This window comes from Arthrobacter sp. P4_F10 (genome assembly GCF_056401435.1).
On sequence record NZ_JBFUJJ010000010.1, the window covers coordinates 1 to 56,771 of the forward strand.

General features: G+C 65.5%; 53 protein-coding genes (1 of these 53 running past the window's edge). 24 read left to right on the forward strand and 29 right to left on the reverse strand.

Going from position 1 to position 56,771, the window contains the following annotated elements:
• Positions 1–771: 771 nt before the first annotated feature.
• Complete coding sequence (locus tag AC1DR1_RS12495) at positions 772–2,283, reverse strand: GMC family oxidoreductase (protein WP_476992669.1); 1,512 nt, start codon at positions 2,281–2,283, stop codon at positions 772–774.
• A gap of 816 nt (positions 2,284–3,099) precedes the next feature.
• Between AC1DR1_RS12495 and AC1DR1_RS12500 the strand changes: the two genes are divergently transcribed.
• The gene (locus AC1DR1_RS12500; protein WP_364744871.1) at positions 3,100–3,771 is read left to right on the forward strand and encodes an endonuclease/exonuclease/phosphatase family protein; all 672 of its coding nucleotides are present in this window, start codon (positions 3,100–3,102) and stop codon (positions 3,769–3,771) included.
• Positions 3,772–4,464: 693 nt separating this feature from the next.
• Here the strand turns inward: AC1DR1_RS12500 and AC1DR1_RS12505 are convergent.
• Positions 4,465–5,967, reverse strand: coding sequence for a phospholipase D family protein (locus AC1DR1_RS12505; protein ID WP_476992670.1), 1,503 nt, complete (start codon positions 5,965–5,967; stop codon positions 4,465–4,467).
• A 622-nt stretch (positions 5,968–6,589) separates the two neighbouring features.
• Here AC1DR1_RS12505 and ggt point away from each other — a divergent pair.
• The 4 genes from ggt to AC1DR1_RS12525 all read left to right on the forward strand — a co-directional run bounded on the left by ggt (position 6,590) and on the right by AC1DR1_RS12525 (position 9,790).
• The gene (gene ggt / locus AC1DR1_RS12510) at positions 6,590–8,419 is read left to right on the forward strand and encodes a gamma-glutamyltransferase (RefSeq protein WP_229994881.1); all 1,830 of its coding nucleotides are present in this window, start codon (positions 6,590–6,592) and stop codon (positions 8,417–8,419) included.
• A 119-nt stretch (positions 8,420–8,538) separates the two neighbouring features.
• Positions 8,539–8,784: a P-loop nucleotide/nucleoside kinase family protein gene (locus tag AC1DR1_RS12515; protein ID WP_356815788.1), complete on the forward strand. Its 246-nt coding sequence runs from the start codon at positions 8,539–8,541 to the stop codon at positions 8,782–8,784.
• Positions 8,785–8,830: 46 nt separating this feature from the next.
• Positions 8,831–9,184 (forward strand): DUF6616 family protein, encoded by a 354-nt coding sequence (locus AC1DR1_RS12520; protein ID WP_229994880.1) that lies wholly within the window; start codon positions 8,831–8,833, stop codon positions 9,182–9,184.
• A gap of 213 nt (positions 9,185–9,397) precedes the next feature.
• Entirely contained in the window at positions 9,398–9,790 is a 393-nt protein-coding gene (locus tag AC1DR1_RS12525; protein ID WP_229994879.1) for a VOC family protein, read from the forward strand.
• 81 nt (positions 9,791–9,871) lie between these two features.
• On the opposite strand, the gene AC1DR1_RS12530 is transcribed toward AC1DR1_RS12525, so the two are convergent.
• From AC1DR1_RS12530 to AC1DR1_RS12540, 3 genes are all read right to left on the reverse strand, one after another.
• Positions 9,872–10,396 carry a DUF2087 domain-containing protein gene (locus AC1DR1_RS12530; RefSeq protein WP_229994878.1) on the reverse strand — a complete coding sequence of 175 codons (525 nt, stop codon included), beginning with the start codon at positions 10,394–10,396 and terminating at the stop codon, positions 9,872–9,874.
• 221 nt (positions 10,397–10,617) lie between these two features.
• The gene (locus AC1DR1_RS12535) at positions 10,618–11,112 is read right to left on the reverse strand and encodes a hypothetical protein (RefSeq protein ID WP_229994877.1); all 495 of its coding nucleotides are present in this window, start codon (positions 11,110–11,112) and stop codon (positions 10,618–10,620) included.
• Between the two features lie 210 nt (positions 11,113–11,322).
• Positions 11,323–11,769, reverse strand: a complete 447-nt coding sequence (locus AC1DR1_RS12540) for a hypothetical protein (protein WP_229994876.1) — start codon at positions 11,767–11,769, stop codon at positions 11,323–11,325.
• Positions 11,770–12,192: 423 nt separating this feature from the next.
• On the opposite strand from AC1DR1_RS12540, the gene AC1DR1_RS12545 reads away from it, so the two are divergent.
• Positions 12,193–12,801: a hypothetical protein gene (locus tag AC1DR1_RS12545; RefSeq protein ID WP_229994875.1), complete on the forward strand. Its 609-nt coding sequence runs from the start codon at positions 12,193–12,195 to the stop codon at positions 12,799–12,801.
• A gap of 344 nt (positions 12,802–13,145) precedes the next feature.
• Positions 13,146–13,436, forward strand: a complete 291-nt coding sequence (locus tag AC1DR1_RS12550) for a hypothetical protein (protein WP_229994874.1) — start codon at positions 13,146–13,148, stop codon at positions 13,434–13,436.
• A gap of 172 nt (positions 13,437–13,608) precedes the next feature.
• Here the strand turns inward: AC1DR1_RS12550 and AC1DR1_RS12555 are convergent, their stop codons facing one another.
• On the reverse strand, positions 13,609–14,616 hold the full coding sequence (locus AC1DR1_RS12555; RefSeq protein ID WP_229994873.1) for a DUF6454 family protein: 1,008 nt from the start codon (positions 14,614–14,616) through the stop codon (positions 13,609–13,611).
• 174 nt (positions 14,617–14,790) lie between these two features.
• A complete protein-coding gene (locus tag AC1DR1_RS12560; protein ID WP_229994872.1) occupies positions 14,791–15,093 on the reverse strand; it encodes a DUF4193 domain-containing protein in 303 nt (100 codons plus the stop codon).
• A gap of 122 nt (positions 15,094–15,215) precedes the next feature.
• Here AC1DR1_RS12560 and AC1DR1_RS12565 point away from each other — a divergent pair, with 122 nt between their 5' ends.
• Together AC1DR1_RS12565 and AC1DR1_RS12570 are read left to right on the forward strand one after the other, a co-directional pair.
• A complete protein-coding gene (locus tag AC1DR1_RS12565) occupies positions 15,216–15,440 on the forward strand; it encodes a hypothetical protein (protein WP_229994871.1) in 225 nt (74 codons plus the stop codon).
• A 759-nt stretch (positions 15,441–16,199) separates the two neighbouring features.
• Complete coding sequence (locus tag AC1DR1_RS12570; RefSeq protein ID WP_229994870.1) at positions 16,200–16,967, forward strand: SDR family NAD(P)-dependent oxidoreductase; 768 nt, start codon at positions 16,200–16,202, stop codon at positions 16,965–16,967.
• A gap of 62 nt (positions 16,968–17,029) precedes the next feature.
• Here AC1DR1_RS12570 and AC1DR1_RS12575 read toward each other — a convergent pair whose 3' ends face one another.
• Entirely contained in the window at positions 17,030–17,740 is a 711-nt protein-coding gene (locus AC1DR1_RS12575; protein ID WP_229994869.1) for a hypothetical protein, read from the reverse strand.
• Positions 17,741–17,821: 81 nt separating this feature from the next.
• On the opposite strand from AC1DR1_RS12575, the gene AC1DR1_RS12580 reads away from it, so the two are divergent.
• Together AC1DR1_RS12580 and AC1DR1_RS12585 are read left to right on the forward strand one after the other, a co-directional pair.
• Positions 17,822–18,292, forward strand: a complete 471-nt coding sequence (locus AC1DR1_RS12580; protein ID WP_229994868.1) for a MarR family winged helix-turn-helix transcriptional regulator — start codon at positions 17,822–17,824, stop codon at positions 18,290–18,292.
• A 121-nt stretch (positions 18,293–18,413) separates the two neighbouring features.
• Positions 18,414–18,602, forward strand: a complete 189-nt coding sequence (locus tag AC1DR1_RS12585; protein ID WP_476992671.1) for a hypothetical protein — start codon at positions 18,414–18,416, stop codon at positions 18,600–18,602.
• 68 nt (positions 18,603–18,670) lie between these two features.
• On the opposite strand, the gene AC1DR1_RS12590 is transcribed toward AC1DR1_RS12585, so the two are convergent.
• From AC1DR1_RS12590 to AC1DR1_RS12625, 8 genes are all read right to left on the reverse strand, one after another.
• Positions 18,671–20,023: an MFS transporter gene (locus tag AC1DR1_RS12590; RefSeq protein WP_229994866.1), complete on the reverse strand. Its 1,353-nt coding sequence runs from the start codon at positions 20,021–20,023 to the stop codon at positions 18,671–18,673.
• 173 nt (positions 20,024–20,196) lie between these two features.
• Complete coding sequence (locus AC1DR1_RS12595) at positions 20,197–20,901, reverse strand: FadR/GntR family transcriptional regulator (RefSeq protein ID WP_229994865.1); 705 nt, start codon at positions 20,899–20,901, stop codon at positions 20,197–20,199.
• Between the two features lie 10 nt (positions 20,902–20,911).
• The gene (locus AC1DR1_RS12600; protein ID WP_229994864.1) at positions 20,912–22,039 is read right to left on the reverse strand and encodes an L-talarate/galactarate dehydratase; all 1,128 of its coding nucleotides are present in this window, start codon (positions 22,037–22,039) and stop codon (positions 20,912–20,914) included.
• Positions 22,040–22,137: 98 nt separating this feature from the next.
• Complete coding sequence (locus AC1DR1_RS12605) at positions 22,138–23,058, reverse strand: AEC family transporter (RefSeq protein WP_229994863.1); 921 nt, start codon at positions 23,056–23,058, stop codon at positions 22,138–22,140.
• Between the two features lie 57 nt (positions 23,059–23,115).
• Complete coding sequence (locus tag AC1DR1_RS12610) at positions 23,116–24,444, reverse strand: enolase C-terminal domain-like protein (protein WP_476992672.1); 1,329 nt, start codon at positions 24,442–24,444, stop codon at positions 23,116–23,118.
• Positions 24,441–26,060 carry an aldehyde dehydrogenase (NADP(+)) gene (locus tag AC1DR1_RS12615; RefSeq protein WP_476992673.1) on the reverse strand — a complete coding sequence of 540 codons (1,620 nt, stop codon included), beginning with the start codon at positions 26,058–26,060 and terminating at the stop codon, positions 24,441–24,443. The genes AC1DR1_RS12610 and AC1DR1_RS12615 overlap by 4 nt, the downstream gene beginning before the upstream one ends.
• A gap of 11 nt (positions 26,061–26,071) precedes the next feature.
• Positions 26,072–26,986 (reverse strand): 5-dehydro-4-deoxyglucarate dehydratase, encoded by a 915-nt coding sequence (gene kdgD / locus AC1DR1_RS12620; protein WP_476992674.1) that lies wholly within the window; start codon positions 26,984–26,986, stop codon positions 26,072–26,074.
• 130 nt (positions 26,987–27,116) lie between these two features.
• Positions 27,117–28,001: a LysR family transcriptional regulator gene (locus AC1DR1_RS12625; RefSeq protein WP_476967706.1), complete on the reverse strand. Its 885-nt coding sequence runs from the start codon at positions 27,999–28,001 to the stop codon at positions 27,117–27,119.
• Between the two features lie 142 nt (positions 28,002–28,143).
• On the opposite strand from AC1DR1_RS12625, the gene AC1DR1_RS12630 reads away from it, so the two are divergent.
• The 5 genes from AC1DR1_RS12630 (at position 28,144) to AC1DR1_RS12650 (ending at position 32,804) form a co-directional block, all read left to right on the forward strand.
• Positions 28,144–29,145: a Bug family tripartite tricarboxylate transporter substrate binding protein gene (locus tag AC1DR1_RS12630; protein WP_229994858.1), complete on the forward strand. Its 1,002-nt coding sequence runs from the start codon at positions 28,144–28,146 to the stop codon at positions 29,143–29,145.
• Between the two features lie 5 nt (positions 29,146–29,150).
• Positions 29,151–29,738 (forward strand): tripartite tricarboxylate transporter TctB family protein, encoded by a 588-nt coding sequence (locus tag AC1DR1_RS12635; protein ID WP_476992675.1) that lies wholly within the window; start codon positions 29,151–29,153, stop codon positions 29,736–29,738.
• 9 nt (positions 29,739–29,747) lie between these two features.
• On the forward strand, positions 29,748–31,280 hold the full coding sequence (locus AC1DR1_RS12640; RefSeq protein WP_229994856.1) for a tripartite tricarboxylate transporter permease: 1,533 nt from the start codon (positions 29,748–29,750) through the stop codon (positions 31,278–31,280).
• On the forward strand, positions 31,277–31,681 hold the full coding sequence (locus AC1DR1_RS12645; protein ID WP_229994855.1) for a universal stress protein: 405 nt from the start codon (positions 31,277–31,279) through the stop codon (positions 31,679–31,681). The genes AC1DR1_RS12640 and AC1DR1_RS12645 overlap by 4 nt, the downstream gene beginning before the upstream one ends.
• Before the next feature lie 103 nt (positions 31,682–31,784).
• Positions 31,785–32,804, forward strand: coding sequence for an LLM class flavin-dependent oxidoreductase (locus AC1DR1_RS12650; protein WP_229994854.1), 1,020 nt, complete (start codon positions 31,785–31,787; stop codon positions 32,802–32,804).
• Between the two features lie 29 nt (positions 32,805–32,833).
• On the opposite strand, the gene AC1DR1_RS12655 is transcribed toward AC1DR1_RS12650, so the two are convergent.
• The 7 genes from AC1DR1_RS12655 to AC1DR1_RS12685 form a co-directional block, all read right to left on the reverse strand.
• A complete protein-coding gene (locus AC1DR1_RS12655) occupies positions 32,834–33,382 on the reverse strand; it encodes a hypothetical protein (protein WP_229994853.1) in 549 nt (182 codons plus the stop codon).
• Between the two features lie 2 nt (positions 33,383–33,384).
• A complete protein-coding gene (locus AC1DR1_RS12660; protein ID WP_229994852.1) occupies positions 33,385–33,942 on the reverse strand; it encodes a hypothetical protein in 558 nt (185 codons plus the stop codon).
• Between the two features lie 130 nt (positions 33,943–34,072).
• Complete coding sequence (locus AC1DR1_RS12665; protein ID WP_476992676.1) at positions 34,073–36,292, reverse strand: transglycosylase domain-containing protein; 2,220 nt, start codon at positions 36,290–36,292, stop codon at positions 34,073–34,075.
• A 14-nt stretch (positions 36,293–36,306) separates the two neighbouring features.
• A complete protein-coding gene (locus AC1DR1_RS12670; RefSeq protein WP_229994850.1) occupies positions 36,307–36,813 on the reverse strand; it encodes an LURP-one-related/scramblase family protein in 507 nt (168 codons plus the stop codon).
• Between the two features lie 89 nt (positions 36,814–36,902).
• Positions 36,903–37,712 carry a MetQ/NlpA family ABC transporter substrate-binding protein gene (locus AC1DR1_RS12675; protein ID WP_229994849.1) on the reverse strand — a complete coding sequence of 270 codons (810 nt, stop codon included), beginning with the start codon at positions 37,710–37,712 and terminating at the stop codon, positions 36,903–36,905.
• Between the two features lie 66 nt (positions 37,713–37,778).
• Complete coding sequence (locus AC1DR1_RS12680; RefSeq protein ID WP_229995899.1) at positions 37,779–38,480, reverse strand: methionine ABC transporter permease; 702 nt, start codon at positions 38,478–38,480, stop codon at positions 37,779–37,781.
• The gene (locus AC1DR1_RS12685) at positions 38,477–39,457 is read right to left on the reverse strand and encodes a methionine ABC transporter ATP-binding protein (protein ID WP_229995900.1); all 981 of its coding nucleotides are present in this window, start codon (positions 39,455–39,457) and stop codon (positions 38,477–38,479) included. The genes AC1DR1_RS12680 and AC1DR1_RS12685 overlap by 4 nt, the downstream gene beginning before the upstream one ends.
• A 471-nt stretch (positions 39,458–39,928) precedes the next feature.
• Between AC1DR1_RS12685 and AC1DR1_RS12690 the strand changes: the two genes are divergently transcribed.
• Positions 39,929–41,251 (forward strand): right-handed parallel beta-helix repeat-containing protein, encoded by a 1,323-nt coding sequence (locus AC1DR1_RS12690; protein WP_364744898.1) that lies wholly within the window; start codon positions 39,929–39,931, stop codon positions 41,249–41,251.
• Positions 41,252–41,268: 17 nt separating this feature from the next.
• On the opposite strand, the gene nicT is transcribed toward AC1DR1_RS12690, so the two are convergent.
• Entirely contained in the window at positions 41,269–42,366 is a 1,098-nt protein-coding gene (nicT, locus tag AC1DR1_RS12695; protein ID WP_476992677.1) for a Nickel transporter NicT, read from the reverse strand.
• Between the two features lie 209 nt (positions 42,367–42,575).
• Between nicT and AC1DR1_RS12700 the strand changes: the two genes are divergently transcribed.
• Positions 42,576–43,091 carry a mycothiol transferase gene (locus tag AC1DR1_RS12700; protein WP_229995903.1) on the forward strand — a complete coding sequence of 172 codons (516 nt, stop codon included), beginning with the start codon at positions 42,576–42,578 and terminating at the stop codon, positions 43,089–43,091.
• Between the two features lie 13 nt (positions 43,092–43,104).
• Positions 43,105–44,223, forward strand: a complete 1,119-nt coding sequence (locus tag AC1DR1_RS12705) for an aminotransferase class V-fold PLP-dependent enzyme (protein ID WP_229995904.1) — start codon at positions 43,105–43,107, stop codon at positions 44,221–44,223.
• A gap of 36 nt (positions 44,224–44,259) precedes the next feature.
• On the opposite strand, the gene AC1DR1_RS12710 is transcribed toward AC1DR1_RS12705, so the two are convergent.
• Together AC1DR1_RS12710 and AC1DR1_RS12715 are read right to left on the reverse strand one after the other, a co-directional pair.
• Positions 44,260–45,300, reverse strand: a complete 1,041-nt coding sequence (locus tag AC1DR1_RS12710) for a Gfo/Idh/MocA family protein (RefSeq protein WP_229995905.1) — start codon at positions 45,298–45,300, stop codon at positions 44,260–44,262.
• Between the two features lie 106 nt (positions 45,301–45,406).
• The gene (locus AC1DR1_RS12715; RefSeq protein ID WP_229995906.1) at positions 45,407–46,102 is read right to left on the reverse strand and encodes a maleylpyruvate isomerase family mycothiol-dependent enzyme; all 696 of its coding nucleotides are present in this window, start codon (positions 46,100–46,102) and stop codon (positions 45,407–45,409) included.
• A 581-nt stretch (positions 46,103–46,683) separates the two neighbouring features.
• Between AC1DR1_RS12715 and AC1DR1_RS12720 the strand changes: the two genes are divergently transcribed.
• Together AC1DR1_RS12720 and AC1DR1_RS12725 are read left to right on the forward strand one after the other, a co-directional pair.
• Complete coding sequence (locus tag AC1DR1_RS12720) at positions 46,684–50,097, forward strand: choice-of-anchor D domain-containing protein (protein WP_476992678.1); 3,414 nt, start codon at positions 46,684–46,686, stop codon at positions 50,095–50,097.
• 205 nt (positions 50,098–50,302) lie between these two features.
• Positions 50,303–50,731, forward strand: a complete 429-nt coding sequence (locus tag AC1DR1_RS12725) for a nuclear transport factor 2 family protein (protein WP_229996172.1) — start codon at positions 50,303–50,305, stop codon at positions 50,729–50,731.
• An 11-nt stretch (positions 50,732–50,742) separates the two neighbouring features.
• On the opposite strand, the gene AC1DR1_RS12730 is transcribed toward AC1DR1_RS12725, so the two are convergent.
• Positions 50,743–52,413, reverse strand: coding sequence for an HNH endonuclease (locus AC1DR1_RS12730; protein WP_476992679.1), 1,671 nt, complete (start codon positions 52,411–52,413; stop codon positions 50,743–50,745).
• Between the two features lie 272 nt (positions 52,414–52,685).
• Between AC1DR1_RS12730 and AC1DR1_RS12735 the strand changes: the two genes are divergently transcribed.
• Both AC1DR1_RS12735 and AC1DR1_RS12740 read left to right on the forward strand, forming a co-directional pair.
• A complete protein-coding gene (locus tag AC1DR1_RS12735) occupies positions 52,686–53,657 on the forward strand; it encodes a dienelactone hydrolase family protein (RefSeq protein WP_476992680.1) in 972 nt (323 codons plus the stop codon).
• A 135-nt stretch (positions 53,658–53,792) separates the two neighbouring features.
• On the forward strand, positions 53,793–54,491 hold the full coding sequence (locus tag AC1DR1_RS12740) for a glycoside hydrolase family 16 protein (protein WP_229994942.1): 699 nt from the start codon (positions 53,793–53,795) through the stop codon (positions 54,489–54,491).
• Positions 54,492–54,500: 9 nt separating this feature from the next.
• On the opposite strand, the gene AC1DR1_RS12745 is transcribed toward AC1DR1_RS12740, so the two are convergent.
• A complete protein-coding gene (locus tag AC1DR1_RS12745) occupies positions 54,501–54,821 on the reverse strand; it encodes a hypothetical protein (RefSeq protein ID WP_229994943.1) in 321 nt (106 codons plus the stop codon).
• 320 nt (positions 54,822–55,141) lie between these two features.
• Here AC1DR1_RS12745 and AC1DR1_RS12750 point away from each other — a divergent pair, with 320 nt between their 5' ends.
• The gene (locus AC1DR1_RS12750) at positions 55,142–55,795 is read left to right on the forward strand and encodes an aspartate/glutamate racemase family protein (protein ID WP_229994944.1); all 654 of its coding nucleotides are present in this window, start codon (positions 55,142–55,144) and stop codon (positions 55,793–55,795) included.
• 91 nt (positions 55,796–55,886) lie between these two features.
• On the opposite strand, the gene AC1DR1_RS12755 is transcribed toward AC1DR1_RS12750, so the two are convergent.
• A protein-coding gene (locus tag AC1DR1_RS12755) for a glycoside hydrolase family 16 protein (protein WP_229994945.1) crosses the window boundary here: on the reverse strand, positions 55,887–56,771 show its 3' portion. Its footprint extends 165 nt past the window's final position; 885 of the gene's 1,050 nt are visible here — the last part of the coding sequence; its start codon lies off the right edge, out of view; the stop codon is at positions 55,887–55,889.

The following is a 56,771-nucleotide window of genomic DNA, read 5'->3' on the forward strand; positions in this document are numbered from 1 at the left end:
GCTATGCCTCCCGCCCCCGATTTCCCCCTCTTGTGCCCGGTGTGCCGGGACGCTCTCCGCTTCGGTGGCGGCGGTGCCCGCACCCTGGTGTGCGGCGCCGGCCACAGCTTTGATGCCCGGTGATACTTACATTGCCTAAGCCGGGGCCGGCGATGTCCACCGCGGACAATTTCGCCAACTAGGTCAGTCAGCCGACATTGGCAGTAGTCCACCAAAACCGCGGAATCACGGTGGTCCGCATCTGGCGCTTTTCGCCAAGTGCCCTTGGGTCTCACAGTCGGGACGAGTCCTTCGGCTGTCAGTTTGGGGCCCTGCACGTCGAAGCTAACGTGCAGGGCTCCTCTGATGTCGGGCGGCCACGGGGAGATGCCGCCTAACTTCGTGGCAGGGCTCAACATCATCCCACTGCACAGGGTCTGGCGACCGGATACGCGTCAAGTCTGTGGCAGGGAGGGATAAGAGCCCCGCCACACCGGACTCGAAATAGCCGAAAACAGGCGTGCCAAATAGCAGCTTGGGATGGCGACCGCGGTCGGGCGCCACCCGATCGCAACATAGGAAGAGGCCGCAGGACACACCAAAGAATCCGGCGATCCCATCAATTCCCCGTTGGGGAACGCCAATTTCGAGACGCGACGCGGATCAATCCCGGCATTGAGTATCCGTCCTCCGTCCAACAGAAATGGTCGAAGCCGTGGCGGCCTGCTTTCGGTCGCTTTCCCGACGGCGGGCCGAGACCATGCCGACCAACGTGGCACACCTCGTACCGCCTCAGAGTCCCGCCCCGACCCCGCGACGCCGGGTCGWGATGTGCTCGGCGACCATGATCGTGGGGATGTTGGTGTTAGCCGACGGCGGTTCAGGGAGGATCGAGGCGTCGACTACCGAGAGGCCCGGCACTCCGTACACCCGTCCCGAGGTGTCGACCACGGCGCCGGCCCGAGGGTCCGTTCCCATCGCACAGGTGCCCACGGGGTGGTGGTAAGTCGTGGCCGTGGCCTTGATCCAGGCGCGTACGGCGACGGCGTCTGCGACCAGTTCCGGCTGGGGCGCGAGCCGGGAACCGCGAGTGATCCGGGTCAGGTGAGGGTGGGCCACGGCAGCGTCCGCGAGCTGCAGGCCCTCCATCAATCGGTCGATGTCCACCGGATTGCGGAAGTACCCGAGGTCGATGGCCGGTGCGGTGTTCGGGTCGAGTGTGAGCAGCCGCACCTCACCGCGCGACGCCGGCTTCAGCAACGCTGCGGCGAGCAAGCAGCGGTACCCGTCCCCGAGCCGGTACGGTCCGCACACCATGAGCTGGAGATCCGGGGGATCCGCCGCGGATCTCCGGCTGCTCCGGGCTGTCGCCATCACCTGGAAGAGCGGAGGGTCTCCCAGCGGTTGGAGACACGGCAGGTCGATTGCCACCCAGGGGTGGTCGGCGAGATTCGTCCCCACACCGGGCAGGTCCATCGTGACGGGACTGCCCAATGCGGCTACGTCCGCGGCGGGGCCGATGCCAGACCGGATGAGCAGCGCGGGCGAGTGGTAGGCGCCAGCGCAGACAATCACCTCATCGGCCGCGACGATCTCGCCGTCGGAGGACCGGACACCTATTGCACGCCCGCGGCGTAACACGACCTCGGCGATCGGACAGGTCGCGCGGATCGTCAGGTTGGGCCGGGAGCGGATGGGATCCAGATAGGCCCGAGCGGTGCTGACCCGAAGGCCCCGCACACAGTTGACTGGTATCGCTGACAGGCCGACGGCCCCCGGGGCGTTGTGGTCTGGAATTCGCGGGATCCCCACGTCCGCGATGGCGTCCTCCATGGCGAGCGTGAGCTCGGACCGTTCGTCCCCCCGATAGCGGCGGATCGGTACCGGCCCGTCCGTCCCGTGATAGGGCGACGAACCGAAGTCCAGGTCATGCTCAAGGCGTAGGAAAGACGGCAGCACGTCGGCGAACGTCCATCCCGGCAATGCCCAGCCGTCGTAATCGGCCGGATGCCCGCGCAGGGCGAAGGTGGCGTTGACGGCCGACGAGCCCCCGGTCACCCGCCCTTGTGGAAGGTCCAACGGAGGTCCGTCGGCGACACCCGTCCCATGAAGCCCCCAGTCGTGCGAAGCCGTGCTGGTGCCATGGATGCCGTCCGCGAGGTCAGCCGGAAGCCTCGCCGACGGGTAGTCCGGCCCCGCTTCGAACAGCACCACCTCGCAGTCGGCGTCCTCGCTGAGCCGCGAAGCCAACACGCAGCCTGCACTGCCCGCACCCACCACGGCCACGTCATACCGGCTCGTCATTTCTTGCCCTCGCTTCCGACTCCAGTCTCGGACGGCGGTCGGGATATTACTAGTTCGAATTCGAACCGGCCCAGAGAGGTCTCCGGGCCGCGATCAACGCCGACGGCGCGGATGCCACCCGGATCCAGCCCCAATCCCGTAAGGAAGTCAGGTACTGATCAACAGACTTTCTGAAGTGGTTACGAAGATCTGTACACCATAGGCAGCGTGTCGCTAGCGTCGGAACTGCACCTGACCGATCCGGCAAAACTTAGGGAACCGGCGCCACAAACTTCCAATTAGACTGGCCGCGATGACCCGGTTCGCAGGCACGTGCGTCCGCGGGAGCCCGGCGATTCCTTGTGGGAAGTTCTTTCCAAATTGAACTACATCTCACAGCCCACGCTGACATTTCCACTACGATTCGAGATTCGTGTTCAGGTTGGACGAGCCGGTACTTTGCTTTGCTAGCTGCCTTTTGAATATGCTCAAATGAACCGTGGCCTACTCGCCCATAGGTGAACACTATGTGGGAGTTTAGGTCGGAAATTCATGGAGCTTCCTGGCAGATCTCGCGGAGACTTAACGTGGCCGAACGTAGCTTTATCGAGCAGGCAAAACGGATCGAGGCTGACCGGGCGGCCAGGGAAAAGCCCGAAGACCCGGGGCGCGATTTGGAACTCTCAAGCCCCGACCGTCATTAGGTGGATAGTGGATGGGCTCGCTGACTGAGTCCCGTCAGAGTGTGTGTGCTTAGCCGCAATTGTCCAAGCTGCCTTCAAATAAGTGGCGTCGATAAGATGCCATCAGCACTTTCGCCGAACACAAAGGAGCCCAGTGCGAATCGTCTCGTGGAACTGTTCTATGGCGTACTACAAGAAGCGCCACCTGATCGAGGCGCTGCAGCCCGACGTCGTCATTCTCCAAGAGGTCGCCAAGAAAGACATTTCCGCGGCTGAGCATCCCTTCGCGGCATGGACGGGCAGCAATCTGAACAAAGGTCTCGGAGTTATTGGATTCGCCAACGCTCGCTACAAAATTTCAGAACACGCGGATCCCAATTTGCCCTGGCATCTTCCCTTTTCGATCGACGGACTCAACGTCATTGCCCTTTGGGCGCATCAGTTGAATCGCGAGCTAAGGTATGTTCGCGTGACCCATGAGATAGTCGACCGCCACGCTGGATTCCTCGCTGGCGGCCGGGCGTTGCTTATGGGGGACTTCAACAGCAACACGGTCTGGGAGAGGGCGCATCCCAAGAGGAACCACAGCATGCTGGTCGAAAAGCTTGCTGGGCTTGGACTCAGCAGCGTGTACCACCGCGACGCGGTGAACGACCAAGGGGCGGAGCCGACGAAAACGTACTTTCACACCCGGAACCTCCGATTCGGGCATCACATTGACTTCGCATTCCTGAGCGACGGCATCCCGGCCGATCTCCGAGTAGGGTGTTCAGAAGACTGGTTGGCGCATAGCGACCACATGCCGCTGATCTTGGACATCGCCTAGTAACACGCGGTTTTATGGCGCCGAAGCCGGCTCAGCAACCTTCGTTCGCGTGGCACCGAATAGCCGGCGGCAAGTGGAGACTGTCCGCGAGCCCCGCTTGGACTGACCTTCCGGTCTTTCCTTCGGGTGTAGAAAAGGACCATCTTGCCTGTCCGTGGGGAGGCGGAACCAAGCCAATGCCACCGGGATAATAGTGTGCAGGGGAACGGTTCTCAGGACCAAGTAGCTTGTCTATTTACACCGTCTCTTCTGTGAGATGAAGTTCTAATTGGAAGAAACGGCACGGGTAGTTGGTGGTCTAGTCCCTTTGGATCTCAACAAAGCGGTCCTTGCACGGAACGTCGTGCAGGGACCGCTTTGTGAGCTTCCAGCCACTTGGCTGTCTTGAGCCTTGTCTCGCCGGACCGAATCGGCGTCCGCACCGAACTCCCTCTGCTCATGGTCCGGCAATAGAGACCGGAGCCGCCGCGTCGTTCATAGTGACGGGCCTTGCCACAGACATTGACTAACCGGTTTGTTGCCACGTTTCAGGTTGCACTGCTAGTCCTGTCATTCGCTGCTGCGATCTGGATAATGCTTAGGGTAAGGAGCAGGCACCTGCGGGTCAGACGGTGGGCTAATCACGAGTCGGGAAGCGCTGTGCCGTGTTTGGCAGTCGGAGGTCCGCGCAGCCCTTGCACCAGACTTGCTTGCCTAGAACCGGGTAGTGCCGCGCAGCCGGTGGGGGCGACCGTCCGGGTCCATGACAAGGCGGCTCAACGGATCTGCCCAGAGACGTTGGCGGGGTGACACTGGCTGGGGAGTGTGGCGGCGCACGTGTCCGGCGGGTCGGGGGGAGCGGCGGCCAGTTTCATGCCAGCGGTCGAGAGCATCTGCGGTGGAGTTCCAAAGCTCGAGCCCGGCCGCCGGGTCGTGGAGCTGGGGATTGTTCTGGTCTAGGCCCAGGTGTTCGGCCCAGAGTTGGAGCCGGAGCACGTGGGCCAACGGCCGGGAAGTGTCGTGGCTATTGTCCGTGGCGGGCGCGTCCCGGTTGTYGGCAGTCGTGTCGAATACGGCGCAGGTGAGCTCGCTGTCGGTAGTCCAGGATCGGCGGTTGAAGTTGTCTGAGCCGCAGGTAAACCAGGTGTCGTCGATGATGCAGATCTTGGCGTGGACGTAGATCGGAGTTCCAGAGCGGTTCTCCAGGTCAAACACGCCGACCCTGTCGGGCGCGACGCGGTGCAGCATTCTGAGGGCACGCAGTTGCCCGATCCGGCTCGTCGGTCCTGCGAGAGGCCCATCAGAGTCGGGGTAACGGGGCACAACGGCAATCACCCTCAAGTTGGGATTCCGTTCGAGGGCGTCAGCGATTCCGCCCGCGACCTCTGTTGACCACAGGTACTGGTCCTCGATGTAGATCAGCGACCGGGCGCGGGCGAAGGCCTTCGCATAGGCGCGGGCAATACTGCGTTCCCCAGTTGGAGCGAACGGGAACGGGGGACGTTTCACCCCGTAGGTGCGCAGCAGCTGCACGGCATGAGGGCCCGCCGGTGGCGGCGGCGGTGCAGTGGGCGGGAGCGGTTCGGGGTGCCGGGGCATACGGGCCAGACGTTGCAGCAGCATCCGATAGGGGGTGCGCCGGTCCAGGGGATGGGGGTCGTTCCACCGTTCAGCAAACACCGCCAGGACATCTGCCACCACGGGGCCACGCAGTTCGAGGGCGGCATCGTGYCAGGGGGGTCGTTTCCCGTACCGGGAATCCATGTCCACCGCTTGCGGATCTCCCGCGTGGTCGGCATCGTCTCGACGGGTGTGGGAAAGGTCGATCCCGCCAACGAACGCGACGTCCCGCGACGGGTCGTCGCGATGGCGGATGACGAAGATCTTTTGGTGGTGGGAGCCGAACAGGCGTACACGCTGATCCAGAAGCACCTCGCCGCCGGCGTCGTTGACCTGACGACTTAGGAGCTCATTGGATCGGCCGCTGATTGGGGCCGATACACGCTCTCCGTGGGATCTCCAGACAAGGCCCCGCACTTCCACTCCCGCGCGGGCCAACGCCGCGAGCACGTCGCCGATCGAAGGTCCGTCCGCCAGCAGCCGCTCGTCGGCGTCGCCACGCCAGTCGGTGAACCACACGCGGTCTCCCGCCTGCAGAGCCGTCAACTCCTCATGCAGTCGGGCGAAGTAGGTCGCTCCATGAATCAGGGGCCGCACTAGATTGCCCTCCGACCAGGACGGCGATCCGGCACCGCCCGCGTGGACGTCTGTGGCCAGATTCCCCCGCTCAGCGCTACTCAGAAACCACGTACCAGCATCACTGTCCACTCAGTCCTTCCTTCGGGGCCCGAGGCCAGGCTACTAGTGTCCGGTCTCCAAAGTAGCCTACGACTGTGCTGACTAGAATGTCAGCGGCCGGGTCGTTAGCGCCAGGTATTAGCGGATTAGCGGATCAATGCAGCGCGACGCCGGCACTGGCTGACGCCCGGAGATGTCTGTTACGGCCTGCCATCAACGGCCAACGACCAAGGCTGGCCGCGGCGCCGCGGCCGGCAGAGGACAGCGGCGGCACGTGGGGCCGGGCGAACAATGTCCAGGCCGTCAACGACCCCAGCCACGAGGAGCACAAGGCCTACCGGGAGTAGCTGGGAATGATCCCACACGACACGCTGGACCCGAAGGCTTCGACAATGACGAGGTCAACGAGGACCCGACCGACCTCTCCTGAGGGCTACCCAGATGGCATCCAGTGCCGTTGACGCAGGTGTTGAGTGTCACAGGCCGCCGTAGTACCGTGACAACCACTGTCAACACGCATCACACGGACTCGGGAGCGATCATGGCATATATGACACGTGGGCTGGTGGCCGTCACGGCGGCCCTGGCATTGAGCGTGACCGGCGGCGTCGTCGCCGGCCCAGCGTTCGCCGATCCGCGGGAGACGGGAAAGACCGCGACCGCTACCGGGTACGGTGGCGCGGTGAGCACCGTTGATCCCGAAGCGTCGGCTGCAGCGATCGAGGTACTCCGCAGGGGCGGCAACGCGGCGGATGCAGCCGTCGCCGCAGCCGCAACCCTCGGTGTGACCGAGCCGTACAGCGCCGGGATTGGCGGTGGGGGCTACTTCGTGTTCTACGACGCGAAGACCGGCGACGTGGGCACGATCGACGGCCGCGAGACTGCACCGTCAGCGATGCCCCACGACGCGTTCATCGACCCGGCGACCGGGCAGCCCTACCGCTTCACGCCCGAACTCGTCACGAGCGGCGTCTCCGTTGGCGTCCCCGGCACGCCGGCCACCTGGGAGCGTGCCCTCGACAGGTGGGGCACGTTGAGCCTTGGCGATGCCCTCAAGCCTGCCATCAACGTGGCGACCCGTGGGTTCGTGGTCGACAAGACGTTCCGCCAGCAGACCCTCGACAACAAGCCCCGGTTCGAGGCGTTCACCTCGACCAGCAACCTCTTCCTCCCGGGTGGCGACGCCCCCGCCGTCGGCAGTGTCTTCCAGAACCACGACCTCGCCGAGACCTACCGGCTCCTCGCCAAGAAGGGCACGGACGGCTTCTACGGCGGCCCGCTCGCGGCCGAGATGGCGGCCACGGTGCAGTCTCCGCCCAAGACTTCCAAGACACAGCTGCCGGTCCCGGCAGGCCAACTGACGACGGCGGATCTCGCCGCATACCGCGCCCTGGATCAGGCGCCCACGCACGTGGACTACCGCGACCTGGACGTCTACGGCATGGCGCCGTCCAGCAGTGGCGGCACCACGGTCGGCGAGGCGCTGAACATCCTGGAGCCGTCCAACCTGTCCGGGATGTCCACGCCCGGCGCCCTTCATCACTACCTCGAAGCCACCGCACTTTCCTTCGCGGACCGTGGCAAGTACGTGGGTGACCCCGCGTTTGTCGGTGTCCCCACCGCTGCGCTCACTGACCCGTTGTTCGGCAAGGAGCGCGCCTGCCAGATCGACCCGCTGCACGCGGCGGCCAAGCCGGTTGCGCCGGGGGACGTGTCCTCGTACGACGGCGCGTGCCCGGCTGCCGCTGTGGCGCCCGCTGACGAGAAGGACACCGAGAACATCTCGACGACCAATCTGACGGTCGCGGACAAGTGGGGCAACGTGGTGGAGTACACGCTCACGATCGAGCAGACCGGCGGGTCCGGCATGGTGGTGCCCGGCCGCGGCTTCCTGCTCAACAACGAACTGACCGACTTCTCGACCGTATACAACCAGACCGACCCGAACCGGATCGAGCCGGGGAAGCGTCCGCGCTCGTCCATGTCGCCGACCATCATCCTCAAGGAGGGCAAGCCGTTCCTCGCTCTCGGCTCGCCCGGCGGTTCTACCATCATCACAACCGTCCTGCAGACGATCCTGAACCGGGTTGACCTGGGCATGACCATCTCCGAGGCGATCGCTGCACCTCGTGCCTCGCAGCGCAACACGGCCAAGGTCACGGCCGAGCCCGAGTTCATCGCCGCGCACGGCAGCCAGCTGGCACCCTTTGGCCATCAGTTCACGCCGTCGGGGGATGCATTCACCTCGGCAGCGGAGATCGGCGCCGCGACCGCCATCGAATTCCTGCCGGACGGCGGCATGGTCGCAGCCGCCGAGCCCGTGAGGCGCGGGGGCGGATCCGCTATGGCACTCAAGCTGCCGCCGCGGTAGGGCCGCACAGTCCAGGACGGGCTGCTCGTTTTCGATCTGCAACCACCACCGGCTCCGGCGCTACGACCGGCGACTCCTGCCCGCGGCACGGACTTCGGACCCTGAACCGACAACGGACTATGGCTAAATCCCTGATATTGATAAATGGACTTCCTGGCTCCGGGAAGACCACGCTCTGCCGGCAACTCGGTCAGGCCTTGTCCTGGCCCGTCATCGCCAAGGACAAGCTAAAGGAAGCACTTGCAGACATCGCTTTTGGGAATGTCGGAACGGCGGGCGTGGGCAGATCGCGTCTGAAACGATGTGGCAGCTGGCGGCGTCGATCCCACCATTCGACTCTTGTAGGGCAGGGAGCGCACCCCTAGCGTGACCCTTGCACGTCAACTGCTTCACAGATTCGGAGGGGAAGCTATGTACGTCGTGGTAGAGACCTGGACAGCGAAGCCCGAGTTCCTCGCGGCGCCGCTCAAAACGAAAGAGGATCTCTTCGCCGAGATCAAAGCGGCGATGGTCGAGATGGCGCAGGTGGGAATCACCACGCTGGGCTGGGGTTCTGTCGACCGATCGGCCGGACAGAGCGCGGACTACGACTGGTTCGCGGTGTGGCAGGCCCCAAACGCGGAGCTCGCGAACGCCTTCCTGCAAGGTGTCGAGCGTTCCGGTTGGTACACCTGGTTCGAGCAGGTCAATGTGCTCGGCGAACTCCGCACCGTCGACGCCGTCGCAGCGGAGCACCTAGCCCTGAAGGGGGAGGACGTGCACTGACGACAGTCGGTGCGCCGAAATGCCATCCTGTCCTGATCCTCTGGTCGAACAACATCAACTCTCCAAACTGTGCGGTGGTTGATTACGCCGAAGAATCTTCTGGCAGGTCCGGGAAGTTCTTCCTGCTCTGCGCGTGCAGCGACTCGAACTTGAGCTGGTTGCTCGCAACGTTGAGCTGTTCCGAAGGGAAGGGCTGGGGAATACCATGCCTTTATGGACACCAGGCTGTTCGTCTACCTCAGTTACGCGGACGCGTCCGCCGCATTGGATTGGATGCAGCGGGTCGGGTTTGACGTTGTTCGCCGTCAGGACGGAGATGGCGGCCAGGTCCTCCACGCTGAGGTTCGCATGGGTGAGGCAGTGCTGATGGTGGCGAGCAACGATGCCGACTACCAGCGGCCTGCCCTGATCGGCCGATCCACGGGTCAGGGACTGTACCTTCTCGTCGAGGATGTCGACGAATTCCATCGGAAGGCACTGGCCGCCGGCGCTACGGCAGTGATTGACCCCGAGAACACCGAATGGGGCACGCGGCGGACCAGAGTTCTTGATCCCCAAGGGCAGGAATGGAGCGCGGGCACGTATGAACCTGGAGTCATGTGGTGATTGCGCAGTTTCCATGAGGCCTTTCCCGCAAAGTTGGCGCCCGAACGGGTTGCGACGCTGCAAGAACGCCCAGTTCCAAGCCTATGGTTCCTCGTGCCTCGAGTAGGAAGAGCCGGAGGGGGTCCGTTCCAACAGTCCGAAGTCGATCATGTAGCGGCGCAGCATAACGACATCATCGCTGTAACTGAGGAGCCGTTCATTGACCTGCTTTTCAGTTAGCTTTTCGCCCGGCCCGATGGCTTCGCTGACAATCCATGCCAGGAGCTCCCGCCGCTCCGCCATGTTGGCTGGATACCTCTCGATCCTGCCCAGCCGCATGAAGCGAGCCAATCCGGTCTGCGCCTGCCGCCGGGGTTGCTGCGTGAGCAGTTCACGGAAGATCGACTCAGACGCCTCCAATTCGTTGGCAGCATTCCGTTCGACGAGCCCACACTCAAGCAGGGCGGCGATGGCCCGGTTCCGCCGTCGGTCATTCAGATCACCAGCCACGTCGGGAACCGGGGCGCCAAGCACGATTTGCGCGTAGGCGGTCCGCGCGTCGTTATTGGCGAGGGCTGCCAGCACCCGCCGCCAGTGCGGTCCGCTCAGCCTCGTTTCTCCGGTCACAGCGTTTTCCTCACTCTGCGTCTGCCCCCGCCTGTGCTGGTCACGGTGTGCTTGGTCAACAGGCAAGATCGTAGTCCTGCACGAGCGTGACGGACAGGGTCTGCGGGCGGCAGGCTGTGCGGCGATGCGGCGAAAGGGCGGGACGCGGCAACACCCCCTTCCCGAAGGCCACCTGATGGCGGCCGGTGCATCCGAAGGGGGCGTTGCCAGTGGTGTTCGGATCAGGAGTCGGCGGACTCCTCCGCCGGCTCCACAGAGGTTTCTGCGGTGGCTTCTGCGGCCTTTTCGGCAGCTTCCGCGGCGGCCTCGGCGGCGGCCTCCGCAGCTTCGGCGGCGGCTTCCTCTGCAGCCTTCGCCTGAGCGGCTGCCTTTGCGGCGGCCGCTTTCGCTGCCGCGGCTTCGCGCTTCTGGGCCTGGGTGGTCTTCTTGGTGATCTTCTTGGCTTCCTGGGCGGCGCGCTTCTGCGCGGTATCCGCGACGGCGGCAGCGTTCTTCGCGACGGCGGCAGCCTTCAGGGCGGTGACCTTGGCCTTCACTGCCGCAAGCTTCGCGGCGGCCGCCTGCTTCTTCAACTCCGCCTTGGCCTTCGCCTCGGTGGCCTTCGCGGACACCGAGTGGGCGGCCGTGGTCGGGGCCGCGGTGGCGACACCGGCACCAGCTCCAGTGAGAACGGCTGCGGTCAGGACGACAGCGCCCAGCTTCTTCGCAATCGACATGCGTAGTGCTCCAATGATGTGTGGCCCGGCAGTGCGGGCGGGGATCCGGCTCGCCGGTTGCCGTCAGCCTAGAGTGGAAGCAGAGCGCTGTTCAATCAGATGCACCGATGCTTGGCAGAACCTTGGCGAACGTTGAGGCTCCAGCCATCCGGGACCCATTTTGTGCCGGACGTTATTGGGACGGTCACGCGCCTGTTTGTTGCGAGCGGATCATGCGGCCACCCGCTGTTCTGCCGGGGCCGGGAAGCGGACATCCGGGGTGGTGTGCTCGGCGTAGACGCCGGCGCCCAGGGCCGGGCCCGCGTAGGCGTTGACTAGCTCGGGGGCGCCAGTAACGTCCACGAACAGATCACGGACCCAGGCGGGTGCGGCCAGGATGCTGAAGTTCGGGTTGGCCACATCGTTGCGGTAATGGCGGGACAGGCGTTTCTTCTTGCCGTTACCGAGCAGGTCCACGCGCAGGACAGTGAAGGGGGCGTCTTCGGTGGTGGCGCTGATTCTGATGATCGCCAGGTCGGCGGTGAACGGGCGGTCCTTGGCCGTGTCGCGTACCTTGTGGGTCGGCGCCAGGTTGACGGTCCATTCACGGAACCGGCCGGTGGTGGCTGTCGTGGTCAGGGTGGCGGGGTTAGATGGCGTCGTCAGCAGGGTGGTCATCGAACTCGTCCTCCTCATCGTCATCGGGCAGGGTGGTGCCGGCGGTCAGCTACAAGAATGCCTTGGCCGGGGGATCGCAAAGGTCGGAGGCGTGCACCTGGACATCGGGTCAAGGGCACATATAGGAGGCTGCTGAAGGATGAGGCCATGCTCTCTAAGATAGTCAGCACCCCTTCGGCGGTGATGACGGGGGCATTGCTCATGGGTTAATTCTTTCAGTTCGTCGGTTATGCCATGCGGCCCACGTGCACGGCGGGCGCGTCGTACTCACCGGGCAGACCATGGCCGGCGCTTCTGGAAGGCGACGGCGGGGTAGCCGGACCCTCCTGCATTGCCGTCGCGTCGGCCCCGGTGCGTCAACTGTTCTGGGAGTGCAGTAGCTGTAATCTGGCTTCGAACCGCTCACAACTTCATGGGGGAACATTGACTGAGAACATCCCGGCCGTCCCGCCGGTGCCGCCGTATCCCCAGACACCGCCCTACCCGCCGCAGGGGCAACATGCCCCCTTCGCGGGCAACGCGCCGTCCTACGGTGCCCCCCAGGCCTACGCTCCGCCGTACGGCCAGCAACCTTACCTACAACCATCCCAGCAGCCGTATCCGGCCTACCAGCAGGCGCCGCAGCCGCGGTATTCACCGGACGGCCAGTGGACCTACGCGGGGGCTTCGAATGCTCCGAAGTCCTCCTGGTACCGGGTTGGGGCTGGCATCACGTCGATCGTGCTGGGGTCCTGGCTGTTTCTCCAATTCCTTGTCGGGGCCTCCCTGGGACTCGGCATCCTAGCCTTCCTGTCGCTTGTCGCCGCCGGCGGGACAGTCGTGTCGGGCATTGTCCTGCTGGCCAAGCAGCGGAGCCGGGGGAGAGGGGTGGCCGTCACGGTGCTGAGTTTCGCTGGGCTTGCACTCTTCGTGGGCTTCTTGCACCTTGCGGGCCGAGCCGGCCCCGGCATGTTCTTCTTCAATTTCCTGCTGTCAGTCCCGGTACTGGTCGTCATGGGCATCGGGTTGTCCCGGGAAACGCGCAGCGCCTGACCGTTCGCACAGAATGGCCCCGTACCGGTGATCGGCACGGGGCCATCTGTGTCGGCACCAGCGTCCCACAGCTCCTGTTGGAGACATTCTGCCCGGGCAAACAACCTGCAGCCAGGGGCATCCGATCGGCTAAAGACCGGCTTCTTCAGAGCAATGCCGGTTCTGGGAATCGTCAGCGGTATTCCACCCGGTGCGTCAGGCTGCTGACGCTGGCGGGAGGGATTCGCGAGGCCAGACGGCGCGATCCGCACACACCTGCCTTCCCGGCGGCTTCCCGAAGACGATGTATGGCAGACTTTCCCCGACCACCCACCGGAGATTCCATCCACGACCGCGGAGAACCCATGCTGGATTTGATCCTTGACATCCTCAGCGCAGCTCTGGAGGCGGTCTGGGCCAACTGGGGGCTCACGGCCAAACAACGCGTCAAGCGTGGGCTCAGACTCTCGCGCCGCCGGAATCTGTCCGCCAAGAGCAGGCAGTTCGCTCAGACATGGCTGGATCATGGGCTGCAGAATCTTGCCGACCTTGGGCTGCAGGCGCGGGAGCCGGAGCTCAGAACGGCGCTGTCCAGGGTGAAGGAACCCGCCCCGTCGGACCCTGCTCCAGAGCTGAACGACGCCGGCCGTCCCTAGTCAGCCGGATCATCCTGCTCGTGTTCACGCTGCTGGAATCCAGGCCCGAAGGGCAGCGGTTCGACTAGCCGCCCTGGTCATGGCGCGGAACGGGAAGGCCACCGGGTCATAGCCGCCGGTGGCCTTCCTCCGTCCGCATGACTGCGCTTCCCGGGCCCGCGCCCGGTCCGCGCTACTTCGCCAGCGTGACGGTGGCTTCGTAGGTGAGGATTTCGGTGCCGTTGCCTTCTTCGCCGTTGTCGGGGGCCACCTTCATGGTGAGGTGCCCGCCGTCGGCCGTCATTTTGAACGGGTTGCGTGTGGCCACGTGGCCTGCGGTGGACCACTGCTGGAACGGGACGTCGCGGATTACGTTGCTGGACTTGAGGTCGATCATCGCCATGCCGCCGAGTTCGTAGGTGGCACCGGTGCCGCCGGCCGCCGGGGTCTGCGGGAGGTTGGTGATTCCGGCGCAGAGCATCCTGGAGTTGGGCACGTACTGGCAGTCCTGGTAGTCGATGAAGTAGTTCGGGTTCTCCCAGGTCGAGAGCTGCTTGCCCTGCAGGTCCCATTCGGCGAAGCGGCGCGAGCCCCAGGTGTTGCCCACCAGATGGCCGGTCTGCTTGTCCATCACGATGCCGCCGAAGTGGTCCTTCACCTCGAACTGCTTGTGCACCTCGAGGGTGTTCGCGTCGACCCGGTAGATGATGGCGCTGCTGTCGGGCCGGTACTGGGCCACGGGGACCCAGACGTTGGTGCCGTCGAAGTCGATGCCCCCCGGGTGGTACATGTCGCCCTCGCCCAGGATGATGTCCTTTTGCAGGTTGCCGGCTTTGTCCATGACGAACAGGTGGCCGACGCCCTTACCGGGGGTGCGGTCGAACCCGTTCTGCGGGCTCGGGAACTTCACGGTCGGCTCGATGATCTGAACGGCCGAGAGGAAGATGTGGTCCTGGCTGTAGGCGATTCCCTCGGTGTGGTACGTAGGGAAGTTCAGCTTCAGGCTTGACGTCTGCTGCCACTTCGTGTTCCGGTCAACGCCATTGAAGGCGTCGGCCAGCGCCGTATTTTTTTCACCGTGGTTGCCGGAATCGGCGCTCTTTCCTGCGGCCTGGGCGGCCGCGGTTCCGCTGATTGCGGACGCGGCCAGGACGATTGCTGCGGCGGCCGTGAGGATGCCTCGGGTGCGAGTCGTGCTCATTGGGGAGCCTCTCAAAGGTTGGATCTCAACAAGGACTCCCGACGCTACTTCCCGGTAATGAACCCCGGGTGCGGGCCGGTGAACAGCAGGTTGCGGAGCAGTCCGAGGGCGGCGCGCAGCACCCGGCCACCCGAATCGATTGAGATCACTACGCGCTGTGGAGACCTCCCAGGTTCAGCCTTCGCAGTCGGTGCAGTAGACCTGGGCGCCCGTCTGCCGGGCGATCTGGGAGCGGTGCCGGACCAGGAAGCAGGAATAACACGTGAACTCGTCGTTGGCCTGCGGAATGACCTGAACAATCAGCTCTTCGGCGATGAACTCGCCGCCCGGGACTCCGGCCCCGTCCAGCCCGTCGGCCTCGTCGAGCTCCTGGACGACGCTGCGGGCGTCCGGGGCGTTAGCGGACTGCAGCGCCTCCAGGGAGTTTTCCTGGGTTTCCTTGACGTCCGAGCGGACTTCGTCGTAGTCGGTTGCCACGTGGCTGTTCTCATTTCTCGAGTGTTGACTAACCTCAGTGCAACGTACAGCACGCCGCGGTTGTTCCGCTGCCGCGGGCAGAATCGACGCCCTGCGGCGTTAGCGGGCAGGGCGGGACGCCAATGCCGATGCTCTCCGAGATGACCGACGTCGAGTTCAGCGCGGCGGCCCGATACCAGTTCGCACAAAGTACCGGCGTGGTGGCCATCGCGGTCCCCGGATCCAGCGCAGTTGACAGGGTCATCGCTTCCGCCACGAGCCGGGAGACCAAATACCCGCACGAGTTTTTTACCTCCAGGACCGCCGCAGTCACATGGCTGCAGGAAATTATCGGGAGCCGCGATTAGGATGCGGCCATGTGGGCAATGTTCGTGCAGGATTCGCGCATCATCCAAGACAGACCGGTCTTTCCCGTTGTAATGTGGCTTCACGGTCTTCCAACCCGTTTGCTCCAGGGTTGTATCAAGGGCTCTAGGGATCGTGGCCGGTTCCGGGCTCTGCCGGAACGGGAACAAAGGATTAGCCAATGTCCATTAAGTTGTCGTCCCGTCCGGAACCCTCCCACGGGTACCCGCCCGCGGACCCGTGGGAACGCGAACCGGAGGACAGCAGGGTACGGGAGATACGCCTGCAGGCCGCCGAGATCATCGCCGCGGTGCTGTCCGATTCCTTGCCGGGACAGGCCCGTGCCCGGGATCAGCTGTGTCGTTTGCTGCGGGCCAACCCGGGCCGACCGGAAGTGGCGCTGGCGGCGCACCTGATCGCTCTGCGGGAGGAGCCTGCCGGGGGCCGCCGACCCGATCTGACACTCGTCCAGGGGGAAGCGTCGGAAGTCGAAACGCCCGCGCAGCCCTCACGGCCAGGCGCTGGGCGGGCGCCCGGGTCCCGTCCAGGCGCCCGCCAACCCCTCCTGCATCATCGTCCCGCTGGGCGAGTGCACTATGGTCGCGCGGATCTGGCCGGGCTCGGCGGCTTGTCAGGGGACGGAACCTAAACGCAACGATTCAGAAGTCCGCGTGCCCGCGTGGCCACGCGGTGATCCGTTTCTGGAGTCAAGGGCTTAAGGTGGTCGGGACGTACCCGGAACCACGAAGGGGACCATCCCCATGGCTCGCATTTTCATCACCGGATCGACCGACGGACTCGGACTCGCCACCGCCCGGACGCTGTTGAATCAAGGCCACGAGGTCCTGCTGCACGCCCGTACCAGGGCACGTGCCGCCGCCCTCGATGACCTCGCCCCGCAAGCGGCCGGCGTCGTCGTTGGTGACCTCAGCAGCGCCGTCGAAACGCGGGACCTCGCCGAACAGGTCAACGCCCTGGGACGAATGGACGCCGTGGTCCATAACGCCGGTGTCTACCTCGCGCCGGGGCGCGTCGCGACGCCGGAGGGACACTCCCGCACTCTGGCGGTTAATGTTCTCGCCCCCTACCTGCTCACGGCACTGATCCAACGGCCCGGCCGCCTGGTCTACATCAGCAGCGGCATGCACCATGGGGCCAGCGGCAATCTCCATGACATCGATTGGACCGAGCGGCGCTGGAATGCCAGCGCGGCCTACTCCGAGAGCAAACTCCATGTTTCTGCGCTCGCCGCCTCGGTCGCCCGGCACTGGCCCGATGTGTTCAGCAACTCCGTTGACCCCGGCTGGGTAGCCACCAAGATGGGCGGAGCCGGCGCCCCTGACGACCTGGCCATGGGTCACGACACCCAGAGTTGGCTCGCCGTCAGCAATGACCCCGCAGCCCTGGTCTCCGGCAGCTACTGGCACCACCGCCGGCCGCGTAAACCGGCCCCGGAGGTCAACGACACGGCCTTTCAGGACAGGCTCACCAACAAACTCGCCGAACTTACGGGCGTAACGCTCTTTTGAAATACAGAAGGAACAAGCCGGGCTGTCTTGCGGTTACTGCCGGCCGCACTTCAGGCGGATGCTCAGGTTTCCTGTCGGTTCGCTGCTGCCCGGCTCCGTGGCAACAGGAATCCGACCGCGACAAGCCAGAGGAGTCCGCCGAACCGCCCGATGGGCAACAGGAACTGGAGCGGCTCGATCACCATGGACAGGAAGCTCAGCTCGGCCAAGGCGGCGATGACGAGGCCGGCCCAGGCCAGCCAGCGCGGCACGAAGCGCAGGATGAGCGCCGGGACGGCGATTCCGGCCACGAGGAGCCCCAGGCCAACGACGAAGGCGACGCCGCCGGTGATGAACGCGAGAAACGACAGCGCATGGGTCAGCGGCACATCGGTGGTGATTTCCGGGCGGCTCAGGACCCACCCCACGGCGGCCGAGAGCATGAGGAACACCGAGGCGGTGATGCCGCCGAAGAAACCGATCGCGGGCCCGGGGACGCGCACGCCAAGCCGGAGCTGCCGGGCGTAAACGGTGGCCGCGAAGATGCCCAGCGGTACTGCTGAACCGAACTGGAAAAAGCTGGCGAGCCGCACCGCATCGGGGTTTCCGTGAAAGAAGGCCGCGACCTGGCTGGCAGGAGAGAACGGCGAGACGAAGGTCTGGCCGCCCGTGAGGATCGCGCTGCTGAGCAGGCCGCCGACCGTGAGTCCCAGGCTCACGGCCGCCAGGATGCCCGGGTTGGGGCCGCCGGATCGTGTCGTTGGAGAGGTGGGGTGGGGGGATAGGTCAGTCATGATCGCTTCTTTCACGTAGTTACGTCACAACTAAAATGATTCATCCGTTGAATGATTCTGTCAATAGCGTAATATTGGGGCATGGACTCACCGGATCCGTCGCGGTCGAAGCGAACCGCTTTTCTGCTGTCCCAGCTCGGGGCGCTGGCTTCGGCACGCTTCGCCGAGCGTACACGCGAGCTCGGGCTGACTCCGAGCGACGCGGGCGTCCTCCGCCTGCTGGGCCGCACCCCCGGGCTTAGCCAGCGGTCCCTCGCCGACCGCTTGGGCGCGGTGCCGAGCCGCGTTGTTCCACTTATCGACTCGCTGGAAACGCGAGGCCTGGTCGCGCGGGTGCGCAGCCGCACCGACCGGCGGAACTACGAGCTTCGGCTGACGGCCGAGGGCGTGAAGATCCTGGGAAATCTGCGCGGGATCGCCGAACGCCATGAAGCCGAACTCCTGGCCCCGCTCACCAGCGAACAGTCTGCGCAGCTGGGGAGCCTGCTGGCCACGTTGGCCAGCGCCCACGCCCTCGACTCGGACCTTCATCGGGACACGACCCCGGAGTGAAGCCACCCGCAGACACGGGAACATGCCCGTCTGTGCCAGTTCCCGACGTCGTCCGCACGGATCATTTTTCGCGGCAATCACAGTCCTTTTCAGCCGGCGGGCACTGTGGGATCATCCCGATATGGGCGAAAATACTGAACCGCGGGCGACCTTGCCCTCTGGCCCCGAGCGTATGAAGGGCACGCATCACCGCGACGTTGATGGCTACGGAAATCCGATCACTCAGCAGCTTCGCATTGTCGGTCAACGCCGCCGCGAAGCGGAAGAAAAGCTCGACCGGCACTTGCAGGAAGCACGCAAGAGAGACTGAGGGCGGCATGGGGCGACGGAAAGGCAGGCGCCCCTTAGGGTGCCTGCCTTCCTTTTTAGCGTCCGGAACTATTTGGCGGCTACGGCGTACGGCGATGCCTCCGCGGGCGTAGCCACGGGCTCCGCCGCGGTTTCGGTCTTGCGCTCCTTGAGGAAGTAGACCAGCGCGGCGGCGATTGTTGATGCCGCGGCGAGGGCGAAGAGCCCCGGTATGACGCTGCCGGTCTGTTCCTTGATGATGCCGAATCCGAACGGGGCCACGAAGCCGCCGAGGTTGCCCAGGGAGTTGATGATGGCGATGGCCGGCGCCAGGATGACGGGGTGCAGGCCGGACTGAGGGATGGTCCAGAACAGCGGTGACGCGCTCTTGAATCCCATGGCGGCGATGGCCAGGAACACCAGGGCCAGTACGGGGGTGGCGACGGCGGCCGCGAGGGTGCCGACGGCGGCGACCAGGAGCGCAGCCACGAGAAGGGGCCGCTTGGATTTGGCTTTGTCCTGCCACTTGGCCGCGAAGTACATGGCGATCACGGCGCAGACCCAGGGGATGGCGGAGAGGAATCCGACGCTCAGGTCCGTGGTTCCTGGGATCTGCTTGACGATGCTGGGCAGCCAGAAGGTGTTGGCGTAGATGGAGAGCTGCACGGCGAAGTAGATGCCGCAGAGAAGGAGAATCTGCGGGTTCAGGAGCATCTTCCAGCGGTTGATTTTCCCGCTCGTGGCGGTGGCGTGCTGGGCGTCCTCCTCAGCAATCGCCGCCGTGAGAGCAAACTTTTCGCCCGCCGTCAGCCATTTGGCGTCCTCGATCTTGGCGTCAAGGACGAAGAACACGGCGATGCCGACCACCACGGACAGCAACCCTTCGAAGCCGAAGAGCCATTGCCAGCCGCGGAACCCCAGGACGTCGTGGAGGCTGAGCAGCATTCCGGCGATCGGACCGGAGAGCGCGGCGGCAACCGAGGAGCCGGCGATGAAGATCGCCGTCGCCTTGCCCCGCTGCCCGGCGGGTACCCAGCGGGCGAAGTAGAAGATGACAGCGGGGAAGAACCCGGCTTCCGCGGCGCCCAGCAGGAACCGCAAGGCGTAGAACATGGTCTCGTTCTGCACGAACACCATCAGGAAGGAGACGATGCCCCAGCTGACCATGATCCGGGCCAGCCAGACCTTGGCACCGTACTTCTCCATCATCACGTTGCTGGGCAGTTCGAAGATGGCGTACGCGATGAAGAACAGCCCGGCCCCGAATCCGTAGGCGGCAGCGCCGATGCCGACGTCGGCCTGCAGGTGCTCCTGCGCGTAGCCGATGTTGGACCGGTTGAGCTGGTTGCAGACCAGCATGACGAGCATGATGGGCAGTACCCGCTTGAAGAACTTTTTCGTGGCAAAGACCACGTCCGTGACAGCGTTGTCGACAGACTGCATGGAGATTTCCTTTGAATTGGCGAAGCTGGTCGGCCGCGGCGGGCAGTTGATGTGGCCCTCACCACAGCGATTCTTCACTTTATTCTGCGGCGGTAATGCCCGTCCAACACATAATTTGCATCGCTGGATACCTTGAGGGACTGGATGGCCCCGTTGTAGGCCAGAGGCCAGGGTCAGCCGTTGCCGGAAGCTGTGGCGCGCAGCCGGCGTCGGGAGTTTGCCAAATGGCTGCGCATTGCCGCCGCCGACGACGGTCCGTCGCATTCCGCGATGGCGGCGACGATTGATTGGTGCTCCTGTACCACCTGATCGAAATGCCCGCGCGCATCGTGCTCGCCCCCGCCCACGAGCCGGGCGCGGGGCATCGCGATCATGGTCTGCCCCAGGGATTCGAGGCAGTCGGAGTAGAAGGGGTTTCCGGAGGCTGCGGCAATGGCCCGGTGGAACTCGTAGTCAGCCTTCATGGCGTGTGCCGGGTGCGCTGCGCTGTCCATGAAGTCTTCAAAAGCCTTCTGGACAGCCTTCAGCTGCCGGTCTGTATGGTTTCGGGCGGCGAGGGCGGCGGCCTCGGACTCCACCGCGATGCGGAACTCCAGCTGCCACAGGCGGTCCTCCAGGCTGGCCACGGGGCGGCTCCCGGAGGACTGCTGCGGTCCGTCCGGTGGCGGGGTCAGCGCAAAGCTGCCCCGCCCACGTTCGGTTTCCACCAGTCCCTCCGCCTGCAGCCTGGTCAGGGCCGAGCGGACCACGGTGCGGCTGACGCCGAATTCGCTGATCAGGGTGTTTTCGCTGGGCAGCTTCGCGCCCGGCTGGATAACGCCGTCGACGATGCGGCGGCGAAGATCGCTGGCGAGGTCCGCGGTCAGGTTCCGGCTCATGGCTTCAAGGTTACTTGCCGAATTCCACTGACTCTGTGGTCCAGGCGCGTGCCTGCTCGCTGAGGGAGATGCCGAGCCCGGGACGGTCCGGGACCAGCATGCGGCCGTTCTTGGTTTCGAGGCGCTCGTTGAACAGCGGATCGAGCCAATCGAAGTGCTCAACCCACGGTTCGCGCGGGTAGGCGGCGGCGAGGTGGAGGTGGATTTCCATGGCGAAGTGCGGGGCGAGGCCCAGTCCGCGCTCGTCGGCCAGGGCGGCGAGGCGCAGGAACTGGGTGATGCCGCCGACGCGCGGCGCATCGGGCTGGATGATGTCGCAGCCGTTGGCGTTGATCAGTCCCTTGTGCTCCGCGACCGAGGCCAGCATTTCGCCCGTGGCGATGGGCGTGTCCAGGGCGCGGGCGAGGTCTGCGTGGCCTTCGAAGTCGTAGGCATCGAGCGGTTCCTCGATCCAGACGAGGTTGAATTCCTCCAGCCGGCGGCCCATCCGCAGGGCGGTGGCGCGGTCCCATTGCTGGTTGGCGTCGACCATGAGGGGCACGTCCCAGCCGATGTGCTCGCGGATGCCGGCAACGCGGCGCAGGTCCTCGGCGGTGTCCGGCAGGCCGACTTTGATCTTGATGCCGCCGATGCCTTCGTCCAGGAGGGCGGTAGCGCGGGCCTTGACCTCGTCCAGGGAGGCGTTCAGGAAGCCGCCCGAGGTGTTGTAGGTCTGGACGGAGTCCCGGTAGGAGCCCAGGAACTTGGCCAGCGGCAGGCCGGCGCGTTTGGCCTTGAGGTCGTAGAGGGCGACGTCGATTGCGGCCAGCGCCTGGGTGGCCACGCCGGAGCGGCCGACGGAGGCCCCGGCCCACAGCAGCTTGGTGTAGAGCTTGCCGATGTCGTTGGGGTCTTCGCCGATGATGCCCTCGGCCACTTCCTTGGCGTGCGCGTACTGGGCCGGGCCGCCGGCTCGCTTGGAGTAGCTGAAGCCGATTCCGCTGTGTCCCTGCTCGGTGGTGATTTCGGCGAAAAGGAACACGACCTCGGTCATGGGCTTCTGGCGCCCGGTGAAAACTTTCGCGTCGCTGATCGGGACGGCGAGTGGAAGCCTGGCCGTGGACAGCTTTACGTGGCGGATGAGATCAACGCTGGTCATGGTTCTCCCTGAAGTTCCGGCGAGGCAACTCCGCCCCGCTCAACTTAGGTTACAAGTTATCTACTTGTATAACAAGTGTGGTTCGTGGTTCGCCACAGTCAGCCCAGCAGCCAGGCGATGACCAGCAGGGAACCGGAGCAGAGCAGGGTGGTGCACAGGATGACGTCCCGGGCCACGATCACGCCGCGGTGGTACGGGGACGCGAAGAGAAAGACATTCTGGGCTGTGGGCAGCGCCCCCATGATCACGAGGGCCAGCAGATGCTGCCCCTCGAGGCCGAAAGCGAAGCGGCCCAGGGCCCAGACGATCACGGGCATGCCGGCGATCTTCAGGAAGGTGGCGACGAGCGATTCCGTGCGCCCGTCGCCCTTTTGAAGCGGGGCTTTGCCGGCCAGGGACAGTCCAAAAGCCAGCAGGACCATGGGGACGGCGCCGCCGGCGAGCATGTCGATCGGTTTCCGCAGCAGTTCCGGAACTGTCCAGCCAGTCAGTGCGACGGCCGCGCCGAGGCCGGAGGCGATGATCATGGGGTTGGCGAACGGCTGGAGCAGCAGTTTCTGCCAGGAGATCCTGGATCCCGAGGCGAGGCCCAGCACGGTCAAATAGACCGGTGCCAGGACGAGGATCTGCACCAACAGCACGGGAGCCACGTGCTGGGCCGTTCCCACGGCGTAGAGGGAGACGGGGATCCCGATGTTGTTGGCGTTCGCGTAGCTGCTGGCCATCGCCCCGACGGCTGTCTCCGCCACCGGCCGGCGGAAGAACAGGAAACTCAGCAGGGAATAGAGCAGCCCCACTGCCGCCGCGGAGAGCAGCGCCAGCGGGGCATCCGTTCCGAGCGCGGCCCGGATGTCGCTGCCGGCCACCACCGTGAACAGCAGCGCCGGGTTGGTGACGTAATAGGCGGTGCGGGTCAGGGCGCCCTGGACTTCCGGTCCGAGGATCCGGAGCCGGGCCGTGAGATATCCGACGGCGATCACGGCGGACACTATTAGGATCCCGGAGACCACGCCGACCAAAATTCGCCCTTACCCTAGCTCTTCACATTGACGTGCCTGTCCCGGCCCGGGATTGCTTCAGCGAACGAGGCAGGGCCGCTTGGGGTCAAAGGACCAGCCGTCAATGTAGTACTGCATGCCGATGCTGTCGTCGCGGGCGTCGAGGCCGTGTTCCAGGTACAGCTGGTGTGCCTTGTCCAGGGCGTCGCGGTCCAGCTCGATGCTGAGGCCGGGAGTGTCCGGAACTTGGATCGCACCGTCCTTGATCTGCAGCGGGTCCTTGGTGAGCCCCTGGCCGTCCTGCCAGATCCAGTGCGTGTCCAGCGCCGTGATCTCGCCTGGGGCGGCTGCCCCGGTGTGGGTGAACATGGCGAGCGAGATGTCGAAGTGGTTGTTCGAGTGCGATCCCCAGGTCAGACCGAATTCGGCGCACATCTGCGCTACCCGGACGGAACCGTGCATGGTCCAGAAATGCGGGTCCGCCAAAGGAATATCGACGGCGTTGCTGCGGATGGCGTGGGACATCTCGCGCCAGTCCGTGGCGATCATGTTCGTGGCGGTTTTCAGCCCGGTGGCACGGCGGAATTCGGCCATGACCTCGCGTCCGGAGAAACGGCCTTCCGCGCCGCAGGGATCTTCGGCGTAGGCCACAACGCCCTGCATGCGTTTGCCCAGGCGGATGGCCTCGTCCAGGAGCCAGGCGCCGTTGGGATCGAGGGTGATCCGCGCCTCCGGGAAGCGCTTGGCCAGGGCGGTCACCACATCCACCTCGGCGTCACCGGAGAGGACCCCGCCCTTGAGCTTGAAGTCGCTGAAGCCGTACCGTTCCTGGGCTGCCTCAGCCAGGGCCACCACGGCTTCGGGCGTCATGGCTTCCTGCCGGCGGAGCTTTTCCCACCGGTCCGCCGGCGCATCCTCCACCAGGTACGGCAAATCCGTCCGGCCGGGGTCACCGATGAAGAACAGATAGCCGAGCATGGGCACGGAGCTGCGCTGCTGGCCGTCGCCGAGCAATTCCGCGACCGGAATTCCGAGGAACTGCCCGTGCAGGTCAAGGAGGGCGGATTCGACCGCGGTGACGGCATGGACGGTGGTGCGCAGGTCGAAGGTCTGCAGTCCTCGGCCACCGGCGTCGCGGTCGGCGAACTCCGCCGCGACGTCCCGCAGCAGGGATCGGTAGCGGGCCACCGGCTGGCCGGCCAGGAACGCGCCGGCCTCCTCGATGGTGGTCCGGATCTTCTCCCCGCCCGGCACTTCGCCGAGGCCGGTGCGGCCGTCCGAATCGGTGATGATCACGATGTTGCGGGTGAAGAACGGGCCGTGCGCGCCGCTGAGGTTCATCAGCATGCTGTCGTGCCCGGCGACCGGAACCACTTCAACGTGGGCAATGGTGGGCTGAGTGCTCACGCGTTGACCTCTGCTTTCTGTGTTGCTGCGGCATCTTCGACGACGCCGTCGATCCGGCGGTTCAGCCGCCAGGGGTTGGGATCCTGCAACGGCACCGGAAGCAGTTCCTGCGGCAGGTTCTGGTAGGCGACGGGCCGCAGGAACCGGTTGATCGCCAAGGTACCCACGGATGTGGTCCGGGTGTCCGAAGTGGCGGGGAAGGGTCCGCCGTGCACCATGGCGTGGCCTACTTCGACGCCGGTGGGCCAGCCGTTGACAATAATCCGGCCGACCTTCTGCTCCAGTACCGGAATGAGCGGTGCCGCCGCGCGGTAGTCCGCCTCGGTCAGCTGCAGGGAGGCCGTGAGCTGGCCTTCGAGCCGGTTGGCGGCGCCAATGAGTTCCTCGGTGCTTGAATAGCGGATCACCAGGCTGGCGGCGCCGAAGATTTCCTGGTGCAGCACGGGGTTGGACACGAACTCGGCAACGCTGGTGCCGAAGATGGCGGGAGCGGGGGCGTTCTGCGTTGCCCCTTCGGTGCCCTCCCCGACGACGCTGACGTTCCCGGCGGAGCCCAGGGCTTCGGCGCCGGCGTTCCAGGACCCGGCGATGCCTGCGGTCAGCATGGTCTGCCCGGCGCAGGAGGACACGGCCCGGCCGACGGCGGCGGCAAAGGCGTCGCCGGCCGCACCGGCAGGGGCGAACAGGAGGCCGGGGGAGGTGCACAGCTGCCCGGAGCTGCCGGTGACGGCCGCGACGTACTGCCGGGCGAGCGCGTCAATTTCTTCGGCGTTGCCGACGATGGCGCCGGGGAAGACGAACACCGGGTTGAGCGAGGACATTTCCGCATAGACCGGAATGGGTTCCGGCCGGGCGGCGGCGGTGCGCATCAGGGCGATGCCGGCGGACTGCGAGCCGGTGAAGCCGACGGCCTTGATGGCCGGATCGGCGACGAGGGCCTGGCCGATGCTGCTGCCCGGACCGTAGATCAGCGAGAACACGCCGGGGTGTAGCCCAGTGTCGCGGACGGCCTTGGCGATGGCCTGGCCGACGAGTTCGCCGGTGCCGGGGTGCGCATTGTGGGCCTTGAAGACCACGGGGCAGCCGGCGGCGAGGGCGGAGGCGGTGTCGCCGCCCGCCGTCGAGAAGGCCAGTGGGAAGTTGCTCGCACCAAAAACGGCGACGGGCCCCAGCGGGATCTGCCGCTGGCGGATGTCGGCGCGCGGCAGGGGAGCGCGGTCCGGCAACGCCGGGTCGATCCGGACGCCGCGGAAGTCGCCCTGGCGGACGACGCCGGCGAAGAGCCGGAGCTGGCCGGTGGTGCGCGCCCGTTCGCCCTGGAGCCTCGCGGCCGGCAGCCCGGTCTCGAGGCCCGCGCGGGTGACGAGCTCCTCACCGATCGCCTCGATGTTCTCGGCAATGGCCTCGAGGAACCGTGCGTGCGTTTCCGGGTCGAGGGTGCTGAAGGAGGGGTAGGCTGCGGCGGCCGCTGCGGTGGCGTCCTTCAGCTGTACCTCGGTGAGCAGCGTATAGCCGGGCTCGAGCTGGAGGTTGGTGGCGGGATTGAAGGCGTACGCCGTCTTGCCGTCCCCGGCGACGGCCTGGCCGGCAATGATCGAGCGTCCGGTGAGTGTCACGGTGCGTCCTCCTAGGAAACGGTGGCGATGAGGGACTTGAGGTCTGCGAGGTCCTGGGGTGCCAGGTTCTGCAGCGGCGGACGGACCCCGCCGGCGGAGCGGCCAATCGCGTCGAGGCCGCCCTTGACGATCGAGACGGAGTAGCCCTTCACCCGGTCGCGGATATCCAGGTAGGGGATCACGAACTCGTTCAGCTTCCGGTTCACGGCCACCCGGTCCTGGTTCCGGACGTCCTGGTAGAAGTCCAGGGCAAACTGGGGCACGAAGTTGTACATGGCGCTGGAATAGGTGCTCATGCCCAGCTGCAGCAGCGGGAGGGCGAACGTCTCCGCCGTCGGGAGGCCGCCGAGGTAGAACAGGCGGTCGCCGAGCTTGGCGTACACGCGGGCGTCGTGCTCGAGGTCGCCCACGCCGTCCTTGAAGCCGATGAGGTTCTCGTGGCGGTCCGCCAGGGTGGCGACCGTGGTGTCCTTGTAGATCGCGTTCGCACGGTTATAGATGATGACGCCGAGGGACGTGGACCGGCAGATGGCGCTGACGTGTTCGATCAGGCCGCCCTGGTCCGCCTCTGTGAGGTAGGGCGGGAGCAGCAGAATGCCCTCGGCGCCGGCCGCTTCCGCGGCGCGGGCGTTCTCGATGGCCTGGGCGGTCGATCCGCCGGCGGAGGCGAGGACCGGGACGGTGCCGCCGACTTCCTCGACGGCGGCACGGACAACGCGCTCGGACTCGGACGGGGTCAGCGAGAAGCCTTCACCGGTTCCGCCGGCCGCGAAGAGGCCGGCCACCGGGAAGCTGGCCTGCCAGGCGAGGTGCTTGCGGTAGTTCTCCTCGTCGAACTGCAGCTGTGCATCGAACGAGGTGACGGGGAAGGAGAGCAGGCCGTCCTTGAGGACGTTCGCCAGATCCTGGGGTGTGTACTTTGCCACGGTGTGGTCCTCCGGGTGAGCGCCGAGTCGGCGGGGAAGTGCGGTTCCCCTTCAGACTAGGTTTGGTGCCTCATGCCTGTCCAAGTGCATTATTGAATGCATTGATACCTTGAGTGCATTGCAGCGGCTCCTAGTCCAGTTGGAAGTCCAGGCTGCCGAGAAGCCGTGACAGGGCGGGATTGCTCACCTTCCGGCTCCAGATGGCGTGGAGCTCCACGGGTTCGCCATGGCTGCTGGCCAGCGGGAGGAACTCGACCCCCTGGATGCCCAGCACCGTGGCGGACCGGGGCACAAAGGCGACGCCACGTTTGGCCGCCACGAGCGAGACCATCGTCAGGATCTGGCTTACGGTGTGGACCACGTTGCCGTGCTGCACCGGCACCATGCGGACCACGAGGTCGTAGAAGTACCGGGCCTGCAGCGGCGAATGCATGATCAGGGCCTCGTCCTTGAGGTCCTCGTTCCTGACAATGCCGCCGCGGCGGGCCAGGGGGTGGCCGGCCGGAACGGCCACCATCATGGATTCGCGGTAGAGAAGCCGCGAGTCGAAAACCTCCTTGTCGAAGGGTGGGCGTGCCAGCCCCAGGTCCAGTTCTCCCGTTTCGAGCGCCTGGATCTGCTCGCCCGTCACCATTTCCTGCAGGTCGACGTCGACGTCGGGGAGGATCGCCGAAATCTCCTCCAGCAGCGGCCCCAGGATACTGAACCCGCTGGCGGCGGTGAAGCCGATGCGCAGAAGKCCGGAGCGGCCCGACGCGATGCGGCGGGCGGTGACAGGGGCCCGTTCCGCGAGGGCCAGCAACCGTCTGGCTTCCTCCAGAAAGGCGGTTCCGGCCGGGGTCAGTTGGACCTTCCGGTTGTCCCGTTCCAGCAGTTCGGCGCCGACGGCCTTTTCCAGTTTTTGGATCTGCCGGCTCAGTGGGGGCTGGGTCATGTTCAGCCGTTCCGCCGCGCGGCCGAAGTGAAGCTCTTCTGCCACCGCGATGAATCCTGCCAGCTGGTCAAAGGTAAACATGATGCCTTCCCGGTATCACTCGATGCATATTTGGGCTTAGACATGCATCATAGCCGCTCCCTACACTCGACACAGCGAACCGGCAGTGACGCGGTTCACATGCTTCCGGGGCGCTGGCCCTGACCATCAATGAGGAGTTTCAATGATGCACTTCCCTTCGCGCCGCACCGTACTTGGAGCGGCATCGGCCGTCACGCTCTTGGCGCTGACGGCCTGCGGCAATGTTGCCGGCGGCAGTACCGATTCTTCAAAATATCCGAACGGGCCCGTAAGCCTCACCGTGGGCCAGGCCGCCGGCGGCAGCACCGACCTGATTGCCCGCGCCATCTCCGAGGGCGCGTCCAAAACCCTCGGCGCCCCGATGCCCGTGGTGAACAAGCCGGGCGCCAACGGCGCCCTGGCCACGAAGGAAGTGGCCGGCAAGCCTGCCGACGGCCAGAACCTCCTGCTGGTCACGGCGTCCCTGGTCACGATCACCCCGTTGGCGGTCACCGCGGATGAGGCCGTCAACATTGACGACCTGGACATCATCGCGGGCCTGTCCCAGGACGACTACGTGCTGGTGGCCAGCAAGGCCTCCGGCTTCAACAGCATCAAGGACCTGACCGGAGCCGGACGCAATATCACCTTCGGCACCACCGGCGTGGGTACCGGCAGCCAGTTGGCACAGACCGTCCTCTTCAAGCAGGCCGGCGTCAAGGGCACCGATGTTCCGTTCGACAGCGGCAAGCCAGCCCTCACCGCGGTCCTCGGCAACCAGGTCGAAGTCTCCACCATCCAGCTCGGCGAAGCCATGCCGCAGATCAAGGCCGGGAAGGTCGCACCGCTGCTCGTGTTCTCGGAGGAGCGGAACTCCTTCCTCCCGGACGTGCCCACGGCCAAGGAATCCGGTTACGACGTTCCCGTGGCGCAGTACCGCGCCGTCGCCGCTCCCAAGGGAACCCCCAAGGACGTGAAGGACAAGCTGCTCGCTGCCATCCAGGAGACCTTCAAGTCAGATTCGTACAAGGAATTCAACAAGAAGAACATGCTGACCCCGAAGGAAATCTCCGGCGAGGAAGTCGTCACCCAGTGGAAGGACTACGCGGCTAAGTACAAGTCGCTGGTGGAGAAGTACGACATCAGCCTCAGCGGGACGAAGTGATCCCAGTGTCGTCATCACCTGCAGTGCCCGCCGGAGGGGGAAGCCGCCCGGCCGCCCCTTCCGGCGTGGACGCCGCCGAGACTCCTGCCGACGACCTGCTGGAGGACCTGACGCCGGAGCAGCTCGCAGCGCAGTGGGAGGACGAGAAGCCGCCCGCCGCCGGAGCGCTGGCGAATGCGGCGTCCTCCCTGGTGGTCCTCGGCGTCGGCGCCGGAGCCATGGTCCTGTCCGTTGCGATGGGCCTGGGCACTCCGGCGGCGCCGGAACCCGGGCTGTGGCCGTTCATGATCAGCTGCGTCATGGTGGTCCTGGGACTCTTCCAGTTGATCCTCGGGCGGCACAACCGGGACGCGGAGAAGTTCACCCGCATGTCCGCCGCACCCCTCACGGGGCTCGTCACCCTCGCCGCCATGGTCGCGCTGATGCCGGCCATCGGCTTTGAACTGCCCGCTCTCGTCCTGTGTGTCATCTGGATGCGCTTCCTCGGCGGCGAAACGTGGCGCTCCACCCTGCTGGTAAGCGCGATCGTCGTGGCGGCGTTCTACGGAATCTTCGTCCTTGCACTCAACACCTCCATTCCCCACCTCTTCTAGGAGAACCCCGTGGATTTTCTAAATCCCGTGATCAACGGATTCGTCGTTGTCCTGGAGCCGAGCAACCTCCTGTACTGTCTGATCGGCGTCGTCATCGGCATGTTGATCGGTGTCCTGCCCGGTCTGGGGCCCGCGGCAACCATCGCCATCCTGTTGCCGCTGACCTATAACGTCGAACCCGTCACCGCCATCATCATGCTCGCGGGCATCTTCTACGGCGCACAGTACGGCGGCACCATCACCTCGGTGCTCCTCCGGCTTCCCGGCGAAGCGTCGTCGGTGGTGACCGTCTTCGACGGCTACCAGATGGCCAAACAGGGGAAGGCCGGCACCGCACTCGGCCTGGCATCCATCGGCTCGTTCATCGGCGGGACCGCCTCTATCATCGGCTTGACCTTCCTCGCCCCCGTCGTGGCGAGCTTTGCCCTCGACTTCGGTCCGGCAGAATATTCGGCACTCGCGCTGCTCGGCATCCTCTTGGTGGCCACCATCAGCAACGGTGCCAAGACCAAGGCACTCATCGCCGCCGCCGTCGGCTTGCTGCTGGCAACGGTCGGCCGGGACATCTTCACCGGCGAAAGCCGCTTCACGTTCGGCAACCTGGAGCTGGCCGACGGAATCGATTTCGTGCCGATCGCCATGGGCGTCTTCGGCCTGGGAGAAATCCTCTACAACCTCGAAGAGCGTCACCGCGCCGCCAAGGCACCGTCCAAGGTCACCAACGTCTGGCCGTCACGCACAGACTTGAAGCAGGCCTCCGGCGCGATCGCCCGCGGTTCGGTCCTCGGGTTCTTCCTCGGCATTCTGCCCGGCGGCGGCGCCACCATCGCATCGATGGCTTCCTATGCGATGGAGAAGAAGCGCGCCAAGCAGCCGGAACGATTCGGCAAGGGGGCCCCCGAAGGCGTCGCCGGACCGGAAACCGCCAACAACGCCGCTGCAACGTCGTCGTTCATCCCGCTGCTGACCCTCGGAATCCCGGCCAACGCCACCATGGCCCTGATGTTCGGTGCCCTGCTGATCCAGGGAGTGACGCCGGGCCCGCAGTTGGTGGAGCAGGACCCCGGGCTGTTCTGGGGCGTCGTGAACTCCATGTACATCGGCAACATCCTGCTGCTGATCATGAGCCTGCCCCTCGTGGGAATCTTCGTAAAAATCCTCCGCGTCCGGGCCGCGATCCTGGCCCCGGTCACCGCCCTCATTACACTGCTCGGTGCCTACACCATCAACAACAGCATGTTCGATGTAACGCTCGTCGTGGTGTTTGGGATCGTCGGGTACCTGATGAAGAAGTTCGGCTTTGAACCCGGTCCGCTGGTCCTGGCCTTCGTCCTCGGATCCCTGCTGGAGAGCTCGCTGCGCCGTTCACTACTCGTGTTCGGCGGCGATCCCACGGGCTTCTTCACCCGCCCCATCTCCGCGACGCTGCTCACCGTGTTCGTCCTGGTAGCCGTGCTCCCGGGCATCCGGACTCTGCTGGCGAAGCGGACGACGGCACAAAGCGAACAGCCCATCACCACGAAAATCAAGGAGAAGGTATGAGTATCATCGTCGGTTTCGTCCCCACACCGGCAGGGGAGGCCGCGCTGACCGCCGGTATTGCCGAAGCCATGCTCAGGAATGAAGACTTGGTCATCGTCAACTCCGCACGCGAAGGCGCCCTGGTAGATAAGTCCGTTGCCGCCTCCGACATCCTGGAGCAGGCCGGCCGCCGGGCCACGGAGGCCGGCATCAGGGCAACGGTGATCCAGCCGCCGTACCGTGACGACCTCGCCGATGAATTCCTTGATGTCGCCCGCGAAGTCAACGCATCCCTGATTGTCATTGGCCTGCGGCACCGCTCACAGGTCGGCAAATTCATCCTGGGCAGCCACGCCCAGCGCATCCTCATGCAGGCGGACCGGCCCGTCCTTGCCGTGAAGGCGGACGGGGCCCTCTCTTAGCCGGCTGAGTCTTGGCCGGCTGAGCGCGGCCGCCCGGATCGTGTAAAACGGATCCGCCCTCCATTCCACAAGTCCGGTTTCTCATGAGAAGGTGTGAGTTCTTATGAAAAAGATCGGGTTTCTGTCCTTCGGCCACTGGGGCGACGTCCCCGGTTCGCGTGTGCGTTCCTCCCGGGACGCCCTTCTGCAGGCAATTGAGTTGGCCGTGGCTGCGGAGGAAGTCGGCGTCGACGGCGCGTTCTTCCGGGTTCACCACTTCGCCGAGCAGCAGGCCTCGCCGTTCCCGCTGCTTGCAGCGATTGCCGCGCGCACCTCTCGCCTTGAGATGGGCACCGGAGTCATTGACATGCGGTACGAGAACCCGCTCTACATGGCCGAGGAGGCCGCCGCCGTCGACCTCATCAGTGGAGGAAGGCTGCAGCTCGGGGTCAGCCGCGGTTCGCCCGAAACGGTGCTGGCCGGCTACGAGGCCTTCGGACACCTCCCGGCAGGGGAAGAGTCCGACGCCGACATGGCCCGCCGGCATACCGAGCGCTTCCGGGACGCCATCTCCGGGGCGGGCCTTGCCGTGGCCAATCCGCAGGTCAGCGGGCACAGCGGGCTGGTCCCGATTCAGCCGCTGTCAGCAACGCTTCCGGAACGGATCTGGTGGGGTGCGGGAAACCGTGCCAGCGCCCGGTGGGCCGGGAAGCAGGGTATGAACCTCATGTCCTCGACCCTGCTGACGGAGGACACCGGAGTTCCCTTCGACCAACTGCAGGCCGAGCAGATCGCGGGATTCCAGGAGGCCTGGGCAGCGGCCGGACACCCGCGCACACCGCGGGTGTCCGTCTCGCGAAGCATCATTCCGCTGATCGATGACGAATCCAGGCGATACTTCGGGCTGCGCGCGCAGGCCGACGCCCGGGACCAGGTGGGCTACCTCGACGGCGGGCTGGCGCGCTTCGGGCGTAGCTACATCGGTGAACCCGACCGCCTGGTGGAGGAGCTCGCCCGGGACGCGGCCGTGGCCGCGGCAGACACCTTGCTGGTCACCGTCCCCAATCAGCTCGGCGTGGACTTCAACGTCAGTCTGCTCGAGGCGATTTCCCGCGACCTCCGGCCCGCCTTGGGCTGGGATTGACGACGGCGGCCGGCCTTCGTCGGAGCGCGCTAGGCGGCGCTACTGCTGGTGGTTCCGTGGCCGGCGTCGATTGCCGCCGCAACCAGGCGGTCGAAACTCGCGGTCCCGTTCTCCGGAGGGATCACCGTGAAGACCGCAACCCACTTCTCGGGGGCATGTTTCTCCAGCGTTGAAGCCCGGGCCACATGCAGGTTCAACCCGGGTACGCCGCTGACAAGGAGCGGAAGCTGCTCGCCGCTCTTGGTCATGTGCCGGAATTGCCTGACGGAGAGTTGGTCGCCAGGGCTGCTGGTGACCTCGGCGAGGGTGTCATTGATCCTCTTCGTCAGCCCGCGAAGGAAGCGTCTCTGGGCCGTGACCGTGCGCACCGTAAGAAGGGCGGCGAAGATGAGGGTAAACAACACCAAGGCACCGAAACTCCTGAGGATGGACACGAAGATCATCAGGAACAGGCACAGGATCAATCCCAAAATACTGGACAGGATGAACTTGGTTACAGGGCTTTCGCCCGGCTTCTTTGACCAGCGAACAACAGCGACGATGTCCTTTCGGGGCTGATCTCGCCTAGAAATTTCCATGATTAGTACCCCTTCACTTCCATGAGCGCCTCGGCCAGGATGATTGCCTCGCGTGCTTCCTTGAGATCGCTCAGCAAACCCATATCGGGAATGGCTCCGGTGGCCACGGTGGAGCCGGCGAGTTCAGAAAAGATGCTGCTCAATTTTTCGCGGTCCTGAGACAGCGTCCGGGACGACGTCAGCTTGATTCTGCTCAGCTCAAGCTCCAGCAGTGACTTGTCGATGGCCTCGCGACGCCCTTGCATGACGGCCAGCTTTTCGGTGACACGCTGGACACGGCCGCGGAGCATCGATTCCATCTTTCCTGCCACAACGTGGAGCTCGCACAGCGCGGTGTAGGACTGGGGCGACCCGGAGTGTGCGGCGAGCTGCGCACTGACGTAATGGCGCCGTCGTTCCCATTTCCGGACGGCGGACTCAGATGGACCCAAGAGGAGCGAAACGGCTGCCAGTGCTTTGTCCAGCGACGCGGCCCGGGTGCTCAGGCTCGTTGTGGCGGCGTCCAGCCTCGACAGGAACGCGTCGTAATTGTCATGCGGCTGGGCGCTGTCAGTATTCACGAGCCACTCGCGTGCGGTGTCGCGATTCACTTCGCCGGAAATTGCCCCGGTCTCTCATGGCAAGAGGATAGAGGCTCCGGGCCCGATGGCATAGGGTGCGGATTTAGGTCCAGCACATCGCGGGCCAAATCTAACGACACGGCGCACGATCAAACCGGGGGAAGCACGGGGTCCGGGTCGCGGACGGGGTCCGGGGCGTGGACTGCGTCCGGGTCATGGACTCCGGCGGCGTCGGGAAGGCAGCGGCAGGGTAGTATCCGGCGACCTGCAACATGTAGTTCGCCCACTGCGGGCCGGCGAGCATGTACCCGTCTATGGCCTTGTAGAACTTGCCGTTGACGGTGATGTTCTGGCCGGGCCGCTTCTGGCCTTCCAGGGCGTCGCCGAAGAAGGAAGCGGTGGCGAGGCCGGACGTGTAGCCCACTACCCAGGTGGCGCCGTTGGTATTGGAGGTGCCGGTCTTGGCCGCGGTCGGAAACCGTTCTTGGACCTTGGGCTTGATGTAAACGCCGGACCCGCGCTTGAGCACGTCCTGCAGCACGGCGTTCACACCGCGGGCGACCTCGGGCTTGATCGCACCATGACAGGCGCTGGTCTCGGCCGGCAGCTTCTGTCCGGCCGCGTCCGTTACCGCCGTGATGGCAATGGGTGTGCAGTACTTGCCGTCATTGGCGAAGGTGGCAAACGCATTGGCCAGATGGAGCGGGGCCACGCCAATGGCACCGAGCAGATTGCCCAGCTGGTGCATGTTCACCCGGGCGTTGTCCACGCCGCTGTGGATCCCGGCGGCGTCCACCATTTTCTGGATGCCGCAAAAATCGAGTTGGGCGGCTTCGGCGAAGGTGGCGGTGTTGATGGAGTTGTACAGTCCGTAGTCCACGCGCATGCTGCGGTAATATCCCGGGTCGTTGTTCTGGAGATCGTCCGCCGCGCCGAGATGCTTCTGGCTCGTGCTGTACGCACCGAGCACCCTGCCGCAGCTTGACCTCCACCGAAATCCGAGGGGATAGGACCGCCGGGAGGCGTCCACCATGGCGGCCAGGGACTTGCCCTCGTTGAGCCATTCCGCGAACGTGAACGGTTTCATGGTGGAGCCTGGCTGGAACCCGCCGGCGCCGTTGAGATCGTTGCCGTTGGCATCCTTGGAATCGACATTGAAGTTGAGCTGGGTATCGAATTTCCCGGGCGCCGGGAGGAAGACGGTGTTTTGCGCCATGGCCAGGATCTTGCCCGTGCCGGGCGCGATCGAGACCATCGCGGCGCCCCACTTGTCCGGGTTGGCGCCGGCAGTGGCATCGACCTGCTCCTGCGCGGCCAGTTGGAGCCGGCTGTCCAGGGTGGTGCTGATGGTGAGGCCGCCGCGGAACAGCTTCCTCTCGCGCTCGGCAACATCCGCGCCGTAGGCCGGGTTGTTGAGGATGAGGTGGGAAACGTAGTCGCAGAAGTACGGGGCCATTTCCGCGCCGGCGCATCCCTGCCTCCCGGGGGTGATCGTAAGATCCACCGGGGCGGCGACGGCGGCATCATGCTGCGCCTGCGAGATGGCGCCGTGGCTGAGCATTCTGCCCAGAACCTGGTTGCGTCGCTGGACGGCGTTTTCCGGGTGCACGTCGGGGTTGTAGAAGCTGGGGCTGTTCACGAGGCCGGCGAGCAGGGCAGCTTGCGGCAGGGTCAGGTCCTTGGCCGTGGTGTTGAAGAAGTAGCGGGACGCGGCTTCAATGCCGTAGGCGTCCCGGGCGAAGAACACGATGTTCAGGTATCCCTCAAGGATTTGGTCCTTGGTGAACCTCTTCTCCAATGCGACAGCGAGCTTCATCTCGCGAATCTTGTCGGCCATGCTCTTCTGCCCGTTGAGGATAATTTGATCGCCCCTGTCGGCAGACACGAGGGATTCATTGAGCACGTTGGTGACGTACTGCTGGGTCAGTGTGGAAGYGCCCTGCCTGCCGCCGTTGGTCAGGTTGGACACCAGCGCGCGGAGAATCCCCTGGGGGTCGATGCCGGAGTGTTCGTAGAAGCGGCGGTCCTCGATCGCGACGATCGCATCCTTGATGTACGGGGACATCTGGTCGAGCCTGACCTTAACACGGTTTTCCGCGTAGAAGGTGGCGATCGGTTTTCCGTCGGCGCTGAGCACCCTGGTCGACTCCGACGGCGGATCAACGGTCAGTTCCGACGGGAGGTTGTTGAACAATACGATTGATTCTTTGACGGCGACGCCGGTCGCGGCCACGGTGGGGACCAGGAGGCTGGCGGCCAGGACACCGCAGACCGCGCTCGCGGTCAAGAACCAGAACAGCCTCCAAAGGGTCGAGGCTAGTAGGGATCCGGTGCGTTTCCTGGGCGCCATGGTGCCTGAACAGGCTAGGTCAACGAGTCGATGGCGACGGTGATCGCAAGGAAGAGCGGGACGTCCTCGCCTTCCGCGACTTCGACGCCGTAGGACTCACGAACGCGGAACCATTTCTTGGAGATCGTGGCGACCGTGTGGCCGTCGCGCTCTATTTCGTACTCGTGGTCGACGATGTTGCCGTGCGCCTTCATATCGGCGCCGTCCTTCACGTCGATGGTGAAGCGGTCCCGGAGCCCGATCAACGCCTTGTGGACCGTCGCTGCGGTGTCGTCGCCGCGCTCGACGGAGACCTTGTCCCGGATCGAGAGCTTGCGCTCCTGGATGCGGGCCACCTCGTTTCCGGACGCGTCCTCCAGGACGAAAGTGTCCCGGATGCGGACGGCCTTGCCATTGACCTTGTAGGCGCGTCTGCCCTGGTCGTCTTCGATCCAGAAGTCATCCCCAATCGACAGCAGTTTCTCGCGCATCTGATACCGCTGGCGGCTGGGTTCGTCACGCCGGTGCCGTATTAGTCCCATGCCCTGACCATAGGGCCGCTTCCCCGGCCTGCACCTCACCCGAATCGGATGGTCCGGGGGAGGACCGGGGAAGCGGCGTCAGATGCCGGTCAGGTGGCCGGGATCACCAGGCCCTTGAACTTGGACTGAATGAAATCCTTCATGTCCTGCGAGGTCAGGATCTTGTACAGCTTCTGCACGCGCGGATCATCCTTCATCTCCGCCTTCACGGCCAGGACGTTGTAGTAGGCGCTGTCCTTGCCCTCGACCAGCAGCTGCTTGTCGGCGCTCAGGCCGGCGGGAAGGGCAAATGCCAGCGTCACGATTGCCGCGTCCTTGTCATTGAGGGCCTGAGGCAGGCTGGCGTTTTCGATCTCCGTGAACTGGAGGTTTTTCGGGTTGGCTTTGACGTCCTTGAGCGTGATCGGTTTGTCACTGACTTCGATCAGTCCCTTGGACGCCAGCAGTTTCAGGGCCCGGGCCTCATTGGTGGGGTCGTTGGGGATGGCGACCGAGGCGCCGTCGGGAAGGTCCGCGAGGTTGGCCACGTCATTGGAGTACAGGGCCATCGGCGGCAGGTACACCTTGCCAACGCTGACGAGGTTCTTGCCGGAAGCCTTGTTATAGGTCTCCATGAAGGTGGTGTTCTGGAACAGGTTGGCGTCGATGTCGCCGTCACTCACGGCCGCGTTGGGCGTGTTGTAGTCGCTGAACTCCTTGTACTCCACGGTGAGGCCCTGTTTGGGGGCGAGCTCCCGCTGGACTTGCTTCAGCATGTCCCCGGCGGGCACCGCGAGGGCACCGACCTTGATGGTCTCGGCGGCGCCGCCTTGGCTGGCGGTGCTCGCGCCGCAGGCGGACAGGGCGAGGATGGCGGCCGCGCCGGTTGCGGCGGCCTTCAGGATTTGTGCACGGAACATTGGAACTCTTTCGCAGAATGGGATGGGGTTTTGGGGCGGGGGTTTGCGGGGCGGTGCGGGCGGCGGCTACCGGTGGGACAGGCGCCGCGCCGCGAAGTTGCCCAGGGACTGGAATACCTGCACCAGCAGGACCAGCAGGATGACAACGCCGAACATGTACTCCGGGCTATAACGCTGGTAGCCGTAGCGGAAAGCGACATCCCCGAGGCCGCCGCCGCCCACTGCGCCCACCATGGCGGAGTAGCCGATGAGTCCGACCACGGTGGTGGACAGCCCGAGCGCCAGGGCGGGGACGGCCTCGGCCACCATGACCTTGGTCAGGATGGTCCACCGGCTGGCGCCGAGTGACTGGGCGGCTTCGACGAGTCCCACAGGCACTTCGCGGATTCCTATCTCCACCAGCCGGGCGAAGAAGGGAATGCCGGCGATCGTCAAAGGGACAATGGCGGCGGTCGGTCCGATAAAGGATCCGACCAACAGGCGGGTGAACGGAATGAGCAGGATCATGAGGATGATGAACGGGACGGACCTGCCAATGTTCACCACGACGTCGAGCACCCGGTTGACGATGAACCCGAGCGCCCGGCTGCCGAAGAGCTTCGCCAGCAAGCCGCCGGATTCGGTGGTCACGAGCAGGACGCCGGCGGCCAGGCCGAAAAGAACCGTGAACAGCAAGCTCAGGCCCACGGTGTAAAAAGTCTCACCTGCGCCCTTGAGGATCGTGTCCAGCAGGTCCGACCAGAAGTAGGGGTCGTTACGGTCGATCACTTGACTACCTCCACGAAGAGTCCCTGGGAGCGGAGATCGGCCAAGGCGGCGGCCACGGTCCGCTCGTCCCCCGGCAGCTCCAGCCGGGTGCGTCCTGTCTGGAGCCCGCGGATGGTTTCAACCGCGGCACCCAGGATTCCGACGTCGATGCCGTGCTTGCGGGCCAGCTGGGCGATCACGGGCCGGTCGGTTTTCACTCCGCTAAAGGTGATGTCAACGATTGCGCTGGGCGTCTCCGGGATCTCTCCCATGGGGAACAGCGCCTGGCCCAACAGTGATTTCTCCGTCGTCAGCAACTGTTCCACGGGCCCCTGCTCAAGGATCCGCCCGCCGCTCATGACGGCGGCGGAGTCGCAGATCCGCTTCACTACGTCCATCTCATGGGTAATGAGCAGCACGGTCAGCCCAAGGTCCTTGCTCAGTTTCCGAATGAGATCAAGAATCTGCCGGGTCGTCTCGGGATCCAACGCCGAGGTCGCCTCGTCGCTCAGCAGCACTGAGGGGTTGGAGGCCAGCGCGCGGGCAATGCCGACGCGCTGTTTTTGTCCGCCGGACAATTGTGCGGGGTAGGCGGAGGCCTTGCCGTGGAGGCCCACGAGTTCGAGGATCTCGAGTGCCCGTGTCCGCCTGGCTGCGCGCCCGGCGCCGGTGATCTCCAATGAGAGTTCTACATTCGCCTGCACGGTCCTGCTGCTGAGCAGGTTGAAGTGCTGGAAGATCATGCCGATGTTGTGCCGTGCGTGGCGCAGTTCTGCGCCGGACAGCGTGGTCATCTCGCGGCCATCGACGTTGACACTGCCAGAATCCGGAAGCTCCAGGAAATTGATGGTGCGGATCAGCGTGCTCTTACCGGCGCCGCTCTGGCCAACGACGCCGAAGATCTCGCCGCGGGCGACGGAGAGTGAGACGTCGTCAAGGGCCCGGACCGCCGTCGGCCCGGAGCCGTAGCTTTTAGAAACCCGGCTGACGGAAATCATGGATCGTGCTCCCTGTGGTGGCTGGAATCGTCACGGAAGCGCTTCCGCAAAACTGGGTGCGGACATCGTCCGCACCCAAGCCTTAAATTCTGCCAACAAGGCGTTTGGCCCACAAAATCCGAATTTTCAACCTTGAATCACGCTTGTGCGCCACGATAATTCATCCGATCTGAAGAGATCGGCTCGGATGCGTCCGTGGCGCTGGTCATGCCGGGAGAATCGGGAACTCCACCGAAGGCCATGGTGAGTGAGCGATTCATCACACGGACTGTGATTGCGGCGGCGTAGAGCGCAGGCTGCCGCGGACCGTGCCGGCCCGCGGACCGTGCCCCAGCTTTCTACAACCTGCGCCCAGTAGGTTCGGCGGATGACCCGAGCCTGAGTCTGGATTCATGGTCAAAGGGCCGTAGCGGGCGCAGCTCAAGGTCGCGGAGCTTTCCTCCGTCCACCAGCAAACCCGCGAGGATCACGATGAAAACCAATGCCTTCATGACAGCCGTACTCACGCCCCTCCTCACTGTCGGCTGGTTGGTGGTGGGCCTCTCGGCGCCGGCCCAGGCCGTGGGTACCACGTACTTCGTCAGTGCCTCGGGGAGCGACACCAATGCGGGGACCTCAAGCGCGGCACCGTGGAAATCGCTGTCAAAGATCAACTCGATCGTCCTCAAGCCCGGCGATACCGTCAGTTTCCGCAAGGGCGACACCTGGACCGGGGGCATTGTGACCACCCAGAGCGGTACTGATGCCGCACCCATCACCCTGAACGGCTACGGGACCGGCAACGCCCCGACCATAACGGGCGGCAAATCGGGAAACTGCATCAGGATCAACGGAAACTTCACCATAGTTGACGGACTTCGCGGCGTCTCCTGCGGCTATGCCGGCATCAGCATCACCGGCGACCGCAACACGGTCAGGAACTCCAGCGCCTCCAACAACGCCGTGGGCATCAAGGCAGGAACCGGGTCCGATTTTGGGAAATACACCGGCAACGTACTGACCAACAACAACATCATGAACGTCCTGACGCAGGGCACGAACTGCGGAACACCCCAGGCAGTGAACTGCAGTGACGACTCCGGCGCTTCCGGCGTGCTGATCAACGGCAACGACAACGAACTCTCAGGCAACACGGTCAGCGGCTCCACGGCGTTTTCCTACGATTACAACCGCGACGGCGGTTCTTTCGAAATCTACAACGGAAACCGGAACTACGTTCATCACAATGTGTCGCTGGACAACAACAACTTCTCCGAGATTGGGAGGTCCTCCGGGACTGCGGACGGCAACACCTACCGCTACAACCTTGTCCGGTCGACGTGTGGGGCAAACTGTGCCCAGGCCAAAGGCTTGATCGCCCGCGGACCAGGGACCTCCTTCGGGCCCACGAACGGCACCGTTTTTGAGTTCAATACCGTCTACCTGAACGGGCCGCAGTCCCAGGCGATCGTCTGCCATGCGAGCTGCCCTTCATCGACTGTGATCCGCGGCAACATCCTGGCAGGTGTCAAGAACTCCTTGTGGATCAACGGCTCGGGCTGGACCGAGAGGCAGAACGTCCTCAACGGTCCGGTCAACTTCGTGCCGAACAGCACCTCCACCACTGCGTCGGCACGATTCGTGAACGCACCGGCCGATCTCCACCTGACCAGCGCCAGCCCGGCCATCGACCGCGCCGGAGCGAGCCCTTCCGCCTTCGACCTCGCCGGACTTGCGGTGCCCCAGGACGGAGACTGCAACGGTACGGCAGCTGCCGATTCAGGGGCCTACGAGTTCGACTCGCCCAACTGCTGACCATGCCGGGAGGGGTCTCAGCTGGCGCCGGACTGGCTCCAGCGCTGTTCGATCCGGCCAAATTTCCAGACGGCGAGCGCGATCAGCCAGATGACCACGAAGAGTCCGACAACGATGTACCCGACGTTTTCCAGCTCCAGCGACCCGATTGTGGCTGCCGGTCCTGATTCGATTCCCAGCTTCTCCGCCACGAGCCCGAGCAGCACGATAATGCCGACCACCAAGGCCACCACCACCGAGAGCACCGTGACAGTGAGGTTGTAGAACACCTTGCGGACCGGCTTAAGGAACGCCCACCCGTAAGCCCTGGACATGAACACGCCGTCGGCGGTGTCGAAGATGCTCATTCCGGCGGCGAACAGTACCGGCAGGACGAGGATGGCGTACCAGGGCAAGGAGAAGGCCGCGGAACCGGCCGCGAGTACGAGCAGGGCTATCTGGGACGCGGTGTCGAATCCCAGGCCCATCAGCAGACCGACCGGATAGACGTGCCAGGGCTTGTCGACCCGCCGGATTGTTCCGCCGAGCAGTCGGGCCAGGAAGCCCCGGTTGTTGAGCTGATGCTCAAGCTCGGCCTCGTTCAGTTCGCCGGTCCGCATCCCGCGAAATACCCGGACGATGCCAATCACCGAGACCAGGTTTGTCAGCCCGATCAGGATAAGAAACGTGCCGGCGACGGCGCTTCCCACCAGCCCCAGTGTTTGTATCAGGGCGGAGTCCTCGTTCTGCACGCTGCCCGCCATCGCTCTCACGCCGAAGGCCAGGAGCAGCGCAGCGCCGAAGACGACGGTCGAGTGGCCCAGCGAAAACCAGAAGCCCACCCCCAGCGCGGTCTTTCCCTCGCCGACCAGCTTGCGGGTGGTGTTGTCGATGACGGCGATGTGGTCGGCGTCGAAGGCATGCCGCACTCCCAGCAGAAAGGCGGTAACGCCCAGCCCGGCCCCGTACACGCCGGAGCGGCCCAGCGCGAAGTTCTGCGGAGCCACGACGAGCGTCAGCACACTCCAGCCGACCACATTGAGCAGGATGACGAAGCCGGTGATGCCCGCGAGATGGAACTTGTCCCGGCGTTCCCAGCGACTGCTTGTTAGTCGCTCCGGCTGCGCTACAGGCAACAAGTTGCTCATAGTTCGTAAGGGTAGGCGCGGGTGTCGCAGCTGCCAAGACCTCGCGGACTGTGCCCGGCCGGGTGGCCGCCGGCTGTGCCTTAGCGTGAGCCGTGGAGACCCAGACGCTCGGCCCTATCCGGCAGTGCGGCCTCCGTGCAAGCATGGGGCACACCGATCATGCACAGCACTCCGATCATGCACAGCGAGGGGACTCGATGAAATCCAATGAACTGCTGCTGGACGCCTTCGGCCGGATCCATGAGACGGTGGCCGCCGCCCTGGCAGAGGTCGACAATGCCACCTTGCTCCGACGGCCCGCAGGCAGCGGGAACTCGATGGCCTGGCTCATCTGGCACCTCGGCAGGGTCGAGGACGCGCAAGTGGCCTCCGCCGCAGGCCTGGACCAGGTCTGGACCTCGCAGGGGTTTGCTGCCCGCTTCGACCTGCCTCTTTCCAAGCGGGACACCGGCTACGGCCATACGAGCGGCCAGGTGGACGCGGTGCAGGCACCGCCGGAGCTGTTGCTCGAATACTACGACGCTGTGCACCGGCAGACTGTGGAATTCTTGAAGACCCTCGGCGACGACGACTTCGACCGCATCGTCGACACCCGCTGGGACCCGCCCGTCACGCTCGGGGTACGGCTGGTCAGCACCATTGCCGATTGCCTTCAGCACGTGGGGCAGGCCGCCTACGCGAAAGGCCTGAACCCCGCGCACGGGCACGGTTAGGGCGCCCGCTGCCATGCACGCCGCCGATATCCGCCAGCTCTTCCCGGGGCTCAAGGACATCATCTATCTCAACACCGCGACCACGAACGTCGGCTCCGCCCCCGCCCGGGAGGCCTACGAACTGGCGGCCGCGCGCTGGTCTGCCGGCCGGTTCGACTGGATGGAAGCCGAACGGGCGGGGGAGGACGCCCGTGCCATGTTCGCGGAGATCGTCGGCGCCACTGCCGGGGAGATCGCAATCGTTCCGGCCGTGAGCTCAGCCGCCGGGATAGTGGCGGCCAACCTGCCGCCCGCGAAGCACGGCGAGAACGTCGTGGTCGCCGAGAACGAATTCGCCTCGAACTACTATCCCTGGCTTATGCTCCGGCAGCGCGGCTACGAGGTCAGCGCCGTGGCTCCGGGCGGCGACGGCGTGACGGCCGAGGCGTTTGCTCAGGCGGCCGACGGCGGCACCCGCCTGATCGCCGTCAGCGCCGTTCATTCGGCCAACGGTTACCGGGCCGATCTGGGCGCGCTCAGCCGGGTCGCTGCCCGCTCCGGCGCCTGGTTTTTCGTCGATGCCTGCCAGGCGGCAGGCGCGGTGCCGCTGGACGTGGTCCGCGACGGCGTGGACTTCCTGGCCGCCGCGAGCCACAAGTTCCTGCTCGGTTCCAGGGGCATGGGCTACCTCTATGTCCGCAGCGGGCTGCTGGACCGTCTCCAGCCCATCGGCCCGGGCTGGAAGGCCGCCCGCAAGCCGGCCGAGAGCTTCTACGGGCCGGCTATGGACCTCTCACCCACGGCCTCGAAGCTCGACGCCTCATTGGCGTGGTTTCCCGCCCTGGCCGAGCAGGCGGCGCTCGGCATCTTCCGCCGGTTCGGGATCACGGCCTTGCTTGATCGCAACGCCCGGCTCGCCCTTCGCCTGCAGGATGCGCTGGCCGCGGAGGGCTCCGCCTTCCGGCCCTTCACCGAGCAGCACCGCTCGACCATCGTCTCCGTGCCGGTGAGCGATGCCGAGGCGGTCATGGCGCGGTTTCGCCAGGCCAACGTGGTGGCGTCGGTCCGCGAGGGCAGGATCCGGTTGGCCGTGCATTTCTACAATCTGGAAGAAGAGCTCGATCGCGTGGCTGAGTTGATCGGACGTGGCTAAGCGGCGCCGGCCAGTGCCGCCCCAGAACTGGGCCGCTTAGTCTCTCCAGCCTGACTTCTCGTCGCTGCTGTAGGCGAGGCCGATCTGGCTCCTGACTTCGTCCAAGGCCTCCATGACCTGAACGCTCTGCCGGGGCGGCAGGATGTCGTTGGCAGTGGCGTGCGCCGCGATGAGCCGCTCCATTTCCCGCGCCTGGTATTGCATTCCGCGGCCTGCGACAGGCTCATCGAAGCGCTCAGCGACGTTGCCGTCGGCGTCGTACCGGGTGAAGGCCGACGGCGTATACCAGACTGACGGGACCTCGATTCGGCCTTCGGTTCCGATGATCGAGGCCTGGTTTGGCCCTGCAGTATCCAGCGCGCAGTGCAGCACGGCCTGCTGCCCGTCCCCGTACTCGAAAATCATGGCGGTCTGCCGGTCAACACCGGTTTCCGTCATACTGGCCGCTGCCCGGATGCTGACCGGCGCTCCAAAGACGTCGAAGGCGAAGGACACGGGGTAGATGCCCAGGTCCAGGAGCGCTCCGCCGCCCAGCGCCGGGTCATTGAGGCGGTGCGTCGGGTCCTTGGGCAGATTCTGGTTGTGGTCCGCGATCACCGTCCGGACGTCGCCCAGCGCGCCGGATCGAATCAGCTCACGGATACGGACCATGTGCGGAAGATAGCGGGTCCACATGGCCTCAAGTGCGATCAGTCCCTTCGACTCGGCCAGCTCCACAATCTCCCGGGCCTGCCAGGCGTTCATGGCGAAGGGCTTTTCAATCAACACGTGTTTGCCGGCGTCCAGGGCCAACAGGGCATTTTCGTGGTGGAACGGGTGCGGCGTCGAGATGTAGACAATATCCACGTCCGGGTCAGCCACGAGGTCCTCATAGCTTCCATGGGACGAGGGGATCTGAAACCGGGCCGCGAACTCCCGCGCCGATGCCAGGTTCCGGGAGCCCACAGCCTGGACCAATGAACCGTTGTCGATCAGGTCCGGCGTCTGCAGCCCGGCGATGAACCCCGTGCCGAGGATTCCCCACCTCGCAGCGGGCGCGGCGGGATCTGCGGTTCCGGTTGTGGCGTGCTCTGACATCTGTTTGGGTGCCCTTCGGGCAGGTGGTCACGAAAGCATTAGGCGAGGTTTGAAGCATCGGCAGCTTCCCAGGACGTGTTCGTATCCTAAGCCTGCAATCCGGGACTCACGGTGTGAGCGGACCCCGAAGCACGCGCAGGGCAACAGCGGCATCACCCTCAATGAGGGCGGTATCCTCCAGGTTGGATCGGCCCCACAGCCCGAGGTACATCACGGGCAATGGGGCGGAAATCGATGCCACGGCGGAATCAGGGCCCAGTGTCCAGGCGGTGGCCCCGGGCACCTGGAAGGTCACCGCCTTGTCCGGGTGCGGCATCCGCTCCAGTCGCAGCTGGCGCGGCGCGAACATCGCGAGGACCTCGTCGACGCCGTCGAGCATGAAGTCCTCACCCAGGGCGGGGACTGCCAGGCCAAGCGCCTGGCAGGCGTCGATGAGGTGGATGGCGTGTTCGTGGGCCTGGCGCCGAAGCCAGAACCGGGCGTTGTGCGGCGGCGGTCCGAAGTCCCAACAGGGTTTCTCGGGGTCAAGTGCCGTCATCGTCTCGAGGAAGGGTGCCGTGCCTTCGAGGAACCAGGCCGCGGCGCCCTCGGCGGGCGGTGCCGGTTCCTGGACGAAGGTGCCCTCACTGACCACAGTGGCGGCCCACCGCTCGATTGAACCGAGATGTCCGAATAGTTGCTCGAGCGTCCAGCCCGGGCATGCCGGAACGGCGCGGGCAAGGCTGTCTTCCGGCTGGCGGGCCAGCGTGCCGAGATGGTCCAGGGAGCTGGCAAGCTGGTGCAGGTATCGATCGGGCGACATGGGATGAGCCTAACGCGGCGCGGTACGGAGTCCGGCGCCCGCACTCCGGCTTCGCCCCCGTTGGGGTCCGCTCGGATCACCCCGTATTCACATGCCCCGCCATGGGCGGCCGCTGACCCGTCGGCCGAAAATGATGCGTTGCGGAGCCTCGCGAAGTGGGGCATCTCCACGTGGTTTTCCGGGAGGCAAGTAGGCAGTCGCGTTTGCCCAAGCAGCGGGCAAGTAGCGACCGGAGGAATACGGGCATTGCCCCGGCGAAGTTGAGTAGCAATCACTCGCGCGCTCTTCAAACCCCGCTTCTAGGCTCCAGGGTACTGGGTTAATAAAGTCAATGTAGTGGTCAGAAACTGGTCTCAGCCATGCATGATCAAACGGAATCTCGGGTGTCGTCCGGCCATTTTAAGGGCCTTCTTCGCGATGGACGCACGGGTAGGACGCCGCATCCCCGGAAGCACCGGGCGGCCACGATCCACGCAACTTTGCCCCGACAACGGCCATGGTCCCGAGGCGCATGGGCTTCGCTGCTGTCGGCAACGCTCACACTCGCTGCGCTGTCCGTCGGCGAGACGGCCGTTGCGGACGTGAGGACCATCGCCAACGATTCCCTGCGGACCGGATGGGACAAGGACGAGCCCGGGCTCTCACCGTCGGCCGTCGCATCATCGAACTTCGGCAAACTGTTCTCTGCAACCGTGGACGGGCAGGTCTACGCCCAGCCGCTCGTAGTAGGCAGTACCGTGATTGCCGCGACGGAAAACAATGCCGTGTACGGGCTGGACAGCGCCACAGGTGCGGCCAAGTGGACCCGCAAACTCGGACCGGCGTGGCCGGCGTCGACCGTTAACTGCGGTGACCTCACGCCCAACATTGGAATCACGTCCACTCCGGTCTACGACCCGGCGACAAGGAGCATCTTCCTGCTCGCGAAGACGAATGACGGGGCCAGCAAGCAATTCCCGCACTGGTACATGCACTCCCTGGACGTGGCGACCGGAGCGGAGAAGCCCGGATTCCCCGTCACCATCCAAGGCGCCCCGACAAGTGACCCCGCCCGCCCGTTCAACCCGATGACGGCGATGCAGCGCCCGGGGCTGCTGCTCCTGAACGGCGTGGTCTACGCAGGATTTGCCAGCCATTGCGACTACACCCCGTTCGTGGGCTATGTTGTCGGCGTATCGACCGCAGGCCGGCAGACGACGATGTGGGCGACCGAATCAGGCAACGCCAACGCGGAGGGCGGGATCTGGCAATCCGGCGGAGGACTGGTGTCCGACGGCCCCGGCCAAATCCTGCTCACCACAGGGAACGGCATTTCCCCCAAGCCCGGGCCGGGATCGAACCCCCCCAGCACTCTGGCGGAGGCGGTGGTCCGGCTCCGAGTCGGCACCGACGGCAATCTGAAACCCACCGACTTCTTCAGCCCGGCCGACAACGCGAAACTGAACCGAAACGACGCCGATCTGGGCGCCGGCGCTCCCGTCGCGATCCCGGACGGCTATGGCACCGCGGCACACCCGCACCTGCTGGCCCAAATCGGTAAAGATGGCACCATGTACCTGCTGGACCGGGACAACCTGGGCGGCATGGCGCAGGGGCCGGGTGGAACCGACGCCGTCCTGGACAAGGCCGGTCCGTACAGCGGAGTGTGGGGAAAGCCCGGGTTTCTCGGAACCACCAACGGGGGCTACCTTTACGTCGTCGAGAGCAACGGGTACCTTCGCGCGTTCAAGATCGTGACGAGCGCGGCGGGCGGGGTCAGCCTCGCCTCCGTCGGGACCTCCGCCGGCACGTTCGGGTTCAGCTCCGGTTCGCCGGTGGTGACCTCCACCGGCACAGACGGGTCCTCCGCCCTTGTCTGGGTGGTCTATGTCAGCGCAGGTACCGGGGCCGATGCGGAGCTGCGCGCCTACCGGGCAATACCGGACAATACGGGGAACCTCAAGGAAGTGTTTAGCGCCCCACTGGGTATAGGGTCCAAGTTCTCCTCGGTGGCCACTGACAAGGGCCGCGTATACGTGGGCACCCGGGACGGGCACGTCCTGGGCTTCGGCGCCCCGACTACGTCAGCGGTAGGGGCAAAGAACACCGACCTCGGTACCGCCAAGGTTGGCACCTCCGTGACCGGGAGCGTAACGATCACCGCATCGCGGGCGGTAACAGTCAGCTCCATCACGACGCGCGCCCCGTTCAAGATCGGAACCGGGCTCACGATGCCCCGGAAGTTGGCCAAGGGCGCGAGCATGACCGTGCCCGTGATCTTCGCTCCGACTGTTCCGGGCCAGGCCGACGGCACGCTGACGGTCAAAACGGCCGACGGCGAGACCGATCTCATCGGCGTCCACGGCGTCGGCACGAAGGAGGGCCTGGGCGCGACTCCCGCCGTAATCCAGTTCACCGACGTGCCGACAAAAACTGTCAGCCGGCAGACTGTCAACATCGTCAACACGGGCACAACCGTGGCAAAGATCACTGGGGTCACCCTTCCGGCAAACGCACAGCTCCGGGTCGACCCCGGCACGGTGCCGGCTGTGGGGCAGACGATCCAGCCGCTCGCATCGGTTGCGGTGTCCATGACGTTCAGTCCCACGTTGGCGGGCCCGGTGGCCGATACGCTCGTCGTCGCCAGTGACCGCGGGAAGGTGACCGTTAAGGTGGCCGCGACCGCCGTGGCCGGCGCGGCGCACCTGGAGATGCCGCACTCCCTGGACTTCGGTGACGTCCCCGCCGGGACGTCGGTTACCAGGGCTTTCGAGATAAAGAACACCGGCAACGTCCCGATGACCATCACGAAGGCGAAAGCGCCACAGGGCGTCTTCTCCACGACGACTCCCATCTCCGAGGGCTTGAAAATTCCCGCCGGTGAAACCGCGTACCAGACGGTGACCTTCGCGCCCACGGCCGTCGGGCAAGCAGGGACGAGCGAGACCTTTTACCTGATCACTGCGGACGACGGCCAAGCTGCTCAGAAGGTCATGCTCACCGGGAACGGTACCGATGACCCCATCGCTGCTTACGGGTGGAAGATCAATGCAGGCCGCCCCGGGTCGAGCCTCGGCCGGTCGCTGACCGCGGAGTATGCCGTGGGAGTAGGCAAGTGCCAGGACTACACCAGAGGAGTGATCTGCTGGTCAACCAAGACCGGGGCCCATGCAGTCCTCAATGAGATCTACAAGCGGTACAGGGCCGAGGGCGGCGCCGGTGGTCCCTTCGGCTTCCCGACCTCGGACGAGAAAGTGTCGCCGGACAAGGTGGGGAAGTACAGTGACTTCTCCGGTGCGGGTGGGACTTCGATCTACTATTCGCTGACCACCGGGGCGCGCTCTGTGACCGGCGCGATCAGGTCCAAATGGAGGGCACTGGGCGCGGAGACAGGACCCTTGGGGTATCCGATCACCGACGAGAAGCGCACCCCGGACGGGGTGGGACGGTACAACCACTTCTCCGGTGCGGGTGGGGCATCGATCTACTGGACACCGACAACCAAGGCCCACTCGGTAACAGGGGCCGTCCGTGCCAAGTGGGCGTCGCTGGGCTGGGAGACGGGCCTAGGCTACCCGACCTCTGACACTACGGCGTCTGCGGACAAGGTGGGGCGCTACAACCACTTCTCAGGTTCGGGTGGAAACTCGATCTTCTGGTCACCGACGACGGGGGCGCACTTTGTCCTGGGGGCCATCCGGTCCAAATGGGCTGCACTTGGCTGGGAGACCGGCCCGCTGCGGTATCCGATCACGGACGAGGAGGGCACCCCGGACAGGGTGGGGCGGTACAGCCACTTCTCCGGTTCGGGCGGGGCATCGATCTACTGGACGCCGACTACCCAGGCGCACTCGGTGACCGGTGCGATCCGGAATAAGTGGGCGTCGATGGGCTGGGAGAAGAGCCGGCTGGGTTATCCGACGAGCGACTCGTACACGGTATCCGTCGGCCGGGCAACGGATTTCCAGCACGGGCGGCTGACGTGGAATGCGACGGCCAAGACGGTCACCGGATAGCGGTGCCCGCGTCAGTTCAGAAACTCCCGGACCGATTGGCGTCTGGACCTCATCGGTCTGGACCTGATCGGTCCGGACCTGTTCCGCCTGGAAGTGGGTGAGTGCGGCGGCGTAGATTGACGATGCGGGCAGACCGATCTCCGGCCCCGGTGCGGTCCGCCAACGAGCCTGTGCATGAAACCCCGCCATGCCGAGGAGTGATCCGATGAGTCAACTTATCCAGCGCCTGCTTGCAGCGTTCAATGACCACGACCTTGAGGCAGCCGCCGCGTTGTTCCATGAGTCGTATAAGAGCGTGCAACCGGTCCACCCGGCCAGGGCATTTGTGGGACGGGCGCAGATGCACGCGAACTGGGCAGCGATATTCGCTGGCGTTCCCGATTTTCATGCAGAAGTGCTCCGCTCCGCGGACGACGGTAACACCGCGTGGAGCGAATGGACCTGGGCCGGCACCCGCACCGATGGGCGGCCCTTCGACATGCGCGGCGTGACGATCTTCGAGATCGAGGACGGCCTCATTACGAGCGGAAGACTCTTCATGCAAGAGCTTGAACGAGGGGACGTGGGCATCGCAGAGGCAGTCCAGACGCTGACGGGCCGCCGGCCGGACCGGCCCACGGGTCCGGTGGACTGAAGTGGCTGGTCTCAGGCGGCCGAAGGAAGGCTGCGCGCGCTTCTGAGCGTTTTGGCCTGGTGCCGGAGCTGGCGCCGGTGCCGGGAGCCCGGCTGATCCGTTGCTGATGGGCGGAGCGGCGTTCCGGGCAGGGGTGGTGCAGTGGAGTGGTAGGTGTGGCCGGTGGGGGTGGTGAGTTCGATGGTGTGCCTGTGCCGGTCGCCGCTGCCGGAAGCGGATCCGGGTGCTGGGCGGGCGGTCCAGCCGGGGGTTTCTTTGGTGTGGTTGCAGGCTTCGCAGAGCCCTGCACCGTTGGCCTGGGCGGTTTCTCCTCCGTGGTGCCAGGGGATGATGTGGTCCAGGTGGCGGATGGGGGCGTCGCAGTACGGGGTGCGGCAGGTGTCGTCCCGGGTCTGGATGAGGCGGCGGAGCCCGGGCGGGAAGATCCGGGCGCGGGAGTCCATCGCGACGAGCCCGCCGGTGCCGGGGTGGGTGTAGAGCCGGCGGATCCACACGCCGAACGCGGTGTCATCGGCAGCCCCGTCCGTGCCACCGGATATTGGGGGGCTGCCGGGTCCCGGGGAACCGTCGGCTATGCCGCCGGGGTTCGTGCCGGGGGCGGGCCCGACCCCGATGCCATGTCCTGTCTCCGTGTCCGTGCTCTGGGCCGCGCCGCCGCCGGGTTCCGGGGAACTGCCTGCCGAGCCATCGGGTTTAGGGGATCCGGCGGATTCTGTGGCCGCTGTGCCGTTGATCAGTGTGCGGGCCCAGCCGGCCGGGACGGTGCCGTAGCCCGGGAGCCGGGCCGGTTCGGCGTCGGCCTGGAAGAGCGTGCGGTCGGTCATGACGAGCTGGATTTCGACCCCGGTGATCCCGCCGGGGGTGCCGGTGCTGCGTTCGACGAGGGTGTCGGCCATCAGCTGCCCCCGGCCCCGCGGGTCCCCGCTGTTCCTGAGGGCGTCGGCGTGCCGGGTCAGGGCGGTGTAGACGGCGACGCCGGCGGTGACCGGGAGCAGGGCGGTGAGATGGCACTTGGTGTCCGGGGCGGGCCGGAGGCTGACGTGCCGCTCGGTGGCGGCGTGCGCGGCGCGTTCGGTGACGGTGCGCGCATCCAGCCGGTACGCGGCGGCACGGGCGGCGGCCACCAGCCGCCGGTCACCCACGCCGGCGAGGGTGCCCGTGTCCGCGGCGAGGTCCGCGTCGACTACAGCCCGGTCCGCGGCGGTCAGGCAGGCGGTTTCGCGCACGAGGAGGGTGGCGCGCCATTCGTTGAGCTGTCCGGTCTGCAGGGCGGCGAGGGTGTGCGGCATCTCGGTGACCAGGGCTTTGGCCAGGCCCAGGAGCCGGCCGCCCCTGGCCGGGGATTCGCGCCGGGCGAGGGCGACCTGCGCGCCAATCCCGGCACCGAGCTGCTCCGCGGGCACGCCTTGGCTGGCCTGGGCGCGGCGCTGGAGCAGGTCGAAGGCCACGGCGAGGCGTGCCTGCTCCGCGGACGCGGCGCACTTCTCATCTTCCAGTTCCCGGATCCGGTCAATGATGCCGGCACAGTCCGTGGCCGGGCGGATCGCGGACATGATGCGGACCAGGTCCTCGACGGCCGCCGGCGCGGTGTCCGGCCCTGAGGCCGCATCGCGCCCGGCGCGGCCGAAGCCGGCGTCGTCGTGTCCTGCCGGAACCACTTCGGGCCCCTTATTGCCGTCCATAGTTCCAGTCTCCCCGCGACCTACGACAATTTAGATTGGTTCACTCCTGGTCGGACCACAAAGGCGGAGATAGCTGATCAAAGCCCGCCTCCGCCTCCGGAAAGGACCAGGGCCCAGTGAGCCAACATGAGGCGACGCTGCCGCTAGCGAGCCAGCGCAGCGCCGCGGCGTCGTCGTCGTGAAGTGGCCGGCCCGCTAATGGGCCCCTTGAAGGAGCCTTGCCTCAAATCCGACTTCGGAGGAGGATGATCGGCACACTGGAGGAGGCCGCCATGACCCAGCTTGGCAAGTTCGAGAAGTACCTGATTGAAGAATTCTTCGACGATTACCGCTCCGGCGCCATGAGCCAGCGCACCTTCACGCGCCGGGTGGCGTTCATGATGGGCAGCATGGCCGCGGCCTCGGCAGCGATGCTCCTGGTTGGCTGCACGCCCGAAGAGGTTCCCCGCAGCACGGACCCCATGCCGACGCCGACATCGTCCTCGCCGGGGCCCGGTTCCGCATCCGCGGGCGCCGTGCCGGGGGCCAAGAGCCCGCTCTCCGTCCCGGAGGGGGCGCCCGGACTCACGACGTCGACCGTGCAGTTCGCTGCGGGCGGAACAGACATCAGCGGCTATCTCGCCCGGCCCGAAAACGGCACCGCCGGGCCGGCCGTGCTGATCTGCCACGAGAACCGCGGGCTGACACCCCATATCCAGGACGTGGCACGCCGCTTCGCCAAAGCCGGGTACGCGGCACTGGCCCTGGACCTGCTGAGCCGGGAAGGCGGTACCGCGGGTATGGACCCCGACGCCGTCCCGGGAGCGCTCACCCAGGCCGGGGCCCAGCGTCACGTTTCCGACTTCACGGCCGGCTTTGACTACCTGAACGCCCAGGACTTCGTTGACAAGGGGCGGATCGCCATGAACGGATTCTGCTTTGGCGGCGGCATCACCTGGCAGGCGGCGACGGCGATCCCGGACCTGTTGGCGACCTCAGCGTTTTATGGACCAGCACCTGATCTTGACAAACTCACGGCCATCAAGGCCGCCGTCTTCGGTGTCTACGCGGAACTGGACCAGCGGATCACCGGCGCTATGCCGGCCTTCCAGGATGCGCTGGCCAAAACAGACGTCCGGCACGAGCTCAAGGTCTATCCCGGCGTGGACCACGCCTTCCACAATGACACGGGGCCGCGCTACAACCAGGAGCAGGCGACGGCGGCGTGGAACGACACGCTCGCCTGGTTCGGCAAATATGTGTGATGCCGTGGCCGGGACATGTCCGGACCGGAGGGAGGCGTGATGTTCGCAATGCGCACGGCTGCGGCCCTGGCCGCTGTAGGCGCCTTGGCCCTCACCGGGTGTGGCGCCGCGCCCGGCTTGGACCGGGCAGGCCCGATGGACCGGGCAGCCGCCCTGTCCGGCGTGACCCAAGCCGCCGTGTCCGACGGAACCCAAGCCGCCGTCGTCCGTGGCTGGGGACCAGTGGTGGCAGGGGATGAGTTCAGCTACGCCGGACCGCCTGACCGCGCGAAATGGAAGGTCTATAACGGCCCGGGGCACGCGGGCAAGGGGATCCGAAGTCCGAATGCGTTTGCTGTGGCCGGCGGCGTCGTGACCGTCAGCGGCGACGCGGCGGGCACCACGGGCGGCATGTCCGCCAGGTTTGCCCATCAGCAGTACGGCCGCTGGGAAGCCCGGATGAAAACGAGTGCGCGGGATATGCAATATCACCCGGTCATACTCCTGTGGCCGAACCATAACAAATCGCCCACCTGTGCCGAGATTGACTATGCGGAAGGCACTTGGGATACCACCCTGATTGGGTTCAACCTGCACCACGCCTGCAGCGGCCCAAACTTCCAGAGCCGGGCCTCGCGGGCTATCGACACGACCCAGTGGCACAACTATGCAGTGGAGTGGACCCCGGCCGGGATCACCGGATACCTCGATGGGTCACTATGGTTTGCGGACATGAACCCGGCGCATCAGCCTACGGTAGGGATGCACCAAACAGTGCAGCTCGACTGGTTTCCCAACGGGACTCCAACCAAACCCAGCCAGATGCAGGTCGACTGGATCCGGGTCTACAACTAAGCGTTGCGCTTACTCGCCCGCGGCAAACTCGGGCTGGACCGGGCCGCCAGCTTCCGGCATCCCCTCATAGGGCACGCCTAAAGCTTTCAACGCCATCAGGTGTTCCATCAGGGCACGTTCAGGGTCTCCGGGATGCGCAGCAATCTGCTGGCGGAGCAACTCCCGGGCGCGGTCGTGTTCCGGGGCGGTGTCGGCGAGGACGGCGTCAATGATCCTGACCGCCTGATGTCGGATTCCAGCGGCAGATGCGGCATATTCCGCACCGGACACCAGGTCATAGGGATCCTGTACTTCGGGGCGTCCTGGAGTGGACGAGGGCTCCACCGACATGGCTATTCCTTTGATCATCGTTCCGGCTGAGCCCGGAACCGGCCTGCCGCCTTCCCCCCAACCCGGGTAAGTTACCCGGATCGAAGACGGCCCACCGTGACACACCATATAACGGCGCCGGGCCGCCAAGCTTAACGGGAGCGAAGTTTTCGCCAAGGTGATGCGCAAGTTACGGTGTCGCAGCCTTCAGAATGTGTACGGCTGCCAGCGCCACGGCATGATTCCGCGGCAGGGCTTGTGTTGGTCACCTGCCCGAAAAGACATGGAAATACTCGCCGGGTAGCCTCGCACCAAGGATCCCGTTCGAAAGGTAGTACGCCATGCGTGTTGGACTGATCCGGGTGATGACGACGTCGGACCGACGCCTGCTCCGCGCCCACGGGAAACTCCTGCAGGAGGCTTTCGGGTTTTCCGTGACCTCCCGCTGTATTCCGGACCAGCCGTCCGGCGTCTACGACCAGGTGTCGCTCGAGTCTGCGGCACCCAAGGTAGTCCAGCTGGCCCGGGAAATGGCAGGGGACGCCGACGCGCTGATTATCAGCTGCGCGTCCGACCCCGGGCTGGCCGCCACCCGGGCGGCCGTGGACATCCCGGTCATCGGGGCGGGCTCCGCAGCCGCAGCTGCTGCTCTGACCTTTGGCGGACGGATTGGAGTCCTGGGACTCGGCGCCCATGTACCGGGCCCGATCGCGGACGCACTGGGCGAACGCATGCTGCTTATTGATGGCGAGGGGCGCGTCGAAACGCCCGACGCGTTCCTCATGCCTGCCGGTATCTTCGACGCCCTCGCAGCGGCCCACATGCTGGTTGATGCCGGCGCCGACGTGATCGTCCAGGCCAGCACCGGCCTGAGCAGCATCGGCATGGCGGACGTGCTCCGCCGCCGGCTCGGGGTCCCGGTCATCGACGCCGTGACGGCGGCCGGCTCCATGCTCGTCTCAGCGGTGGTCGCCCGGGAACTTCAGCAGGTTTGAGTCCCACGGCCGGTGGCGGCGCGCCATGGGCCAGCGACAAGACAGCCCCGCACCCTGATTGGGCGCGGGGCTGTCGCGTGCTGAGCCGGTCCTACTTGTAGACGCGGACCCAGTCGACCTGCATCTGTGAAGGCTTGGTGGCCGATCCGTCAGGGAACCAGTCCAGCTGCAACGTCTGATGCATGCCCACGGAGGGCAGGTGCGCGGGGTTCGTGTCGGAGAAGGTCTTCACTCCGTCGATGTATCCGGTGATGCCGGCCGGAGTCCACTCCACGGCGTAGTTGTGCCACTGGGTGGTGTCGACCGTCTTGGCGGCCGTGGTCTGGAAGTTCGACCCGCCGCAGGCGTAGTGCAGGAAGAACTTGATCTGGCTGGTGTTGCTGCTGCCCTCGGCGTAGTCGATCTCGGCGCAGTTGGGGGAGGTGTTGTTGTTGGGCCACAGGATCAGCACGGGGTGGTACTTCGGGTCCCTGGCGCTGGTCCTCATGCGCGTCTCCCACTTGCCGTATTTCTGCTGCGCAAATTTGGCCGACATGCCGCCTGTGGTGCCGGCCGAGTTGCCGCTGACCGTGGCCACGCCGTTCGCGACCGACCACGCCTGCGGGCTCCGCACGCCCTTGCCGGCATGTCCGGTTCCCTTGAAGACGCTCCACTTAGTGGAGTCGGGGGCGCCGGCCTTGGAGAACTCGTCGCCGGCAACAACCGCACCCCAGCCCCGGGCGGTGGCGGCTTGCGAACCGTCGCCGGTCGCGGCGACTGCGGCCTGGGCCGCAACGGGCGCCGCGGCAGGCGCTGCAGCGGGCGCGGCCGGCGTCGACCCCGTAGCGGCTGCCGCTTGTGCGCCGCCCGCCGTTTCCGGAGCGATCGGTGTGGCGGCGGGAGCGGCGGCAGCCGGTGCCGCGTCGACTCCGGGATCCGCTATTGCAGCGGCGGGACCGCCGACGGGTTTGGGAGCAGACGGCGCCGCCGACTCAGG

What these genes read in the sequence shown, in the direction of transcription:
- ggt (WP_229994881.1), top strand. Translation starts at nt 6,590, where the DNA reads ATGGCATATATGACACGTGGGCTGGTGGCCGTCACGGCGGCCCTGGCA.
- AC1DR1_RS12515 (WP_356815788.1), top strand. Translation starts at nt 8,539, where the DNA reads ATGGCTAAATCCCTGATATTGATAAATGGACTTCCTGGCTCCGGGAAG.
- AC1DR1_RS12520 (WP_229994880.1), top strand. Translation starts at nt 8,831, where the DNA reads ATGTACGTCGTGGTAGAGACCTGGACAGCGAAGCCCGAGTTCCTCGCG.
- AC1DR1_RS12525 (WP_229994879.1), top strand. Translation starts at nt 9,398, where the DNA reads ATGGACACCAGGCTGTTCGTCTACCTCAGTTACGCGGACGCGTCCGCC.
- AC1DR1_RS12535 (WP_229994877.1), bottom strand. Translation starts at nt 11,112, where the DNA reads ATGTCGATTGCGAAGAAGCTGGGCGCTGTCGTCCTGACCGCAGCCGTT.
- AC1DR1_RS12540 (WP_229994876.1), bottom strand. Translation starts at nt 11,769, where the DNA reads ATGACCACCCTGCTGACGACGCCATCTAACCCCGCCACCCTGACCACG.
- AC1DR1_RS12550 (WP_229994874.1), top strand. Translation starts at nt 13,146, where the DNA reads ATGCTGGATTTGATCCTTGACATCCTCAGCGCAGCTCTGGAGGCGGTC.
- AC1DR1_RS12555 (WP_229994873.1), bottom strand. Translation starts at nt 14,616, where the DNA reads ATGAGCACGACTCGCACCCGAGGCATCCTCACGGCCGCCGCAGCAATC.
- AC1DR1_RS12565 (WP_229994871.1), top strand. Translation starts at nt 15,216, where the DNA reads ATGCCGATGCTCTCCGAGATGACCGACGTCGAGTTCAGCGCGGCGGCC.
- AC1DR1_RS12570 (WP_229994870.1), top strand. Translation starts at nt 16,200, where the DNA reads ATGGCTCGCATTTTCATCACCGGATCGACCGACGGACTCGGACTCGCC.
- AC1DR1_RS12575 (WP_229994869.1), bottom strand. Translation starts at nt 17,740, where the DNA reads ATGACTGACCTATCCCCCCACCCCACCTCTCCAACGACACGATCCGGC.
- AC1DR1_RS12580 (WP_229994868.1), top strand. Translation starts at nt 17,822, where the DNA reads ATGGACTCACCGGATCCGTCGCGGTCGAAGCGAACCGCTTTTCTGCTG.
- AC1DR1_RS12585 (WP_476992671.1), top strand. Translation starts at nt 18,414, where the DNA reads ATGGGCGAAAATACTGAACCGCGGGCGACCTTGCCCTCTGGCCCCGAG.
- AC1DR1_RS12590 (WP_229994866.1), bottom strand. Translation starts at nt 20,023, where the DNA reads ATGCAGTCTGTCGACAACGCTGTCACGGACGTGGTCTTTGCCACGAAA.
- AC1DR1_RS12595 (WP_229994865.1), bottom strand. Translation starts at nt 20,901, where the DNA reads ATGAGCCGGAACCTGACCGCGGACCTCGCCAGCGATCTTCGCCGCCGC.
- AC1DR1_RS12600 (WP_229994864.1), bottom strand. Translation starts at nt 22,039, where the DNA reads ATGACCAGCGTTGATCTCATCCGCCACGTAAAGCTGTCCACGGCCAGG.
- AC1DR1_RS12630 (WP_229994858.1), top strand. Translation starts at nt 28,144, where the DNA reads ATGATGCACTTCCCTTCGCGCCGCACCGTACTTGGAGCGGCATCGGCC.
- AC1DR1_RS12645 (WP_229994855.1), top strand. Translation starts at nt 31,277, where the DNA reads ATGAGTATCATCGTCGGTTTCGTCCCCACACCGGCAGGGGAGGCCGCG.
- AC1DR1_RS12650 (WP_229994854.1), top strand. Translation starts at nt 31,785, where the DNA reads ATGAAAAAGATCGGGTTTCTGTCCTTCGGCCACTGGGGCGACGTCCCC.
- AC1DR1_RS12655 (WP_229994853.1), bottom strand. Translation starts at nt 33,382, where the DNA reads ATGGAAATTTCTAGGCGAGATCAGCCCCGAAAGGACATCGTCGCTGTT.
- AC1DR1_RS12670 (WP_229994850.1), bottom strand. Translation starts at nt 36,813, where the DNA reads ATGGGACTAATACGGCACCGGCGTGACGAACCCAGCCGCCAGCGGTAT.
- AC1DR1_RS12675 (WP_229994849.1), bottom strand. Translation starts at nt 37,712, where the DNA reads ATGTTCCGTGCACAAATCCTGAAGGCCGCCGCAACCGGCGCGGCCGCC.
- AC1DR1_RS12685 (WP_229995900.1), bottom strand. Translation starts at nt 39,457, where the DNA reads ATGATTTCCGTCAGCCGGGTTTCTAAAAGCTACGGCTCCGGGCCGACG.
- AC1DR1_RS12690 (WP_364744898.1), top strand. Translation starts at nt 39,929, where the DNA reads ATGAAAACCAATGCCTTCATGACAGCCGTACTCACGCCCCTCCTCACT.
- AC1DR1_RS12700 (WP_229995903.1), top strand. Translation starts at nt 42,576, where the DNA reads ATGAAATCCAATGAACTGCTGCTGGACGCCTTCGGCCGGATCCATGAG.
- AC1DR1_RS12705 (WP_229995904.1), top strand. Translation starts at nt 43,105, where the DNA reads ATGCACGCCGCCGATATCCGCCAGCTCTTCCCGGGGCTCAAGGACATC.
- AC1DR1_RS12710 (WP_229995905.1), bottom strand. Translation starts at nt 45,300, where the DNA reads ATGTCAGAGCACGCCACAACCGGAACCGCAGATCCCGCCGCGCCCGCT.
- AC1DR1_RS12715 (WP_229995906.1), bottom strand. Translation starts at nt 46,102, where the DNA reads ATGTCGCCCGATCGATACCTGCACCAGCTTGCCAGCTCCCTGGACCAT.
- AC1DR1_RS12725 (WP_229996172.1), top strand. Translation starts at nt 50,303, where the DNA reads ATGAGTCAACTTATCCAGCGCCTGCTTGCAGCGTTCAATGACCACGAC.
- AC1DR1_RS12730 (WP_476992679.1), bottom strand. Translation starts at nt 52,413, where the DNA reads ATGGACGGCAATAAGGGGCCCGAAGTGGTTCCGGCAGGACACGACGAC.
- AC1DR1_RS12735 (WP_476992680.1), top strand. Translation starts at nt 52,686, where the DNA reads ATGACCCAGCTTGGCAAGTTCGAGAAGTACCTGATTGAAGAATTCTTC.
- AC1DR1_RS12740 (WP_229994942.1), top strand. Translation starts at nt 53,793, where the DNA reads ATGGACCGGGCAGCCGCCCTGTCCGGCGTGACCCAAGCCGCCGTGTCC.
- AC1DR1_RS12745 (WP_229994943.1), bottom strand. Translation starts at nt 54,821, where the DNA reads ATGTCGGTGGAGCCCTCGTCCACTCCAGGACGCCCCGAAGTACAGGAT.
- AC1DR1_RS12750 (WP_229994944.1), top strand. Translation starts at nt 55,142, where the DNA reads ATGCGTGTTGGACTGATCCGGGTGATGACGACGTCGGACCGACGCCTG.